Source organism: Bacteroides gallinaceum (assembly GCF_030373775.1).
GTDB classification, from domain to species: Bacteria; Bacteroidota; Bacteroidia; order Bacteroidales; family Bacteroidaceae; genus Phocaeicola; species Phocaeicola excrementipullorum.
Genome location: NZ_JAUDEN010000010.1, coordinates 57,672 through 115,342 on the forward strand (window position 1 = coordinate 57,672; position 57,671 = coordinate 115,342).

The following is a 57,671-nucleotide window of genomic DNA, read 5'->3' on the forward strand; positions in this document are numbered from 1 at the left end:
GTTTGTCAGCGCTTCGCCTACCGCCTGGTTCACGGCTCCGCTCACCTCGTTGTTGCCGAGCTTCGTCTTGGTCTGCCCCTCGAACTGAGGTTCTGCCACCTTTACCGAGATTACGGCAATCAGCCCTTCGCGGAAGTCTTCGCCCGAAATCTCCACCTTTGCTTTTTCCAGAGCCTTGCTCTCTTCGGCATATTTCTTCAGTACGCGGGTCAGCGCCGTGCGGAAACCAGCCTCATGCGTGCCGCCTTCGATGGTGTTGATGTTGTTTACGTATGAATGGAGGTTCTCGCGGAATCCCGTATTGTACATGATGGCGCATTCGATGGGCACGCCCTGCTTTTCGGTGTTCAGGTAAATCACGTCGTCGATGAGCGGCGTATTGTTCGAGTTCAGGTAGCGCACGAACTCCTTCACTCCTTCCTCAGAGTGGAACACGTCGTGCTTGAACGAGCCGTCCTCTTCCTTCACGCGCTTGTCGGTGAGCGTGATGGTGATGCCCTTGTTCAGGTATGCCAGCTCGCGCATGCGGGCTTCGAGTATGTTGTACTTATATTCTGTGGTGGTGAAGATGCTTCCGTCCGGCCAGAAAGTCTGCCGGGTGCCCGTGATGTCGGTCGTTCCCACTTCCTTTACTGCGTAGAGCGGTTTTCCGCATTCGTATTCCTGCTGGTATATCTTTCCGTTGCGGAACACGTTTGTGGTCATGTGGGTTGAGAGCGCGTTCACGCACGACACGCCCACACCGTGCAGACCTCCCGACACCTTATAGGAGCCTTTGTCGAACTTTCCTCCGGCATGAAGCACGGTCATGACAACTTCGAGCGCCGACTTCTTTTCCTTCTGGTGGAAGTCGACAGGTATGCCTCGTCCGTTGTCCTGAACGGTGATTGAGTTGTCTTCGTTGATGGTTACTTCTATATGGGTACAATATCCGGCGAGGGCTTCGTCGATTGAGTTGTCCACCACCTCGTAAACCAGGTGGTGCAAACCTTTTTCACTGATATCTCCGATATACATTGCGGGGCGTTTCCGGACGGCTTCCAGCCCTTCCAGCACCTGGATGCTGCTGGCCGAATAATTGTTTCCTCCGCTCTTCATCTGTTCTTCACTCATTGTTAATTAGGTCTATGTTTTTAAGCGTTCAAAGTTACGAAAAATATTGGAGAAAACCGCAGGCTGAAGGTTTTAAAAAACACGAAAAGCCCTTGTGCTCTTAGCGGTTCTGCAAACGCAAAAAGGCCGGATTGATAAATCCAGCCTAGATATCTTTGTAGTAATGGTGTGTTAAGCCAGCTTGCTGATGTGCTTAGCCAATTTTGACTTCAAGTTGGCCGCCTTGTTCTTGTGGATGATGTGGCGGTTAGCCAGCTTGTCCAGGATCTTCTGTACACTCGGATACATTGCTACAGCTTCTGTCTTGTCTGTAGTGGCGCGAAGTTTTCTTACAGCATTACGCATTGTCTTGGCATAATATCTGTTGTGCAGTCTTCTCTTCTCAGCTTGTCTGATTCTTTTGATAGATGATTTGTGATTTGCCATCTCGACTAATCTTTAAATATGTTCTTGATTTTGTTTGTTTATGTAGCCCGTGGGGGAATCGAACCCCCCTTTCAAGAATGAAAATCTTGCGTCCTAACCGATAGACGAACGGGCCATCCTAGCCTTTCGGGAAGACTCCCGGAAGTAGCGAGGGTATATGCCTCTCGTTTGCGGATGCAAAGGTAGGAAGTTTTTTCTTTCCTCCAAAATATTTGAGGATTTTTTTTATCCGTTTGTATGTTGGCGGCCTATAAATCTGTGCCGTATGCCTGCCAGGCATGTTTTTTCTTGTGGGGCAGGACATTGTTTATCGGGCGATTGTTCGTATATTTGCGGGTGCGTATGGGGCGGATGAGCGGCCGCTTGCGGTGCCTTTCCGGCAGAGCCGAAGATTCCCGGCGGCATAAGTCTGCCTCTTCACTGCAGTGAGGAGAACGTATCACTGCAGTGAAGACATCGTATTGCTCCAGTGAAGAGATCGTATCACTCCAGTGAAGAGGTGTCTTTAGCGCGGAATCTTGAAAATTTCTTATAGGTAATGTTGCAGAAATTGCATGGAGTTGTGCTGTATGTGGTGAAATACAGCGACAAGTCGAACATCGCACACATATATACCGAGCAGGACGGGCAGGTTTCTTTTCTGATTCCCGCTGTCCGCCGTTCGCGCAAGTCGGCGGTCAATCCGGTTCTGTTCCGCCCGTTCTCGCTGGTGGAGATTGAAGCGGACATACGCCTCAAGTCCGGCCTGCATCCCATCCGCGAGGCAAGAATCTGGTATCCGCTCGACAGCCTGCCCTATCATCCTTATAAGATGGGCATATCCATGTTTCTTGCCGAGTTTCTGTACCGCACGTTGCAGGAAGAAGACGGCAATGCCTCTCTGTTCGCCTATCTGGTGAATTCCATTCGCTGGCTCGATGCTTGCGGCCGTGACTTTTCTAATTTCCATCTGGTCTTTCTCCTCCGCCTGACCCGCTTTCTGGGCTTTTATCCCAATCTGGACGATTATGTTTCCGGATGTTGCTTTGACTTGCTGAACGCCTGTTTTGTAGACGGGACGCCGTCGCACGGGCTTTTCCTTTCCGCTGAAGAGTCTTCCAGAATCATTAATCTGATGCGCATGAATTATGAAACGATGCGTCTGTTCGTTATGAGCCGGAATGAGCGCAACCGCTGCCTGGACGTTATCGTAGCGTATTACCGTCTTCACTTGCCTGCCTTTCCGGAACTGAAGTCGCTTTCTGTGCTGAAGGAGCTTTACGGCTGATAAAAGACAGAGGGCGCAGAATGTGATTGCTCATGCATTCTGCGCCCTCTGCGCCAGCTTTTGTCTGGAAACTTATCCGAGCAGTTCCTTTACTTTGGCCGAGATGGCCCGTCCCTCTGCCAGTCCGGCGAGTTCTTTGGTTGCCACTCCCATCACTTTGCCCATATCTTTTCCGCCGGTAGCCCCTACGCGGGTGATGATGTCTTTCAGTCTGGCCTCCAGTTCCTCGGCCGAAAGCTGTTTCGGCAGGTAGGTTTCAATAACCCGTACCTGTGCCATTTCTTCTTCCGCCAGCTCCTGGCGTCCGGCCTGCATGTATCCTTCGGCAGAGTCTTTCCCTTGTTTCACCAGTTTCTGCATCAGTTTCAGTGCCGTTTCGTCGCTGAGCGTGTCGTTGGCTCCCGGAGCGGTTTTGGCTTCCAGAAAAACTTTCTTTACATTGCGCAAGGTTTCCAGTCTTACCTTGTCTTTTGCCTTCATGGCTTCCTTGATATCATTGCTGATCTGGTCAAATAAATCCATAGTGTTTTGAGTTTGTTTTAAAAAAATATTTTCTGTGGGTCGGAAGAGTCTTCGCTGCTACCCGATTCTGCGGGAGGCATTTCTTCTATGTTGGCTTTAGACTTGATGCTGTCCAGCGCCTTCTTGGTCCGGTTGTAGGTCGGCGTTGTTTCAACTACGCTGATGATGTCATCATTGTCCAGATCCTCTTGTGAGAATATGTAAATCTTGAGGTCTTTTTTTCTTCTGTCGTTTTCCAGCATGCCCTTGTAGACATTGGCCCGTCTGGTAGTGTTGCTGTCTTCCCTTTGCTGCTGTTCTGCCAGTCTTCTCTGTTCTTCCGCGCTGTGCTTTTGCGCAACGGCTTCCATGCCCGGCACGTCCTTTATTCCGAATCCTGTGGCAAGGATGGTAAATTTGATCTTGTCGCCCAGCTTTTCGTCGGTATAAAGTCCCCATTTGGTTTCGACATATCTCTCGAAGCGGCTCATGAACTCGTGGATTTCATCCATTTCGCCCATCATCAGTTCGCTGCTCGGGTTATAAGTGATCACGAAGAGCACTTTTTTTGAGTTGAAGATGTCGTTGTTGTTCAGCAGCGGGGAGTTGAGCGCATCGGTTATGGCCTGGCTGACCCGGTTCTCTCCTTCTCCGTATCCTGTGCTCATGATGGCCACGCCTCCGTCTTTCAGGACAGTTTGCACGTCGTTGAAGTCAAGGTTTATCTCACCCTTGAGCGTGATGATTTCCGCGATGCTCTTTGCAGCCACAGACAGCGTGTCATCGGCTTTCCCGAATGCGTTTTTCACGCTCAGGTCAGAGTACACGTGCCGCAGGCGTTCGTTGTTGATGACGAGCAGTGCGTCCACGTTTTTGCTCATTTCTTCCACGCCGTCGAGTGCCTGGTCGATTTTCCGGTATCCTTCAAACAGGAAAGGAATCGTGACGATGCCTACGGTAAGAATGCCCATATCCTTTGCGGTCTTGGCGATGACGGGAGCGGCTCCGGTTCCCGTACCTCCTCCCATTCCGGCCGTAATGAATGCCATGCGGCATCCGTCGCTCAGCATTTCCTTGATGTCGTCCATGCTTTCTTCGGCTGCAGCACGCCCTCTGTCAGGCTTGTTCCCGGCTCCCAAGCCTTCGCTTCCCAACTGGAGTTTGTGGAGGACGGGCGATTCGTTCAGAATCTGCTTGTCTGTGTTGCAGACTACGAATGTGACATCGTGTATGCCTTCTTTATACATGTGGTTGACAGCATTTCCTCCTCCGCCGCCAACGCCGATCACTTTGATTATATGTAGAAAATCCTTTTCAAAATCGAAAGGCACTCTTTTTTCTTCTGGCATAAGAATATCGTTTATTTAAAATCAATAATTGGTTAAATCATTCGTCCAACAAGTCTTTTGAGATTTTGTTGGCTCCGTCCGAAAACTTGTTGGCTCTGTCTTCCAGAAAGTCCTTCAGCTTGTCGACAAACGTTTTCGGCTTTTTGCTCATCTTCTTTTTCAGTTCGTCAATTTCCTCCTGCTTTTCGCTGACATTCATTTCGATGGCAAGTTCAAGCTGTTCTTGCGCCTTGTCATATTTGTTCTTGCTCAGGTATTTTCTGGTTTCTTCCAGCAGCGCTTCGCATTCTTTCACTTTTTGAAGGCGGAGAGCTTCTTCCTTTCTCTTTGCTTCTGCTTCCTTTCTTCTTCTTTCCTCTTCTTCCTGCCTCCTCTTTTCTTCCTCCATCTCCTGCTGGGATTTCAAGTCATTGCCTGTTCCGGAGAAGAGTTCTGCAGATTTCGTGGGATCGATTTTGCAGCAGTTGTCCTTTCCGGCAGAAAGCACTCCGATGATTGTGTTGCACGTGCCGTCGTTGGGGAGTTCTTCGCTGTTTTCCAGCGAAATCTTGCTTCCTTTGGCTATGCGGACCTTGTCGCTGTGCATCGTTTGTCTGAACGCTTCATCGATGTTGGGCATGTTGGCTCCTCCGCCTGTGATGACGATGCCGGCCAGCAGCTTGTCGCTGTAGTGCGAGAACTTGATCTGGTTTTCGACATTCAGGATGATTTCCTTGATACGCGCCTCGACGATTTCTTCCAGCTCTGCGGCCTTGATGCTCGTCTGGTCGTCCAGTGAGTAGGTGATGTCGTTTTTCTCGCCCTCTTTCGGAGCCTCTGTGTAGGCGCTCGCAAACCTCAGTTTCAGTTCTTCTGCGTCTTCTTCATCGATTTGCTTGTCGCTGCTGATATCTTTCGTCACGTTGTTGCTTCCCAGCGGGATTACGGCAAGATGCCGCAATATGTTGTTCTTGTATATGGCAACAGTTGTGGTTTCCGCTCCCAGGTCAACCAGTGCGCATCCCGAACGTCTTTCATCGCTGGTGAGTACAGCTTCTGCCGTTGCCACCGGCGAAATGATATATCCCGCGATTTCGCATTTGGCCAGCTTGAAGCATTGCTTTATTTTGTCTTTCAGCGTCCGCCGTGCGATGATGTTCAGGTAATGGCCTTCGATGCTGTCTGTAGAAATTCCCACGGGATCGATACGCAGTTCTTTCCCTATCAGGTATTCTTGAGGCACTACTTCCAGGATATCTTTGTCCGGCAGAGCCATTTCTCTGTTTGCCTTCATCATGGAGTCGGTGAGCGCCAATGAAATCTTCGTTTCATCGTTGAATTGTCTGAAGACGCGGTTTTCAACGCTGTACATTGATTTTCCTCCAATCCCTACATAAGCCTTCTTGATTGATGCGCCAAGCTGTTCTTCAAGGCTTCTGATGATTGATGTGAGGCATTGCAGGGTTTTGTCTGAATTATAGATGACACCTTTTCTTATACAGTCGGAAGAGTGTTCGCTGGCATGCGCGAGAATCTGAATGCATCCGTCGGCCCTTTTCCTTCCTGCCAGGCCGATGATTTTTGTTGATCCCAGTTCGATTGCTACTATAAAGTCTGTTACTGCCATATCTTATTTCTCTTTTTTTGTTCCGATAATCTGGTTTTTGAATTCTATGCTTATGCGCTGGTACTTATTCCAACCGACATGATTCAACGCTTTTTCATAAAACGTTTGCAATTTACTGAATTTTTTGTCATAATCTTCAGCTTTTCCTAAAAAAAGAATGTGGTTGCCTACTCTTGGCACAATTTCTATCTCTTTTTGCGGAGTAATGTTGATTTGTTCTACCTGCGCCTTCCAGAACGGGTTGTCCTGAAGGTATTTGCCGAGTGCAAAGAGTTCGCCTTTCGCAAACTTTTTGTCGATGAACCCTGTGGCTACAGCTACGTGCACCGGCTGGCTCAGGACAGACATGATTTCGCCTTTGTTGTCGATGTAGTAGTTGTCCCCATTGTCGCTCATTATGCGCAGCAGGGGTATGCGCTGCCTGATGTCAATATTGACTTTATTGCCTGATGTCAGATAGCATTGCGCTTCGCTGACGAACGGGTATTTTGCTATGGTTTCTTCAAGAAGTCGTACGTTGATGCTCCCTGCAGGTTTTCCCTGTGGCAGCAGTCTTTTAGATTTCAGCAGCTCTTCAATACCTTTTTTCGTGACAAAGTTATAGTTGACGCTGTCTTCCACAGTCAGTTCTATACCCTCGCAAATCTTGTCGTCCGGTTTGCGGTTGAACAGGGTAACAGCTACTACAATGTAGCATGAAACCGCCAGCATCACAAATATCAGAAGAATCCGTTTTATCATCTGTCTTTTAATAGTTCATAGATTTGTGGAACATAATTGTCGATATCGCCTGCTCCCAATGTGATGAGCACCTCAATCTTCCGGGCTTTCAGCACGTCAAGCAGTTCTTCTTTTGTACACATCGTCTTTTCTATGCCCGGACGCAGGTTGTCATAAATCAGTTTGCTGGTAACTCCGGGGAGAGGCTGCTCTCGGGCCGGATAGATATCAAGCAGAATCACCTCGTCGAGCAGAGAAAGACTGTCGGCAAACTCTTTGTAGAAGTCACGTGTGCGCGTATACAGGTGAGGCTGGAATACGGCTGTCACCTTTTTGTCGGGATAAAGCATCCTGACGGACTTTACGCTCTGGCTTATCTCGGCCGGATGATGAGCATAGTCGCTCAGAAATACAATCCTGTCATTCTTTATCTTGAAGTCGAATCTTCTGTCTACTCCTTTGAATCCGGGCATGGCAGCCTTTATTTCTTCAGCCGTTGCGCCTGCTATTTGTGCCAGCGCCATTGCTGCCACTCCATTTTCAATGTTTACATAAACCGGCACTCCAAGACGGATGTCTGCAATATTTCCCAAAGGGGATATGTAGTCGAACATGATTTCACCGTTCCCGATACGTATATTCTCGGCATGGAAATCTCCTTCTGTTGCCGAATAGGTATAAACCGTTACTCCCGGCTGTACGTCGGGTTGCAGGTCGATACCTTTCTTTATAATAAGACAGCCGTCTTTCCGGATAAGTGACGTGTATTTGCGAAAGCTTTCCAGATAAGCTTCATGCGTGCCATATATGTCCAGATGGTCAGAGTCGGTGGCAGTGATGACCGTTGCATACGGAGTAAGCCAATGGAAGGAGCGGTCGAATTCGTCGGCTTCAATTACAACGTATCTGCTGTCTGAAAGCAGAAGGTTTGTCCCGTAATTCTTTGATATGCCTCCCAGAAAGGCATTGCATCCCACATGTGAACGGTCTATGAGGTAAGCCGCCATGGTTGAAGTGGTTGTCTTCCCATGAGTGCCCGCCACACATATTCCTTTTTCGGTGCGGGTCAGCATTCCCAATACCTGTGCGCGTTTGTGGATTTCAAACTTGTTGTCTTGAAAATAACAGAGTTCTTTATGTTCTGCCGGTATGGCCGGAGTATAGACCACCAGGGTTGAAGATGTATCTCTGAAATCTTCAGGAATCAGCGATACGTTTTCTTCATAGTGGATATCTGCTCCTTCTTCCTGAAGTTTGTGCGTAAGCTCGCTTGGCGTTTTGTCGTAGCCGGCCACTTTCTTTCCTTTTGAAAGAAAGTATCTTACGAGTGCGCTCATTCCGATTCCGCCTGCACCGATGAAATATACCGCTTTTATTGAATTAATGTCCATGTTCTTCTTTATATTTTAATGCCAGTTTGCATACCTCTTCGGCTATGACATCCGCCGAATTTTTGAAAGCCAGCCTGGTGATGTTTGTACTAAGTCTTTTCAGGGTGTCCGGTTCGTTCACGGCGCGTATGGCCGTATCGATCAGTTTCTCTTCCGCTTCGCTGTCCTTTATGTAGAGGGCTGCTTCCTTGTTTACCAATGCCAGTGCATTTTTAGTCTGGTGATCCTCTGCCACATTGGGTGAGGGAACCAGTATAACCGGTTTCCCCAACAGACAAAATTCAGAAATAGATCCGGCTCCTGCACGGCTGATGACAAGATCAGCAGCAGAGTAGGCGGCGGCCATGTCTGATATGAAGTCTGTGGTATGCAGCATAGGCATGCTGCCGGCTTCTTTTACGGCAGCCTTGGCTTCTTCAATGTATATTTTGCCAGTCTGCCATATAAACTGTACATCTGACTGCCTGATTTTGTTCAAACTGTGCATGACGCAGTTGTTGATGGTGCGCGCTCCCAGGCTTCCTCCGACAATCAGGATTGTTTTCTTCTGCGGGTCCAGGCCGAACATGCGTGTGGCTTCGCTTTTGTTTATCTTTTCGTCAAGCAAGTTCTGCCGGACCGGATTTCCTGTCAGGATAATCTTGTCTTTTTCGAAGAAGCGTTCCATTCCTTCATAGGCGACGCATATTTTCTTCGCACTTTTTGCAAGAAGCTTGTTGGTAACGCCTGCATATGAGTTCTGTTCCTGTATTAAGGTCGGAATACCTGCTGCTGCGGCTGTCTTCAGCGTTGGTCCGCTTGCATACCCGCCGACGCCTACGGCTGCATCCGGCTTGAAGTCTTTGATGATCTTCTTTGCCATTCGTTGGCTTCGGAAAAGTTTGATGAGGACGCTGACGTTCTTCAGCAGATTCTTCCGGTTGAATCCGGCGACAGGCAGTCCGATAATCTTGTAGCCTGCAGCAGGGACACGTTGCATTTCCATTCTGCCTGATGCCCCTACGAAAAGAATTTCAGAGTCAGGGTGTTTCTTTCTGATGGCATTGGCTATTGATATTGCAGGGAAGATGTGTCCTCCTGTTCCTCCTCCGCTTACTATAATGCGCAAACTGTTCTTTTCCATAATTGTTGTATTATTCACTACAAATTTACAAAAAGAAGTTCGAATGTTCTTTAGACAATTGTATATTTATGCTTCAAACCGGCTGTCCGGCGTTTGCGTCCTGATTTTCCGGTGCTACAGGTTCCGCATTCTGCTCAGGCTGTATGCCGAGGGTTTGCTGTTCTTCTTTCAGCCTCTGCTGTTCGTTTGCATATTTGCTTATGCTGAGAATCATTCCTATATAGATACAGTTGATAAGGGTAGAAGTTCCTCCTTTGCTTATTAACGGCAGAGGCTGTCCGGTGACCGGCATGATTCCCACCGCAACCAGCATATTGAACAAAGCTTGTATGACAAGCAGTATGCCGATTCCCATGATAAGAAACATGTGATAAGGCTTGTCGCACTTGTTGGCGATCTTGCCGATTCGCATGAGCAGAAGAATATAAAGCAGGGCTACGAATGCTCCTCCTATCAGTCCCATCTCTTCGATGATAATGGCATAAATAAAATCGGAGTAGGCCTGCGACAAGAAATCACGCTGGACGCTGTTTCCCGGACCTTTCCCGAGGATGCTGCTTGTCGCGATTGCTATATTGGCATGTGCAACCTGTGCGTCATTGTTCAAGTCATATTGGGCAGCGGGAATCTGTTCGTTGTTTGAGAAGTCGCTGATACGTTCTTTCCATGTGATTGGGCGTTCGATGCCAATCGCTTTCCATGCGCTGGCGGGAACACACCAGATGACACTGAAGGCAAGAATAATTCCTATGATCCCGATGCCGGTCAGCTTAGCCATCTGTTTGAACGGGATTCGGGCTACAAGCATCAGAACATAAACAGATACCGCCAGCAGGACCGCTGTCGAAAGGTTTTCGGTGATGATCAGTGCACAAGTTCCTCCCGTAACGCCAAGAATGAATCTGAACGCTTTTTTGTCTTCTCCATTTTCTGTGTACATTTTGCTCAGAATGAATGCGACGGTAACGATGGTTGCCATCTTTCCCAGTTCCGACGGCTGAAATTGGATGATGCCCAGATCAATCCAGCGTTTGGCTCCATTGGTGGCGATTCCCATGATCAGCACGATGGCAAGCAATATCCATGAAATGGGGAGAAGTACAATAAATGTTTTGAACCATCTGCAAGGGATATTGTGGACGATCCATACCACAAAAACTCCGACCAGCAGCATGGTCAGATGATTCGTTATCGGTGCCCAGTGATCTCCGGTCTTGAAAGACAGGGTGCTTGACGCACTGAACACTTCGATAATCGAGATCAGGCACAAGAACAGGAAAATAATCCATACAGCCTTGTCGCCTTTGAAGAAATTCTTTAACAGATCCATTGTATTGTCAGTGATGTTTACAGGTTTCTAACACATTCCTTGAACTGTTCGCCCCGGTCTTCGTAGCTTTTGAACAGGTCGAAGCTTGCGCAGCACGGACTCAGCAGAACCGTTTCTCCCGGTTTTGCCATGCTGTAAGCGGCATCAACGGCATCTTTCATGCTTTGCACATCGGCTGTCGGCAGGCCGAAACTGTCGAAGAATGCGTGCAGTTTTTCGTTGTGAAGTCCCAGAAATATCAGTCCGGTGCATTTTTCTTTTACCAGATCTGCTATTTCGTTGTAATCGTTCCCTTTATCTTTTCCTCCAAGAATCAGAATTGTTTTAGTCTTCATGCTTTGAAGCGCATACCAGCATGAATTTACATTGGTGGCTTTGGAGTCGTTGATATAGTCTACCCCTCTAACCCGGGCCACCTTTTCCAGTCTGTGTTCAACCCCTTTGAAGTCTTTCAGCGCTTCGCGGATGCATTCTTTCCGGATGCCTGCGATGTTTGCGGAAATTCCTGCTGCCATTGAGTTGAACAGGTTGTGGGTTCCGGTCAAAGCCAGTTCCTCTTGCTCCATGTTGAATGCAATCGGCCGGGTGAAACAAACTTTGTTCTCTTCTGAAAAAGCAGCCAGTCCGTCTTCCTTCTTCTCTGCGAACGGGAAATAGCGTCCGTGTATGCCATATTTGTGCAGCTCGCGCTGTATGATAGGGTCATCGTTCCAGAATACAAATGCGTCGTCATCCGTCTGGTTTTGTATGATGCGGAACTTGGCATCCACGTAATTCTGCATCTCATAGTTGTAACGGTCCAGATGGTCGGGAGTTATGTTCATGAGCACGGCGATGTTGGCATGGAACTTATACATGTTGTCGAGCTGGAAGCTGCTTAGTTCAATTACATAGTAATCGTAGTTGCATTCAGCCACCTGGTATGCCAGACTTTGCCCAATGTTTCCTGCCAGTCCCACGTTCAGGCCCGCTTTCTTGAAGATATGATAAATCAGTGAGGTCGTAGTGGTTTTTCCGTTGCTTCCCGTGATGCAAATCATTTTGGCATCCGTGTATCTTCCGGCAAATTCTATTTCAGAGATGACAGGTATGCCCTTTGCTTTCAGTTTTAGAATTAGCGGCGCATCGTTCGGAATGCCCGGACTCTTGATCGCTTCATCCGCATTCAGAATCAGTTCCTCTGTGTGTCCGCCTTCTTCCCATGGGATGTTCCTTTCGTCAAGCATCTGCTTGTATTTGTCCTTGATGAGGGAAGCGTCGGAAACAAACGTTTCAAATCCTTTTTTCTGTGCCAGGACAGCGGCTCCTGTACCGCTTTCTCCGGCTCCTAATATGACAATTCTTTTTGCCATGGCTTTTTACCTTATCTTTAAAGTTATAATAGTTATCGCTGCCAGTACAATGGTTACAATCCAGAAGCGGACTGTAATTTTTGATTCGTGAAATACGCTTTGCGGGCGTGTGAACATATAGGTACAGTTCGGGTCAAGCTGCGCCATTGTTGTGCGGAAGTGATCGTGGATGGGCGTGCGCTTGAAGATGCGCTGTCTTTTTCCATGCTTCTTGCCGTACTGGAAATACTTTACTTGCAGAATGACTGAGAGATTCTCCACCAGAAAGACCCCGCAGAGAATCGGAATCAGCAGTTCTTTATGGATGATAATGGCGAAAACGGCTATAATGCCCCCAATGGTAAGGCTTCCGGTATCGCCCATGAACACTTGTGCTGGAAATGCATTGTACCATAAGAAACCGATCAGCGCCCCGATGAATGCGCAGATGAAGATAACCAGTTCTTCGCTGCCCGGGATGTACATGATATTCAGGTATTGCGCATATTCAATATGGCTTGATACATAAGCCAGTATGCCGAGCGTGACTCCCATGATGGCCGAATTTCCAGCCGCCATTCCGTCCATGCCATCGTTGAGATTGGCTCCGTTTGATACGGCTGTGACGACAAAGATTGTGACAAGTACGAATACAATCCACCCTGCAGCCTGTGTATGCTTTCCCATGAATCCCACGAAATCCGCATAATCCAGGTTGTTGTTCTTGAAGAACGGTATGGTCGTTTTCGTTGATTTTTCATCCTGGTTTTTATGCACAACGTCTACCACCCGTCCGTCTTGCTGTATCTCGATGTTTTCTCTGATCACCACATCGGGGCTCAAGTAGAGGGTGAGTCCGACAATCAGTCCCAGACCGACCTGTCCGATAATCTTGAATTTGCCGTGCAGACCTTCCTTGTCTTTCCGGAACACTTTGATGTAATCATCCAGAAATCCCAGCGTGCCGAGCCATATGGTGGTTATCAGCATCAGAATCATGTAGATGTTGTGGAGCTTGCCCAGCAGCAGGCATGGAATGAGTATGGCCACGATAATGATGATTCCTCCCATTGTAGGCACTCCCACCTTGTTGACGTTGAACGGATCAATGGATGCGTCACGTTGCGTTTCGGTGATCTGCTTCCTTTTCAGCATATTGATGAAATACTCTCCGAAGATTGCCGAAATCAGCAGGGCAAAGATGATTGCCATCAATGAACGGAATGACACGTAGCCGAACATACGCGCCCCCGGAAAATTGATCTGCTCCAGGTATTGAAATAAATAATATAGCATGTCTATCCAAAAATCGCTTTACCGTTAATACTTTTCGTTGCTGAAAATGTCTTTTAAAACCTCTTTGTCATCAAAGTGGTGCTTTACCCCCTTTATTTCCTGGTAATTCTCGTGTCCTTTTCCGGCAATCAGAATCACATCTCCGGGTTCCGACAGCATGCAGGCCGTGCGGATCGCTTCTTTTCTGTCGGCAATGCTGAGCACTTTTCTGCTGTCATCCTTGTCAAGGCCGGCCAGCATGTCGTTGATGATATCCTGAGGCTCCTCGAAACGCGGGTTGTCTGATGTAATGATGACCTTGTCGCTGCGTCTTGCCGATTCTTTTGCCATCAGCGGCCGTTTGCCTTTGTCGCGGTTTCCGCCCGCTCCTACGACGGTGATTACTTTTCCTCTTCCTCTGAGCACTTCGTGGATTGTGTCGAGGACATTTATCAGAGCGTCAGGCGTATGTGCATAGTCAACGATGGCGGTATATCCTTTGGGGGACCTCAATGCGTCAAACCGTCCGGAAACAGGATGGAGTGTGCTGAGCAGCAGCAATACGTCCTCAGGCTTCTTGCCCAGGATACAGGCAGCGCCGTAAACGGCCAGCAGGTTGGATGCATTGAAGCGTCCGATAAACTGCACGTTCACTTCGCGGTTATTGATGTCCATCAGCATGCCGTCAAATCCATCCTCAAGAACTTTGCCCTTGAAGTCGCAAAGCGTTCTGAGCGAATAGGAGTATACTTTTGCCTTTGTATTCTGAACCATGACCATACCGTTTCTGTCATCGGCATTTGTCAGGGCGAAAGCCGTTTTAGGCAATCCGTCGAAGAATGCCTTTTTTGCCTTCAGGTAGTTTTCGAATGTTTTGTGATAGTCCAGATGGTCGCGGGTGATGTTCGTGAAGATGCCTCCGGCGAACCGCAGCCCTCCGATACGTTTTTGGGCTATCGAGTGCGAGCTGACTTCCATGAAGGCATATTTGCAGCCTTCATCTGCCATGCGTCCCAGCAGTTTGTTCAGCGTGATAGGGTCGGGTGTCGTATGGTCGGTAGGTATGGCTTCTCCGTCGATATAATTGCATACCGTGGAGATAAGTCCGACCTTATAGCCGAATTTTCTGAACATATTATATAATAAGGTAGCGATTGTCGTTTTCCCGTTTGTTCCGGTTACGCCTATGAGGTCGAGTTTTGAGGTGGGATCGCCGAAGAAGTGAGTCGCCAGTTTCCCTACCGCCTCTTCGGTGTCGGCCACCTGGACATAAGTGACGTTGCTGTCCGGGGAATCAGGCAGATTTTCGCACACTACGGCCGATGCACCGTTTCCGACAGCTTTGGCTATATAGGCGTGGCCGTCTGTCTGCGTACCTTTGACGGCAACGAACAGATTGCCGGCCTTGACATTACGCGAATCTATTTCGATGCCTGTTATATCCTTTCCGGCATCTCCAAGTATTGTCTTTATCGTAATCGCTTTGAGGATCTCTTTCAGTTCCATTTCTTTAGTTTTTAAGTGTCAGTGTAATTGTTTGTCCTTTGCGCAAGTATGAGCCGGGCGCGATGCTTTGAGCCGTAACCTTTCCCATTCCCGAAAGCCGGACATGCAGGCCCTTGCTTTCGAGCAGGTAGACAGCGTCCTTTGCCCCCATTCCTTTTACGTCCGGGACAAGCTGTTTGTTGTAGGCCGTCTGTTTCAGGTCGGCGTAATTGGTGGTATTTACGGCTTTGCCCCATATAGGCGCATTGCTTGCAGGTATCGAGCTGCTGTTGCTGTTTATGTTCAGTGCCTGAAGCACTTGTGCGGCTTCACCTATATCTCCGTTTTTGATGTCGGGGATCAGGATTGCGGCAGAATCCTTTGCATTGCTCAGGTCAATGTACAGATGTTTGGCGTAGATCCGTTCGGCGATGCGGCTGAACACACTTCCTGCCTGTACGCCTCCCGAAGGATATCCGCCGGGATCTTCGATAGATACAATGCAGCTGTACTGAGGGTTTTCCGAAGGGAAGAAGCCGCAGAAGCTGACGAGATATTTGGTCTTTCCGCTTTTATACCCTTTGGTTCCTTGTGATATTTGCGCTGTTCCGGTTTTTCCAGACACATGAAACTGCTTGCTTCCGGCCTGTTTGGCAAGTCCTTCGGCAACCACTTTCTGCAGCATGGTCCGGATTTGCTCCAATGTCTTGTCGGAACAGATTTTCGGGTTGACGATCTCTGTCGGATATTCTTTGATGATTTCTCCGTCTTTTGATATAGCTTCCACGAACTTCGGCTTCACCATTACGCCGTTGTTGGCGATGGCATTGTAGAAGTTCAGCAGATAGATGGGCGGAAACATGGTTTCATAGCCGATACTCATCCATGGGAGAGTTGTCTTTGCGAAATAGCTTCTTTCTTTCGGTCCGCGTATGCGCGGGCTTGCTTCTCCCACGAATCCGAGATTCAGCGGCTTGTCGATGCTCATTCTTCTCAGTCCGTCGATAAACTTCTGCGGGTTGTTTCCGTAAAACCTGTCGATGATTGTCGATACGCCCACGTTCGACGAATATCCAAGGATGTGCGTGACATCGATTTTCCCGTATCCTCCATGATGCCAGTTCCAGTCCTTCATATTGCTTCCGTGCATGTTGACGATGCCGTTTCCCGTATCCACCACATAGTCGGGAGTGATATATCCGTCTTCGAGCGCCACCATGATGGAGGCCGTCTTGAAGGTTGATCCGGGTTCCATCAGGTTGCTTACCGCATCGTTTCTCATTTCATAATAACTGCCGTCATTGCCCCTGCGCATGTTGACGTTGGCTCTGACTTTCCCGGTAGCCACTTCCATGACAATGGCCACGCCGGATTGCGCGTTGAGGTTCTTCAGCTGGTCGACGAGTGCTTTCTCGGCGATATCCTGCATGTCTACGTCAATGGTGGTGATTATGTCGCATCCGTCTACGGGGGGGACATCCACAATGTCTACGTAGGTTCCTCTGACCTTTTGCCTGTGCATGGCACCATCCTTGCCTCTCAAGATAGAGTCGTAAGTAAGTTCAAGTCCGTTTTTTGCTCCCATGGTGGCATCTGCATACACGTCGCCGAGCGTGCGTGCGGCCAGCGAGCCGAAAGGCTTTTTCCGCTGGTTGTATGCCAGTTCGTGGAAGCCTCCCTTGTTCTTGTTCAGGTTGAATACGGGCAGCTTCTTCACTTCCTTGTATTCGATGTATGAGATCCGTTTCGGATAAAGCAAGTAGTTCCGGCTTTTCTTTTTCCTTCCGTTCAGGATGTGCCGTCTGAATTCTTTCGCGCTTTTGTCCGGAAATATCTGGTGCAGCCCTTCGCAGATTTCTGTCAGATGGTTCATGAGCGTCGAATCGTTTCCTGCGTTCTGCGCCGCCACAAAATCCATATAGATTCTGTATTCGGGCAGGCTGCTGGCCATCAGCTTTCCGTCGGACGAGATGATATTTCCCCTTGTGGGCGGAATCTTCTTGGTTTCGCTCACGTAGCGGTCGGCAACCTCCATCCAGTAGCCCTTTTCCGCGAACATGATGATTATGGCTTTGACTATGACGGTTATCACAAGAATCCCCATGATGAAGATGAACCCCGTGTAACGCAGCAATATCTTGTCTTTGTTGGATGTCATTTCTCTGAGTCTTTGATTAAGAACGGTGGTGTGGTTGATGTTTCAAGCGGTGTCCCTTCTGCCGTGATGTATTCTTCGATGCGCGACTGCCTGCTCCGTTCGGTCAGTTCGGACGAAACCGTGAGCGCATCATACTTTATATCGACCAGCTCTCTCTTCAGTTCGTCTATTTCGATCATTTCCTGCTGGCTGGAGTACCGGTTGTCGATGTACACGATGATGAACACCATGACCAGTATGACCAGCGTCGTTTGCCGGCGCATGATGCGTACGAGCAGCTCTCCGCCCATTACCGTTTTCCACGTAACGTGCAGGTCCTGCTTCTGCTGTGTCTTGTCGTCTTGTCTTTCCATGTCTTATAATTTTTCAGCAATTCTGAGTTTTGCGCTTCTTGAACGCGGGTTCCGGCCGGTTTCCTCTTCCGAAGGCGTTATCACTTTGTTGTTGATAAGCCTGAACGGAGTTTTCCGGTTTCCGAAGAAGTCCTGTTCAGCCTTTCCCTCCACGTTTCCGGTTTTCATGATGTTTTTCACCATGCGGTCCTCAAGCGAATGGTAAGTGATGACGGCCAGTCTTCCTCCCGGCTTCAGCGCGTCTGTGGCGGCATACAGCATTTCCTTAAGCGCCTCCATTTCCTGATTCACTTCTATGCGGAGTGCTTGAAACGCTTTGGCAAGCTCTTTCTTTTCTCTTTCCTTTCCGAAAAGCGGTCTGACGATTTCCAGGAAATCATTGATGGTGGCAATGTTTTTTCCCGCTCTTGCCTTGACCAGCGCTGCAGCCAGCTTGCGGCTGTTTTTCAGTTCGCCGTACAGGAAAAACAGATCGGCGAGGCGGTCCTCCTCGTAAGTGTTCACAATGTCGGAAGCCGTCATTCCCGCCCGCTTGTTCATCCGCATGTCGAGCTTTCCGTCGAAGCGGAAAGAAAATCCGCGTTCCGAATCGTCGAAATGATGCGATGAAACTCCCAGGTCGGCCAGAATGGCGTCTACTTCCGGCACGCCGTAATAGCGCAGGAAGTTGTGGAGGTAGCGGAAATTGCTCCGCACAAACGTGAAGCGCCCGTCGTTGATGATGTTCTTTTCAGCGTCGGCATCCTGGTCAAAACTGAACAGGCGGCTTCCTTCTCCCATATTCCGGAGAATCTCCTTTGAGTGCCCTCCTCCTCCGAAGGTTACGTCTACATAAATGCCGCCCGGATGAAGGTTCATGCCCTGTATGCTTTCATGCAGCAAGACAGGTATGTGGTAGGTTGGTTCTGTTCCGTCCATAGTTGCCGTTTTTGTCAATTTTCCACCTTATTATAGAATTGAGCCGTAAAATTAGGCATTTCTATACAATCGGGCACCATTTTTCAGCAAGAAATTTTCCGGAAGTTATCAACACCTTGTCAGTATCCGGACACATCCGTGCCTGGCGGCGGGAAGTGCTGCGGCGTGCCTGGAAATGGCATATTCTCCGGCCTGCGTGAGAGCTTCCCGTGCCGGGGCGACGGCTCGCTTTTTGTGTCCTGCATGTTACGGAAAAAAGAAAAACGATTTTTTTAGGCGTACAAACTGCATTTCTTGTAAGAAAAATGTGTGATTTTTCAAAGAGATGAGTTACATTTGCAGGGTAAATGAAAGAATATGGCTGAGAAATCAATGTTTTTGGTTGATATCGACAAGGTGGTGAGGGAGAAAGCCGGAAAGAAGGCCGATCGCATTCCCCGCTTTCTCATATCATATTTGAAACGGATTGTCCATCAAGATGAAATCAACGCTTTCCTGACGCGCGTGGCCGACAAGACCGGCGTTGACTTCCTGGAAGCCTGTGTGGAATACCTCGACATCAGGCTGGAAGTGGAAGGCATCGAGAATCTGCCCGCCGAAGGGTTGTGCACGTTCGTGTCGAACCATCCGCTGGGCGGGCAAGACGGCATCGCTTTGGGATATATTTTGGGGAAACATTATGGCGGCCGCATCAAATACTTGGTCAACGATCTGCTGATGAACCTGCATGGGCTGGCACCTCTCTGCATTCCGATCAACAAGACCGGGTCGCAGTCGCGCGATTTTCCGGCGATGGTAGAGGCGGGATTCCGTTCGGACGCGCATATCATCATGTTCCCGGCAGGCATCTGTTCGCGCAGGCAGCATGGGGTAATCAAGGACTTGCCGTGGAAAAAGACGTTTGTGACCAAGAGCGTGGAGGCGCATCGGGATGTGGTGCCTGTTCACTTCGAAGGCCGGAATTCCAATTTTTTCTACAACCTTGCCAACGCATGCAAGTTTCTGGGGATCAAGTTCAACATAGCCATGCTGTATCTGGCAGACGAAATGTATAAGAACCGTCACAAGACATTCCGGGTGGCTATCGGAAAACCGATACCGTGGCAGACCTTCGACAAGTCGAAAACGCCTGCCGAATGGGCCGACTATGTGCGTGAACTGGTATATAAACTTTGAATTAAGAGAGATAAAAAATATATGGAAGAAATTATTGCGCCGATTGACAAAGAGATTCTGAAATCGGAACTGACTGAAGATAAACGGTTGAGGTTCACGAACAAAAGCAACAACGAGATATACATTGTTACGTGGAAGAACGCGCCTAATGTCCTGAAAGAAATCGGACGTTTGAGAGAAATCGCTTTTCGTGCGGCCGGAGGCGGAACGGGCAAGCCGCTTGACCTGGACGAATACGACCTGATGGAGCATCCGTATCACCAGCTGATCGTGTGGAATCCCGAATCGGAAGAAATCCTCGGAGGATACCGCTATTTCCTTGGCGACGAGGTGGAGTTCGACGAAAAAGGAGAACCCATCCTGGCAACCGCACACATGTTTAAATTTTCGGAGAAGTTCCTGAAAGAATATCTTCCTGCTACAATCGAGCTGGGACGTTCGTTCGTGACGCTTGAGTATCAGTCAACCCGGGCCGGCTCGAAAGGCCTGTTCGCTCTCGACAATCTGTGGGACGGGCTGGGCGCTCTTACCGTGGTGATGCCCCACGTGAAATACCTGTTCGGCAAGATGACGATGTATCCGAGCTACAACCGTTTCGGCCGCGATATGATTCTGTATTTCCTGAAGAAGCATTTCGGTGACAAGGACGGACTGATCATTCCGGAAAACCCGATTCTGATAGAAACCGATCCGGAGATGCTCGAAAAGCTGTTCTGCCACAATTCCTTCAAGGAAGACTACAAGGTGCTCAACACCGAAATCCGGAAGCTGGGATACAACATCCCTCCCCTTGTGAATGCCTATATGGGCCTGTCGCCCACGATGCGCATGTTCGGCACGGCGATAAACGACGGTTTCGGAGATGTGGAGGAAACCGGCATCCTCATTGCGGTGGACGAGATTCTCGAAGAAAAGCGCGTGCGTCACATCGAATCCTTCATCAAGGAGCATCCCGAGGCGCTGGACATCACTTCTTCCTTCAACGCGATAGTGGGAAGAGTCAAAAAGTAAGCAAGTCTGCACACCCATATCCGTTTCAGGCGGTCTTTCCCGTTTTTCCGGGAGGGCCGCCTGAAATGCTTCATGCCCCGCCGGAAAGTTCCCGAAGCCGGCTCTATTTCTTCATTCCGCATTGTGGTTTCTATGTTTCACGTTGTGGAATGCAGAAACCGCAGTGTGAAATGTATATTCCACGTTGTGGAACAAAGAAACTCTTCCGGCATCTGGAGCTTCGTTCGGGCGTGAAATGAAAATTCTCATTTTCTCCCTTTCAATATTTCTGTTTCACCGAAGAAATGTTATCTTTGCGATTATTAATTTATTGGCAGAATCTTCGCTATGAAACGGAAAAATTTTATTAATTGGGCATTCTCTTTATGTCTGATGGGGCTGGCGGCTCCTGTATCCGCACAGGTGGTAAAGAACGAGCGGCTGTTCTCGTTCGAAGATGGAGTGCCGGCGCAAATGAAGGCTGAGGCTTCGTCGCTGGCCATCTCGGGTGTACATTATAAAGACGGTACGCATTCGCTCCGCTGGACTTACCAGCCCGGCGCGACACTGGCTCTGGAAAAAGATCTGAAGTTTGAGGAAAAAGATCCGACGGGAAAAGATACGTACCTGTCGGCTTTCATCGTATGGGTATATAACGAAAAGGCTGTCGACAAGAAGATTACCTTCCAGTTTCTGAAAGACGGAAAGGTATGCACCTCTTTCCCTTTCGGAATCAACTTTACCGGATGGCGCGCCGCCTGGGTCTGCTATGAGCGCGACATGGAGGGGAAGCCGGAAACGGGCATGGATGAACTTCGTGTGCAGGCTCCGGATGTGGCAGGCGAACTTTTCATCGACCATCTGATTACAGCGGTCAAAGTGGACGCCCGCCAGCAGGCCGCGGACGTGCAGGTGCCTTTCGTGCATAAGGGAACCACAAATCACTGGCTGGTTATCTATCCGCACTCGCTGTGGACTTCCGATCTGCCGCTGAACCCCGTGTCGGAGAAGGAAAAGGCTGACATGCATCTGATGGAGAAGCGTTTCCGCGACCTGGTCTATCTCCCGGGAAAAGTGAACCAGAAGCAGCTGGACAAAATCAGAAAGCAATACGGAAAATATCGCATCGTCTATAAGGACGGAAAGGTGAGCGGCATGCCGATCTTCATGGTGCGCCAGGCGGAGGCCTACGAACGTATGCTTCCCAACTGGGACAAGGATATGTTTACCAAGCTCGGCATGGAGATGAAGGCTTACTTTGACCTGATGAAGAATATCGCTACGGTTTATCTGAACGCCGAAGATCCGGAAATCAAGCAGGAAATGCGTGAGAAGTTCATGGCGATGTACGATCATATTACCGATCAGGGTGTGGCGTACGGGAGCTGCTGGGGAAACATCCATCATTACGGATACAGCGTGCGAAATCTTTACCTGTCTTATTTCCTGATGAAAGATGTCCTGCGTGAAGAGGGGCGTCTTCAGGAGGCTGAAGCCACGATGCGGTGGTATGCCATCACCAATGAGATTTATCCGAAGCCCGAAGGGAACGGCATTGACATGGATTCGTTCAATACCCAGACTTCGGGACGCATTGCGAGCATCCTGATGATGGAGGATACGCCCGAAAAGCTCCGTTACCTGCGCGCTTTCTCCCGTTGGATCGACTACGGATGCCGTCCGGCTCCCGGTCTGGCCGGTTCGTTCAAGAGCGACGGAGCCGCCTTCCACCATTGCAACAATTATCCGGCTTATGCGGTCGGAGGCCTTGACGGTGCTACCAATATGATTTATCTGATGAGCGGAACCACGTTTGCCGTGTCCGAACTGGCGCATCAGACGGTGAAGGATGTGCTGCTCGCCATGCGCTTTTATTGCAACCGTGTGCAGTTCCCGTTGTCCATGTCGGGACGGCACCCTAACGGAAAAGGCAAACTGATACCGGGACAATATGGCATGATGGCCATAGCGGGCACGCCCGATGGAAAACAGAAGTATGATCCGGAAATGGCGGCGGCCTATCTTCGCTTGTTGAACGCTCCGGATGTGAAGAGCGGCGAAGAGCCGGACTATCTTCCGAAGAAGATGACCGGAATGGAAAAGAAGATGAAGCGCGAACTGGCGGCCGCAGGCTTCAAGCCGGAGGCAGACCCGCAGGGAAATCTGGCTCTGGGCTACGGTTGTGTTTCCGTGCAGAGAAGAAGCAACTGGGCGGCGGTGGTAAGAGGCTCCTCGCGCTATCTGTGGAGCGCCGAGCATTATCTTGATGCCAATTTCTACGGACGCTACCTGGGATACGGAAGCATGCAGGTTCTGACGGCACGCCCCGGCCAGTATGTGACGTTTTCTTCAAGCGGATGGCAGGAGAACGGTTTCGACTGGAATCGCATTCCGGGCACTACTTCCATCCATCTGCCTTTTGACCAGTTGCGCGCAAAGGTGCTGAATGTGGATACATTCTCCGGATTTGAAGAAATGCTTTATTCTGACGAAGCTTTTGCCGGCGGACTTTCTCAGGAGCATGAAAACGGAAACTTCGGAATGGTTCTGCATGAGCATGACAAGTATAACGGTTCGCACCGCGCCCGCATTTCTTATCATTTCTTCGGCGACAAGATTGTGGCTCTCGGTTCTGACATCGAGAATGTGAACAAGGATTATCCGACGGAAACCACCGTGTTCCAGCTTGCAGCCATTACTCCCGAGGAGAAGGCTTACTGGGAAGGATATGCAGGAACCGGAAACATTTTCCTTGCACCGAACGGAGCGGGATATTATGTGAAGGGAAATACGAAGTTTGAAAAGAATTTTCCGCAGACTACGGTGGGAGAGCGCAGCGTGAAACCGACTTCCGGCGATTGGGTGTCGCTTGTGTTTGATCACGGAAAGGCTCCGAAAGGCGCATCGTATGAATATGCCGTGCTGCCTCAGACCGATCAGGCTTCGTTGGAAGCCTTTGCGAAGAAGCCGGCCTACAAGGTGCTCAAACGCGACCGCAACGCGCATATCGTGTCTTCTTCCGAAGAGAAGCTGACCTCATACGTGTTGTTTGAAACTCCGCGTGCGGCATTGCCGGGAGAATGGATTGAAAAGACCGACACTTGTTGCCTGGCCATGGTGAAGGAAACGGGCAAGCAACAGCTTCTGCTTACCGTCGCCCAGCCGGACTTGGCTCTATATCGCGGGCCGAGCGATGAGGCTTTCGACAACGAAGGCAAACGTATCGAGCGGAGCATTTATTCGCGTCCATGGAAATTCAACGAAAGTCAGGAGATTCCTGTAACCGTAACTTTGAAGGGCCATTGGGAGCTGGATACAGACCTGCAGAATGTGAAGGTCATTTCAGCAGACAGAAAGCATACGGTGTTGCAGTTTGTGTGCCGCGAAGGAAAAAGCTATGATGTGAAGCTGGTGAAGAAATAAGCAGAAAAAGAGCAGAGGCGCAAAGATGCGGAATGTCAGATTCCAGAATCTTTGTGCCTCTGCTTCTATAAAGGTTTCACGGAAAGGCTGGTCAGGCCATGTCTTCCAGCTGGTTTCCGTATTCCATTTCGCCTTGCACTACAAAGTAGACAGCTTCCGGGTCAAATGGGCCCATTCCGTCTTTCTTGGCCTCTTTCATGATGTAGTCCACTATCTCATCCTGGTCGATGTTGATATATCCCTCTTCATCTGGTTGTGCGTCCAGACATCCGCTGGTTGTGTAATAATCAACAATTACGTCGAGGATGTAATAAAGGTCGTCATCCGTAAACGAGTCCTTCATTTCTTGCGGAAGGTAGTTCTTGATGAATTCGATTGTCTTTTCATCATCTTCGTCTTCCAGCAAAAAATCGTTGTCCATGCCCATAATTATAGTTTGTTTTTAGTTGATAGAATTCGTTGCTTAGAGCAGAGCGTCCACCTTAGCCTGGAGAGCCGATTTGCCAGTTGCTCCCACCTGTTTGTCAACCACTTCACCGTTCTTGATGAAAACTACGGTTGGAATGCTGCGCACGCCGAAACGCGCGGGCAGATCGCTGTTCTCGTCTACATCGCATTTGCCGATGTTCACTTTGTCCTTGTATTCTTCTGCCAGTTCCTCGATGTAAGGAGCGATCTGGCGGCACGGACCGCACCATGTAGCCCAGAAATCAAGTACCACCGGTTTCCCTTCGGCTACGATTGCTTCAAAATTGTCATCTTTAATGTTCAATGCCATAACTGTATGTTTTAAAAAAGATTTTGTCTACAAATATAGGCTAATTTATTTTATACTCCAACTGCGGCTGCTCTTTTAAATAATTGATCAGATCTTTTTGGGCTGATACCTTTACCGCGTGCGAGCTCAGGTTTATACGCATTTGTCCGTTGTCGTCGTAAACAAGGAAGCAGAGCTCTGCCTTTCCGGGGTTGGCTTTCACTTTTGACGAGAATTCCACCACCAGCTGGTCGTTGAGCGCCGACAGAGGGATGCTGACCGTAATCTTGTTGATGGCATTCTCCTTTACGTCTGAAAGCAGCTCGATTGTGCTGATTTTCACTTCCCATTCGTCCTGCCGCCATTGTTTGGGCTGGCATTTGCCGTGCATGAAAAGAAACATGCCCTCGGCGAAGTAGTTCTTCTTTTCCACCCATTCGTTTCCGAAGAAGGCGAATTCAGCCGATCCGGAGTAGTCTTCTATCTTGGCTATGCCATAGGGCGTGCCTTTTTTTGTAAGCCCTTCCCGAACTCCTGTCACGATTCCTCCAAGAATCAGATTCTGGTTCTGCAGGGGGGTGAGGTCTGCGAGCTCCGCCATGTGTACGTTGCATACGTTCTCGAGAATGACGGCAAAATCGTCCAGCGGGTGTGCGGAGAGATAGATTCCTACCAGCTCACGTTCTTTGTTCAGGCGTTCCAGGTCGGTCCATTCAGGTGCATGGATGATTTCCGGAGTGGCGATTTCTATCTCAAAGGTATCTCCGAACAAAGAATTGGTGGCCGACGATTTGTCTGCCTGATATTTGGCTCCATACCGCACCAGCGTTTCCACGAAGGTTTCTTCCTTTGAGTTTTTCAGGAAGAAGTCCTCGCGCCTGATTTCCTGGAAGCTGTCGAACCCTCCCGCGAGTGCAAGGTTTTCGATGTTTTTCCGGTTGCAGGCCGAGAGATTCACGCGCTGGACGAAATCGAAGATGCCTTTGAATGGCCCGTTCTTTTCGCGCTCGTTCAAGATGCTTTGCACGGCAGCTTCTCCTACACCTTTGACGGCTCCCAACCCGAAACGGATATCGCCGTGGTGGTTGACAGAGAATTTCAGGTTACTTTCGTTCACGTCGGGACCGAGCACACGTATTCCTGTAGCCTTGCATTCGTCCATCAGCTTGGTGATTTCGGTGATGTTCGAGATGTTGCGGCTCATGGTGGCGGCCATGTATTCCGAAGGGTAGTTGGCTTTCAGATAAGCGGTCTGATAGGCTACCCACGAGTAGCAGGTGGCGTGTGACTTGTTGAACGCATAGGAAGCGAATTTTTCCCAGTCGGCCCAGATTTTTTCCAGCACCTGAGGGTCGTGCCCGTTTTTCTTTCCGCCTTCGATGAATTTCGGCTTCATGTGATCCAGCTTGTCGCGCAGCTTCTTTCCCATCGCCTTTCGCAAAGCGTCCGATTCGCCTCGCGTGAAGTCGGCCAGCAGGCGCGACAGAAGCATCACCTGCTCCTGGTAGACCGTGATTCCATAAGTGTCCTTCAGATATTTCTCCATGATGGGAATATCGTATTCGATCGGCTTCCGTCCGTGTTTACGGTCGATAAAGTCGGGGATATAGTCCATCGGTCCCGGACGGTAGAGCGCATTCATGGCGATAAGGTCTTCGAATGTAGACGGCTGGAGTTCGCGCAGATACTTCTGCATCCCTGCCGATTCAAACTGGAACGTTCCGATTGTCCGTCCGTCGCTATACAGCTTGTAGGTGGCTGGATCGTCAATGGGTATTTCGTCGATATTCAGTTCGATGCCTTTGCTTTGGCGGATATTCTCGATTGCTTCCTTTATGATGGACAAGGTCTTGAGTCCCAGAAAGTCCATCTTGATAAGCCCGGTGTCTTCGATGACAGAGCCTTCATATTGGGTTACAAGCATTTTCTCTCCTGTTTCCTTGTCATCGGCCGTGCTTACGGGCACCCAGTCGGTAATGTCATCCCGGCAGATGATGGTTCCGCAGGCATGGACGCCCGTGTTCCGCACGTTCCCTTCGAGCATTTTAGCATATTTGATGGTGTCGCGCAGAATGGGATTGGGTGAAGCTTCTGCTTCCTGAAGTTCCGGAACATATGCGATGGCGTTGGGCAGATTCAGCTTTTTGTCGGGAATCTTGTCGGGTATGAGCTTGCAGAGTCTGTCGGATTCCGGCAAGGGAAGTTTCTGAACGCGGGCCACATCCTTGATGGCCAGTTTGGTAGCCATTGTGCCGTATGTGATGATATGCGCCACCTTCTCCTGTCCGTATTTTTCGGTTACCCAGTTCAGCACCCGCCCGCGTCCGTCATCATCGAAGTCTACGTCAATATCGGGAAGCGAGATACGGTCGGGGTTCAGGAAACGCTCGAACAGCAGGTCGTATTTGATGGGGTCGATCTGCGTGATGCCCAGGCAGTATGCCACAGCCGATCCGGCAGCTGATCCACGTCCCGGTCCTACAGATACATCAAGCTGGTTGCGTGCCGCGTTGATAAAGTCCTGCACAATGAGGAAGTACCCCGGGAAACCCATGGTTTTCATGATGTACAGTTCGAATTTCAAGCGCTCCTTGATTTCATCGTCCATGTCTGCTCCATATCTTCTGACAGCACCTTCGTAAGTCAGCTTTGCCAGATAGTCCGCCTCGAGCTTGATGCGGTATAGCTTTTCATATCCTCCGAGGCGTTCGATCTTTGCTTTGGCAGCCGCTTCGTCCATCACCACATTTCCGTTTTCGTCACGGGTGAATTCGTTGAACAGGTCCTCCTCTGTGAATTTTTTCCGGTATTCTTCTTCTGTCCCGAAATCCTCTGGTATGGAGAAAGTAGGCATGATCGGCGCATGGTCGATGGAGTAGAATTCTACCTTGTCGCATACTTCCGTCGTGTTGGCCAGCGCTTCGGGTATGTCTGCAAAGATTTCGTTCATTTCTTCGCGTGTCTTCATCCATTCCTGCTTGGTATAGAGCATGCGGTTCGGGTCATCGAGGTCTTTTCCCGTACTCAGGCAGATCAGCCGGTCGTGTGCTTCGGCATTTTCTTCATCCACAAAATGCACGTCATTCGTGCAGACCAGTTTGACGTTGTATTTTTTTGCGTATTCAACCAGCTTCTTGTTTACAGTTTGTTGGAGTTGGTACGTTTCGTGATTGGCCCGGGGTACGCTAGCCTTGTGGCGCTGCAGTTCCAGGTAATAGTCATCTCCGAACAGGTTCTTGTACCACCGGACGGCTTCTTCTGCTTCTTCAAAGCGTCCGGCAGTTATTTTCCGCGGCACCTCTCCTCCCAGGCAGGCAGAGCAGACAATCAGACCTTCGTGATATTTCTCAAGTTCGGTCCGGTCGGTACGCGGTCGCATATAGAACCCTTTGGTCCATGCCTTCGACACCAGTTTGATCAGGTTGTGGTATCCTTTCAGGTTTTTAGCGAGCACCACCAGGTGATAGCCGCTCTGGTCCTGTTTCCCTTCCTTGTCTTCCATCCGCCGGCGCGCCACATACATTTCACAGCCGAAGATTGGCTTGAAAAGTTTTTTTTGGGCTTCTTCCAGCTTCTGTTTGCAGCTTGCTATTTCAGCTTGGGGCTCTTCTGCTGCTTCTTTTCCGCTTTCTAGCGCGGCGATACGCTTTTTCAGGTCCTTGATTTCGGAGTTCGTGCCTCCGTTCTTTTTGTTTACGTAGTTGAAGAACTCCTTTATCCCGAACATGTCACCGTGGTCGGTTATGGCAATCCCCCGCATCCCGTTTGCGATGGCCTTGTCTACAAGACGCGGAATCGAGGCTTGTCCGTCGAGAATCGAATATTGGGTATGTACGTGCAAATGAACAAAATCTTCCATGATTCAGAGTGTTTATGTAAGCGGACAAAGATACTCATCTTTTGGAGAACGGGCAATAGCGTTGGGAATTTATTAGGATAGTAAGGGAAACTTATGGGTTAATGATTTGAATATCAGATGTGTGATCCAGGTATCGTAAATTCGGCAATTATCCTTTGGGCTTAAAAAGAATTTAACGGCTTATTCATTATTATTAAGCTAAAAAAGAGGGATGGTTTGGCAGGATTCTTCTCTTTTTTACTAACTTTGCGACAAATCATAAATAAATTTGAATTGCTTATGAAAAAGACATTTGTTTTGGCAGCATTGTCATTTCTTGTTATAGGGATGAATGCTCAGAATCTTATCAAGAATGGTACGTTTGACACGCCGTTGAACGCTGAAACTTATGAATCGGTTCCGGCTTCGGCTGATTGGTTCGTGATGGACAAAACAAGCGGAGCAACCACTATCACTCCTGTGAAGGATGATGAGAAACATGGAAATGCCGTTCAGATAGAAAATACGACAGACAATTCTTGGTATAAGGCTTTTCTGGCTCAGCGTCTGGAGGGTGCAGAAAAGGGTGTTTATACGTTGTCGTTTGAAGCGAAAGCTTTGACCGAAGGTGCTCAGGTGCGCTTCTTCATCTGTGATTCAAAGCTTAAGACTTTTATCATGCGCGATCAGTTTGATCTGACAGACGAGTCTTCTAAGAATCAGTCGGCTACCGCTTTCAGCCGTGTCATCAACAAGCCGGGAAAATGGATGAAGGTGACCGCAAAATTTGATCTTGCGAAGACTGTCGACAATTTTGCGAGTGTGGAAAGTGTGGAGGCTAAGGGAAATAAAATTACTGAATCCGCCATCTCTGATGAAATGCTGAAAGACTTGATTGTTGTAATCGAGTTGCAGAAGAAAGATTCAAAAATGATGATTGACAATGTGACGCTGCAAAAGTAATTTCAGTTGTTGCATAGACAAAGAAAGCCGGTTCCCGAAATGGAGCCGGCTTTCTTTGTTCTTTCATCTTTCTTCTGATCCTTAGGTCAGTATGGGAGCAAGTCTGAAAGGATCTTCTCGTTGTACCATGGGTCTTCGATGTCCTTCAACTGCTGTGCAAGCTCTTTGTAGAGTTCTTTCACGATTTCCGGGTGTTCTTCCGGAGAGAGGTTTTTCAGTTGGTAGGGATCGTTTATGTCATCGAAGAGAAGCGTGCGCTGAAGCTTCTTGTCCTTGTCGATGTAGAGTGCCAGCGTGTAGTGAGCCGTCTTGATTCCTCTTGATTTCGGGAAGTAGGAAATCACTTTTCCGTCTTTGTCCTTGTCGCCGTCGATGTTCTGGATATAAACGGCACCGGTCGGTCGGGCGATTACGTTTGTAGAGTCTTCGAAGAAAAGCGGAGCGTAGTTGCTTCCCTGTACGGTGGCGGGAATGTCCTTATCCAGCTTGCAGAGTCCGAGCAGTGTCGGCATGATGTCCGGCGATGAGAGCAGCAGGCTGTCCACATGCGGACGGATATGCCCCGGATAGCGCACGATGAACGGAATGTTCATGGATTCGGCATATGGTGAATTTTTCGGATCGTCGGTAAATTGGCTGCACATGGTTTCTCCATGATCGGAAGCGAACACCACAATCGTGTTTTCATCAAGATTCAGCTCTTTCAGGCAGTCCAGAATCTGTCCGAACGCGCGGTCCACGCCGGTTACCGAAGCAAAATAGTAGGGGGCAGAAGCTGCTTTTGCACGTTTCTTGTCGGCATTTGGCCGTATGAGCAGGCTGTCGGTAGGCAGATTTTTGTAAAGATTGAAATCCTCTTCCATACAGTCGTCGAGCGAGCGGTAAGGGCTGTGGGGAGGGTTCATTCCGACCATGATAAAGAACGGTTTGCTGGCATCGCGTTGTCCGTTTTCGTTTTTCAGGTAAGATATTACCTGTTTAGCTTCGTGGATGGGCGACCATTCTTTCGGGTCATGCCGTTTGCCTTCCGTATCCCAGTAGTGCGGATTCTTGTGCTCGTCGAAAGTGCCGTAAGAATACCAGTAGTTGAAGCCGTGCCGGCGTTCCTTCGGGGTATAGGCATCCCATGTCGGGTTTCTGTCTTCCACGTAGTGTCCCGGATTAGCCGGATCGTTGGGAGTGGGGAAGTCAGCATGCAGTTTTCCGAAATAGGCGCATTCGTATCCGTTCTTGCTGAACACGTCGCTCACACATTCCACGTCAGTGCGGAGTGAGCTGATCGGCCGGTCGGAGTTGCAGTTCAAAGGGATTCCGCTCTTGTTGGGATACATTCCGGTAAGCAGAGAGCCTCGGTGGGGGCTGCTCAGAGGGCAGTTGCTCATGGCTGAGGAAAGCACGAGCGATTCTTTTGCGAACCGGTTGAGGTTTGGAGTATGGGTCGGGTCGCCCTCAAAGCGCACGTATTCTTTGAATTCCGGTTCGTTCCAGATGCCGAGAGCCATGTTCCGGAACTGGTCTGGGAACACGTAAATTACGTTGGGTTGCGTCTGTTCCACTGTTTTTTGTGAACTTCCGCATGCTGCCAGAGCGAGCAGTCCGGCTCCTCCCAGCAGTGTGTATGACAGATGTTTCATGGTGGTTTGATAGATTGAATTTATTTTTAATGCAAAGACACAAAGGCACAGAGAAAGATGTATGATTCTGTGTCTTTGTGTCTTCGTTCCTGATTTACTGCGTGTTGCAGGAGAATGTTACTGAACAGAGTCTTTTTCTGTTACGAAAGAGAATGGCTGGTTGTTTTCAAGATCTCTCTTGCGTATCAGTGCCTCTTCGTAATAGTAGTCTGCATAGTTCAGCGGAACGTCGATTTCCTGTCCGTGAGGAATGCTTCCTACCGAGTGCATCAGGATGAAGTTTCCGTTTTCGCCCACTTTGGCTTTATAGTCCGGTCCGGCCAGATGAGTTACAATTGTGTCAGCCAGCGCTTTGTAGTTCTTTCCCTGGCAATAGCCGTCCATTTCATACAATGCCGAAGCGATGCAGGCAGCAGCTGAAGCATCTCTCGGCTCGTTCGGAATCTTTGGAGCGTCGAAGTCCCAGTAAGGAATCAGATCCTTCGGGAGATTCTTGTCGGTGAGGTAGAAGTTCAGCGTCTTTTCAGCCTGGTCGAGATAACGCTGGTCGTGGGTATACCGGTAGCAGGTGGTGAATCCGTAGATGGCCCATGCTTGTCCGCGAGCCCATGCTGACTCGTGCGCATAGCCTTGTGCTGTCTGGCGGCTTCTTACGCTTCCGTCTTTCAGTGCGTAGTCAACCACGTGATAGCAGCTGTTGTCTGCGCGGAAATGGTTCTTCATGGTCTGGTCGGCATGAGAAACCGCAATCTTGTGGAACGTAGAGTCGCCCGACAGACGGGTTGCTTCGAACAGCAGTTCCAGATTCATCATGTTGTCGATGATAACCGGGCATTCCCATCCGCGTTTTCCTTGCCATCCTCTGTCGGCATCCCATGACTGGATGACGCCTGCGTTCGGACGGAAGCGGGTGGAGAGTGATTTTGCTGCTTCTACGATGACATCCTTATATTCGGGCTGTCCGCACAGACGGTAACCGGTCAGATAGCTGCATCCGATCATGAAGCCCACGTCGTGGTGCCACTTCAGGTATTTTACCGAGTCGAGCGCCTCCGTATATTTTTCAGCGAGATTTTTCCATTTTTCGTCCTTTGTCAAGTCATAGTCCAGCCACATGCTTCCGGGGAAGAATCCGCTTGTCCAGTCGTCGATGGGGACATAAACGATGTTTCCGAGCGTGTCGAGCGTGCGGGGATTCAGGCATTTCCCGCTTTTTTCGATGATGTCAGTCTGGATTGTGTGCTGAGCTACGATGTTGTTGATCTCTTCAGTCAGGAAGTCGGGTTTTGCTTCCTGTTTCGGCTGGCAGGCGGCAAGTGCGACAGCTGCCAGAGCGGCGATTCCTAAATGGTTTTTAATCTTCATAAGGTATTAATTTTGATTAATATTTCTCGTTTGGTCAAAGGTAGGCTTATTTACGGGAGGACGGGGGATAAAATCGTCCATAAAAAAGGTATAAATGTGTTTCGGGCTGTGCTTTCCATATGAAAAGGTGATGTTTTCGTTCAGGCTCAAAGATAAGCAAAACTTTTTAAATGTGCAAGAGGATGCCGCGCTTGCCGATGGCAATCTCTTGCCGGCGGAAATGTTTGCCGGGTCAGCTTGCGGAAGTTGGGCGTTCAGGTTGTGCGGAATGAGCCGTCAGATTGAGGAAGATGAGCCGCGAGTTTTGCATCGTGATTCCTTCGGCCGTTACGGTTGTTGCGGCTGGCCTTCCGCCTTTTTAGATAGTAAATTGTTTGATAACGATTTTCGTTCACCTGAACCTGGAGAAGGCCGCGGCCTGTCGTTTCATGGTGAATTTGGCAGTTCTGATTTTTTTTCTTATTTTCGCATTGTTGTAGTTGAACTTTTTTCACTGACTTTTTGATGGGCTTTATCTATCGTTTCATATATGCCGTTCTCTTGTGTGCTGTCTTGCCTTTTGTGGCTGCGGAAGCGCATGACGTGACATTCAACCGTCTTTCTACGGAAGACGGGCTGTCGCAAGTGTCTGTTAATGACGTGTATGTTGACGAGAATGGTCTTGTGTGGATTGGTACCCGTGAGGGGCTGAACCGCTACGACGGGAACGGCATTAAGGTTTTCCGGATGGAAAAGGACAATCCCTACAGTCTTTTTTCAAACCAGGTGCTGAAAGTGACCGGCGACCGCAAGGGCCATCTTTATCTGCTTTGTGTGGACGGGCTGGCCCGCTTTGACATGCAGACGGGGAGATTTTCGGTGGTTTATCGGGGACAGGTATCGGCGGTGCTGTATCACGGCGGGTTGTATGTGGGGTGCGACGAGCGCCTGTTCCGCTACGATGAAGGAAAAGGTGAGATGGAATTGTTTTATACTCTGCCTTCGGGAAGCGAACGCCTGACGGCTCTGCGCATTGATTCGCAAGGGAATTTATGGATGGGGACGGAGGCTCATGGACTTTTCTGCCTGTCTGCCGGAAAGGTGCTTTCGCACGAAATCAAGGGTGGACGGATTTCCAGCATTTTTGAGGATACAGCGGGAAGGCTGTGGGTCGGGACTTGGGAAAACGGGGCTTACCGGAAGTCGCCCAAAGGGGATTGGGATAATCTGAGAACCGGACACAACGGGCTTTCTTCCAACTTTGTGCGCTGCTTCTGTGAAGATAACAAGGGAAATCTGTGGATAGGAACTGCCGAAGGGCTTGACTGTCTGCATCCTGACGAGGAAGTGGCCTTTCATCACTATCAGGCTGGTCGTGCGCCTTACGGGCTGTCGCATGAATCGGTGTGGTGTATGGTGAAAGACGAGCAGGGAACCATCTGGGCCGGAACGTATTTTGGCGGAGTGAACTATTTCAATCCTGAATATGCCGTCTATACCGTTTTCGGGAAGGCGGCTCACGAAGCCGACGGGCTGAGCAGTCCGATTGTCGGCAACATGCTGGAAGATAAGCGGGGGAACATATGGATCTGTACAGAAGGAGGCGGCCTGAACATGCTTGACCGGCAAACGGGGAAGTTTCGCTGGTATGTTCATTCGGCATCAGCCAACAGCATATCCCACAATAATGTGAAAGCAATCTGGTATGATGAAGGCACTGACCAAATATGGCTGGGGCTTCATCTGGGCGGGCTGAACAGGCTGGATATCCGCAGCGGAAGGTTCTTTGCCTATCGTCACGAGGCGGGCAATCCTGCAACCATTCCTTCTGACATTGTCCGTGATATTTTGCCATACGGAGATAGCCTGGTTGTGGCCACCCAGCAGGGGGTCTGCCTGCTGTCGAAAGCCACGGGAAAATGCCGGCAACTGTTCGGCGAGAGTCCTGAAGGCGATAAAATCCGGATGGTTGCTGATCTGGAGCTTGACCGGACAGGCGTGCTGTGGATGGCCGTTACGGGCGAAGGCGCCTTTTCCTATAATTTCAAGACTGACAGGCTGGTGCATTATCCTTATAGAGAAGGACAGCCGGGAGTGAGCAACAGCAACGTGAACAGCATTTTCTGTGACCATGCAAACCGGATATGGTTCGCCACTTCAGGAAGCGGGCTGGACTGTCTGGATCAGTCTGACGGGACATTCCGAAACTTCGACGCCGCACGCAACGGGCTTTCGGGTGACTGCATTTATAAGATTTGCGAGAACGATGACAGAGAGCTGCTTCTGATAACCAACTGTGGCTTTTCGCGCTTTGAGCCTGCCACCGAAAGAGTGCGCAACTATGTGGCTGAAAACGGTTTCCCGCTGTCGGCAGTCAACGAAAACGCATTGTTCGTTTCGAAAGAGAAGGAAGTCTTTCTGGGAGGAATGACGGGTATGGTCATGTTTCCGTTGAAGGGGCTGGACCGTAGTCCTCTGCCATATACCCTGGTTTGGTTAAAACTGATTGTGAACGGAAAGGAGATTTTGCCGGGCGACAAGACCGGGTTGCTCGCAGATGCGCTGAATTATACTTCCGAGATCACGCTGAAAGCTGATCAGAATATGTTCAGCCTGTATTTTTCCGCTTCAAACTATGTTCCCGAAAACAGGGAGCAGATTGAATACAAGCTCGAAGGCTTTTCGGAAGAATGGACTCCGGTACGCGAACAGCCTGTAATCACCTACACGAACTTGAATCCGGGAACCTATACTTTATGCGTGCGTTCGGCCAACCCGCTCACACTCAGCAAACCGATAACGATGAAGATTGTGGTCAAGCCTCCTTTCTATGCCACCTGGTGGGCGTATATAATTTATGTGCTTTTGGCGGGCGGTATCTTGTGGTATCTGATGCGCATGTACCAGACCCGTGTCAAGCTCCAGGCATCGCTGGCATACGAGCAGCGTCACTTGCAGGACATAGAGCGGTTGAATCAGGCGAAGCTCCGGTTCTTTACCAGCATATCACATGAATTCCGCACTCCGCTTACGCTGATCATCGGTCAGCTTGAAAGGCTGATGCAAATGCCTCAGATTCTTCCTTCGGTTTATTCGAAGGTGCTTTTGGCCTATCAGAGCAGCGTGCAGCTGAAGGAGCTTATCAGTGAACTGCTGGATTTCCGCAAGCAGGAACAGGGCAAGATGAAGCTGAAGGTTAGCCGGATGAATCTGGTTTATTTCCTGAACGAAACTTACTTGCTTTTCCAGCCATATGCTGAGAGCAAGAAAATCTTTCTTGAGTTTGTTTCTGAATGCGATGATATTGAAGTGTGGTTCGACTGGCAGCAGATGCGCAAGGTGATCAATAATCTGTTGTCGAATGCCATCAAGCACGTGTTGCCTGAGGGCCGCGTGACATTGCGTGTATGGAGAACCGACGGGAAAGCCTGGTTCTCAGTAGAAGATACGGGCTCGGGAATCTCGCCCAAAGACATCGGAAAGATATTTCTCCGTTTCTATCAAAGTACGGAAGATACGGAAATCAATGCAGGAACAGGAATCGGTCTGGCGTTGACAAAAGGTATCGTGGAACTGCATCACGGGCAGATCAATGTAGAGAGTACCGAAGGCAAAGGCGCGAAGTTTACCGTATGGATTCCGGAGGGAAATGACATGTATGAGCCGGACGAAATAATCGAAACGTCAGAACATGCCGTAATCCGGCAGATGACGGTAGACGGCCCGAAATACAGTCTGAATCCGGAACAGGTGGAAGTGCTGAAAGCTGGAGTAATGCCCAACAGTGACGGGTCGCGTCCGCATATGCTGATTGTCGAGGACAATGAGTCGATACGCAAGATGCTTGCCGGCCTGTTTGAAAGCATCTACGATGTCGCTTTGGCTTCGGACGGTATGGAAGCTTTGGAAAAAGTGAAAGAGAATCCGCCTCAGATTGTGCTGAGCGATGTACTGATGCCGCGCATGTCGGGTATCGAACTGGTGAAGGAGCTTAAGGGAAATCTTGACACTTGCCATATTCCCGTTGTTCTGCTTACGGCACGCACAGAGGTAGAACAAAACCTTGAAAGCCTGAAGATTGGAGCCGACGATTATATCACTAAGCCTTTTGACTCCAGATTGCTGATACTTCGATGCAACAACCTTGTAAACAACCGGAGGAAACTTCAGGAGTATTTTACCAAGCAGCCCGCCGCAGAAACTCCGGTGCTGGCAACCAACCCGTTGGACAAGAAGTTTCTGGATGAAGTGATAACCATTTTTGAGAAACATCTTGATGATTCGGCTTTTACCATCGATATGCTTGCCCAGCAGATGCTTGTGTCGCGTACGCGCATGTATGCGAAAATTAAGGCCATTACAGGACAGACTCCGAACGACTTCTTCATTACACTCCGCCTGAAAAAGGCTGCCTGCCTGCTGAAGAACAGTCCGGAATTGAATATTACTCAGATTTCAGACCAGACCGGGTTCAGTTCGCCGCGCTATTTCAGCAAAGTGTTCAAGAAGGCTTATCTGGTGACGCCGATGGCCTACCGCACCGGGCAAGACCAATAAACGTCTGAAGCGGGAAAGCAGAACTTTTACATTTTAAACCTTTATATTTATGAAACAAAACTTATTGTTGGGCATTTCTGCAATGTCCGGTCTTGCGGCTCTTACGGGATGTGGACCACAAGCCCAAAAAGAACAGACCGTTGACTTGAAACGTCCGAATGTTATTTTCATTTATTCGGATGATCTGGGAATCGGCGATTTGAGTTGCTATGGAGCTACTAAGATTTCTACCCCCAACATCGACAGCCTGGCGAACCAGGGGCTTCTGTTTACGAATGCGTATGCCACTTCAGCTACAAGTACTCCTTCGAGATACGGAATGTTGACAGGTACTTATCCTTGGAGGAAAGAAAATACAGGCATCGCTCCCGGAAACTCGGAACTGATTATTGATACAACCTGCGTCACATTGGCCGATATGTTCCATGAGGCTGGTTACCGTACTGCTGCTGTAGGTAAATGGCATTTGGGATTGGGACCTGTTGGCGGTACGAACTTCAACGGACTCATCAAACCGAATACGCAGAGCATCGGATTTGACTATGAATTCATCATTCCGGCTACAGTGGACCGTGTGCCCTGTGTGTTTGTGGAAAACGGACGTGTGGCTGGCCTTGATCCTTCGGATCCGATAACGGTGAGCTATGACCATAAGGTGGGTGATTGGCCAACCGGAAAGGAAAATCCGGAACTGGTGAAACTGAAGCCAAGCCAGGGACACAACAACACCATTATTAACGGCATCCCGCGTATCGGATGGATGACAGGTGGAAAGTCGGCTTTGTGGAATGATGAGGAGATTGCCGATGTGATTACCGCCAAGGCTAAAAACTTTATTTGCGAATCGGCGGATACAACTTTCTTCCTCTATATGGGAACTCAGGACATCCATGTTCCGCGCATACCTCATCCGCGTTTTGCAGGAAAGAGCGGCTTGGGAACACGCGGTGACGTGATTCTTCAGCTTGACTGGACAATCGGCGAAATCATGCATACGCTCGATAGTTTGGGCATAGCCGACAACACTCTCTTTATCTTTACAAGCGACAACGGTCCGGTTATCGATGATGGGTATCAGGACCAGGCTAGGGAAATGCTGAACGGACATACGCCGATGGGCATCTATCGCGGAGGCAAATACAGTCTTTACGAAGCCGGAACACGTATCCCGTTCATCGTACGCTGGCCGGCACGCATCACGAATCCCGGCAAGCAGGAAGGACTCTTCTCGCAGATTGATGTGTTCGCGTCAATGGCCGAAATTCTCGGTGTGCCATTGCAGGACGGTGTAGCATTCGACAGCCATGCGCGTGCAAAAGAATTGTTGGGCGAGGATCAGGCAGACCGCGAATACGTTGTAGAGCAGAACCTGGACAACACGTTGGCTATTATCAAGGACGGGTGGAAATATTTTGAGCCGAGTGACAAGCGTAAATATGAAACCTGGACTAAGACGGAACTTGGACATAGTCCGAAACCGCAATTGTATAATCTGAAGGAAGATCCGTCGGAAAAGAATGATGTGGCCGACAAATATCCGGAGAAGGTGAAGGAACTCGCCGCATTGCTCAAGGAAGTGGTCGGCAATTGATATGCAATTGAGAATTGATGATTGGCTGTTGGCGGTGAAGCACACGCAACGGCCAATCATTTTCTTGTTGGCTCTGTCACTTCGTTTGAGTGTATCCGTCTGTTTTCAGAATCTCAATGACCCGTTGTTTCAGTTCGCCTTGAATCAAGATTTCTCCGTCTTTTACGGAACCTCCCACTCCGCATTTAGTCTTCAGCAGCCTGCCGAGTTCTTTCAGATCGTCTTCCCGTCCGGTGAATCCGGATACCACGGTTACGGTTTTTCCTCCTCTTCCCTTCTTTTCAATGCTGACTCTCAGTTTCTGCCTGTTCTTTTCGGGAGTTTCTTCCTCCTCTTCCGCTCCGTCATCGTAGCGGAAATCAGGATTGGTTGAATATACGATGTTCAGCCGGTCTTTCCAGTCATTCTTTTTCATGCCAAATAATCTTTAAAGAGTTTCAAAGGTAAGAACATTTTTCATTATTCGTTTATTGATTTGCTCAGAAAAACGTATTTTTGCAATGATTTGTTATGAAAATAGATGCATCGATGGCAGAACGAGTAAATAAGAATAACGGGAAAATACCTGAGCCCACATTGCGCAGGCTTCCGTGGTATCTTTCGAATGCAAAGCTGATGAAAGAGAGAGGGGAAAGGTATGTTTCGTCCACACAGATTTCTCGTCAGATCAATATCGATGCCTCGCAGATAGCGAAGGACCTTTCGTATGTGAATATTGCCGGTCGCACGAGAGTAGGATATGAAATAGACAGGCTGGTCAGCGTACTGGAAGATTTTCTTGGCTTCACCAACATGCATCGGGCTTATCTTTTCGGTGTGGGAAGTTTGGGAGGTGCTTTGCTCCGCGATTCGGGCTTGTCGCATTTTGGCTTGAAAATAGTGGGGGCATTCGATGTCAATCCGGAACTGGTGGGGACGGAAATAAACGGTATTCCCATTTATCATACCGATGAGTTTGAGGAGCGGACGGAAAAGGACAAAGTGAAAATCGGAGTGCTTACCGTGCCCATAAATATTGCTCAGGAGATAACAGACAAGATGGTGGCAGGCGGAATCAAGGCCGTGTGGAACTTTACGCCGTTCCGTATCCGTGTGCCCGAAACCATTGTGGTGCAGAACACTTCGCTTTACGCGCATCTGGCCGTAATGTTTAATCGTTTGAACGAACTTGTAAAGAAATAGATCAATGAAGATAATAGCTGTAGGCATGAACTACAGACTCCATTGCGAGGAGTTGCATGCCGGAGAACCAGTGCCGGAGGATCCGGTAATTTTTATGAAACCTGATTCGGCCATTCTGAAAGACGGAAAGCCCTTTTTCATTCCCGACTTCTGCGGGCAGGTGGATTATGAAACGGAACTTGTAGTGCGTATCAGCCGTTTAGGCAAGAATATTTCGGAGCGTTTCGCCCGCCGCTATTATGATGCAGTGACCGTCGGCATTGATTTCACCGCACGGGATCTTCAGCGGAAGTTCCGTGCAGAAGGGAAACCTTGGGAGCTCTGCAAAGGGTTTGACAATTCTGCTGCTATTGGTGAGTGGATTCCTGTTGAGCGGCTTGCTGATATTCAGAACATCCGTTTCCGTTTGGATATTGACGGAAAAACGGTTCAGCAGGGAAATACATGCGATATGATTTTCAATGTAGACCGGATTATTGCTTATGTAAGTCAGTTCTGCACGTTGAAAATCGGTGACCTGCTTTATACGGGAACCCCGGTCGGAGTGGGGCCGGTGCAGATTGGGAATCACTTGGAAGGTTATCTGGAAGATGAAAAAGTGTTAGATTTCAATATACGATGAAGATAAGAGTTGGATTTGGTTTCGATGTCCATCGGCTGGTGCCGGGACGTGATTTGTGGCTGGGAGGTATCAGGCTGGAACATGAAAAGGGACTCTTGGGACATTCGGATGCCGATGTGCTGATTCATGCCATTTGCGATGCCCTGTTGGGAGCTGCCAACATGCGTGACATAGGCTATCATTTTCCCGACAATTCCTCGGAGTTTGAAAATATAGACAGCAAGATTCTTTTGAAGAAAACCGTCGCTTTGATAGCGGGGAAAGGCTATCGGGTAGGAAATGTCGATGCAACGGTGTGTGCCGAACGTCCTAAACTGAAGGCGCATATTCCCGCTATGCAGAACATTCTTGCCGAGGTGATGGGAGTGGAGGCAGATGATGTGTCTGTCAAAGCCACCACTACAGAAAAATTAGGTTTTACCGGGCGTGAAGAAGGTATCTCCGCATACGCAACGGTATTGATAGAAAAGGATTGATACAATGAATCCGAAGTATTCCATAATTATTCCCGTATATAACCGTCCCGAAGAGGTTGACGAGCTTCTTGAAAGCCTTTCGCGCCAAACATTCAAGGATTTTGAAGTGGTGGTGGTGGAGGATGGATCTTCAGTGCCATGCAAGGCTGTAGTTGACAAGTATTTGCCCGTGATGGATATACGTTATTACACCAAGCTGAATTCCGGGCCGGGAAAAACCCGCAATTACGGTGCAGAGCGCAGCAAAGGAGCATATCTTATCATACTGGATTCTGATTGTATTTTGCCGGAAGGATATCTTCAGGCGGTTGAGATCGAATTGGAGAAGGAACCGGCTGACGCTTTCGGGGGACCTGACCGCGCACATGCTTCGTTCACTCCCGTGCAGAAAGCTATCAACTATGCCATGACCTCTTTTTTTACTACTGGCGGCATTCGCGGGGGAAAGAAAAAAATGGACAAGTTCTATCCGAGGAGCTTCAATATGGGGGTGAGAGCCGATGTGTACCGATCCTTGGGAGGTTTTTCTGATATGCGTTTTGGAGAGGACATTGATTTCAGTATCCGTATTTTCAAGAACAATTGCAGATGCCGCTTGTTTCCCGGAGCATGGGTCTGGCACAAACGTCGTACAGATTTTCGCAAGTTCTTCAAGCAAGTGCATAATTCAGGCATTGCGCGCATCAATCTTTACAAGAAATATCCAGAATCTCTGAAGTTGGTGCATTTGCTTCCGGCTGTTTTTACGGTCGGAGTGGTGCTGGTGCTGCTTGCTGCTCTCATCTGTCCGTGGAGTCTGCTTCTTCTTCTGTTTTTCGCATTGGTGATTTTTCTGGACTCTTCCGTACGGAACAAGAGCTTGTGGATAGGTATCCTTTCGGTTGGAGCCGCTTTTGTCCAGCTTACCGGGTATGGAACGGGGTTCCTTTATGCTTGGTGGAAGCGGTGCGTGCTCCGGAAAGAGTCTTTTTCTGCTTTTGAAAAAAGTTTTTATAAATGATCTGTGAGCTTTTTATAGAAGTCCCCGTTTCCTTTCGTCTATTCAGAAGGAAACGGGAACTTCGGCTTTTCGGTGTTTAAGTCATCAACAGCCCGAGGTTTAAGAACCTATGTTTCGTCCGGCATCTGCTGAAATCTTAATCACAAGAGCCTATTATGGTATGATGTCTTTCAGTTTTATACTTTGGAAAGTCATGTGTGCCACACTGCTTTCGTACAATATTCCTATTGTTTCTTTGTCAATCATTGTGAGGCATGAATACCCCCAGTTGTCTTCTTCATCTAACAGAAGCTGATGTTCCGGACTCCACGTCTTTCCACCGTCGGTACTTATTTTGATAGTCATGTTTCTTCGGGCATTGGTGGTATTGGGGTTTGAGAAAATCAGCAAGTCTTTGCCCAGCACATTGTCTTCGGCTTTTACGCTGATGAGACTTGCCATACATACGGGCTCAATCAGTGCCGTGCGCGACGATTCATGTTCTTTCCACGTCACACCCAAATCGGTCGTGGTATATACGGCACGGCTTCCTCCCCGGTTGTCTCGCATGTTGAGCATGAGCGTGCCCGGTGTGACTTCTGCCACTTGTGCTTCTGTCGTGTTGGTGCGGGCAAGGTTATGAATATGCCATGTTTCTCCTCTGTCTTTGCTGTACATGATTCCGGCATTCGGAATGCGTGTTTTGTCGATGTATTGGATGGGGAATACCAATGTGCCGTCTTGCATTGTGATTCCACGTCCGGGACCTTGCAATAAGAAATGCCACTCCGGGAGTTTGACCTGCTCGGTAATGTTGATGGGAGCCGACCATGTTTTGCCGTCATCTGTACTCTTTGTCATGACTAATTGTGCCGTATGGTTTAAGTCCATGCCGGGTTGTGAACTCCACCATGCACGTTGGTTTCCCATTCCGTGTGTCCATGCTGCTACAATCCAGACCGTATTTGTTTTTGTATCGACTAGAATCGACGGGTCGCCAACCCCGTTTTGCGCCGAGGGCAGTCCGTCGTATTCGCCAAATGACAGGGGCAGACGCATTTTTTCCCATGTTCTGCCACCGTCTGTGCTTCGGCTCAAACCGATGTCAATATGTTCTTGCAGATCCGCGCTGTTGTTATAACGTACATCGTATACACCTAAAAGCGTGCCTTTATTGGTTGTTACTAATCCGGGAATTCGGAATGCTGCCGAACCGTTATCGCCTGCATGACGTACACCTATACCCATTCTGCGGACGGTGGTATCGCCTGAAACAGTTTTTACAGGCAGAGGTTTGCCGTCGGCCTCGGCTGAAATGAGAGAAGCGGCCAGTGTGGTACTTATAGGTGCATCGTCTTTCATTTCTATGCTTACCCAAAAGTAATTTATTCCGGGGTATAATTTTTGTTTGCCATCAAGTTTTATGGTGCTTTCTACAACTTCAGACTCCGATTTTTTAATGGAGTAAGAAGGATTGGCGGCAAGTGTTTTCCCGGGATTGTTGCTCGAAATGTATTTGACAGGAGCAAATCTTCCTTTGTTTCTGTCTTGCAGTGCTTCTGTTCCGGCATAATATAGTTTTATCGATTTTATTTTGTTGATATCTGCGTCCTTCGCGAAGTTTACGCTAATGTTGTCTAACACCTTTGTTCCAGTTGATGTGAGGCGCATATAAAACAAAACGTTGTCGTGTCTTTCGATGAGTATTGGTATTTGTGGCGATTTTACCAGTAAGGTATCTGCTCCCCATGTTGCTAATGTGGAGAATAGGAATAAAGCGAATGGAAAAACTTTTTTCATGAGCAATCAGAAACTGTCGTTTAAAAATTAAAGTTTAAAAATAAAAGGAGTGTTTCCTCTTTCCGTGAAATGATTATTCCCAGCTTGCAGACTTGAATAATTATGTATTCAGCGGAATTAAAAGAAACGCTGTGGCAAGTTATCAAGAAAATCTTTAATGTGCAAGGGAGGAAACGAAATGTTTCGTTTGCAGCTATATTTTTGCTTGTGATCAATAAGAAACGGCAAAAAGCCTTACCTTTGTAAAATGATTCAAGAGGATTTCAGATTTTACAAGCCTTGCAAGGAGTTACAACCTTACGTCAGGTATTATTGGGTATTCAAAAGCAATCAACCGCTGAATACCCTTACTTTTCCTATTGGTTGTCCTCAAATCATTTTCCATAAACAAACACCGCTTTATATCCCGGAACTGGGAGTCTCTCAATCAGAATTTACCGTTAGCGGTCAGGTAAATTATCATTCACATTTATATGCGGATGATAATGTGGAAATGATAGTTGCTGTATTTCAGCCATACGCCCTGAAAGCCTTCTTGAATTTGCCCATATCCTTATTGCACAATCAAGAGGTTTCCGGTTATGACCTTGAAAACAAGCATTTGAAACGACTGGCTGCACAAATCTTTGACTGCGAAAATACAAGTTTATGTATTGGCGCAATAGAGCAATGGCTGTTATCCCAAATAGCAGGTGCATTGACCTTAAAAACAGAATACAACATCAAAAGAATAACTGCCGTTATAAGACAACTGCTCATAATGCCGGAAACTTCTGTCAAGGAATTGACTTCTATTGCCTGTTTAAGCAAGAAACAGTTTGAGCGTCTGTTTAAAGAACTGGTAGGTGCGAATCCTAAAGAATATGCAAGAATAGTCCGTTTCCAGAAATCATTGAAACTGTTGCAGCATTATCCGGAAGATGCAAATCAGGCTCAGCTGGCATATCAATGCGGTTACGCTGACCAGTCGCATTTTATCCGGGAGTTTAAACAATTCAGCGGTTATACACCATTGTCTTTGCTGAATGTATGCAAACCTTATTCCGATTTGTTCAACAACCCTATATAATGTCCCTTTTATTCTATCCATCGTTCGATAGTCGGTTTACCTTTGCACTTATTCAATTTAAAATGAACGATAGAATGAAAGAAGTAAATCCAAAAGATACGACCCGTGCCTATGCATTTGAAATGTGGATGAATGCACCCATGCCCATGCTCACCTTTTTCAAGACAATAGATGTTACCCGCCTTGCCCGCATCAGCAAACGGACAAGATTGAAATTCAATATGCTGATGTGTTGGTGTATCGGGCGGGCAGCAAGTAATATCAAAGAGTTCTATATGCTTCCTGTTGGTAAGAAGTTAATGCAATACGACAATCTTGCAGTCTGCGCCATTGTAGCTAATCGGAATGGTGAGGTTAGTTCCTGTGATGTTCCTTTCTCTAAAGATTTAAGACAATTCAATGCGGATTATTTGCTGCTTACCAGGCAAGTTGCCGAAAACTGCCAAAATCATGACTTGACGGATAGCATGGTGATTGGCACATCAGCCCTTGCTGGGTATGAGATAGACGGGGCAGTAGGCATGTACAGCGGTGTGTTCAATAATCCGTTTCTGATTTGGGGCAAATACAAACGGCGTTTATGGAAACGGACGCTGGTTGTTTCCTTTCAGTTTCATCATACCCAGATGGATGGCGCACATGCTTCCCGTTTTTTGGAAAACCTACAAAAAGAAATTGAGAATTTAAAGGTATAATCAAGAACAAATGCTATCTTTGCGGAACTAACAGAAAAAATAGAATTGTTCAACCAATATGAAATGGCAAGTGTGCATATAGCTGCGCTTAACGGATAGCATTTTGTTATAGCTATTCAGCAACGGACAGGTCTATAACAGGGTTTGTCCTTTCTTGTTTTGCCATTATTCCAAATTCATAATTATGCGATGTGTCATGCCGCCTTATGCAGCAGGACTTGTCGCATCTTATCAAGTTGAACAATGAACTATACATATAAGCATATTTGGCTCATCAACTTTCCTGTAATGATGAGCATCCTTATTGAACAACTTATCAATATCACCGATGCCATTTTCTTGGGGCATGTGGGAGAAATAGAGTTGGGCGCATCGGCCCTTGCCGGGATTTGGTATCTGGCTATCTACATGCTCGGCTTCGGTTTCAGTTTGGGCTTACAGGTCATTGTCGCACGGCGCAACGGCGAGCAGCATTATTCCGAAACAGGAAAGACATTCTTTCAAGGATTGTTTTTCCTGTCGGGACTTGCTGTCTTTTTGTGTCTGTTCTCCAAACTGTTTTCCCCGATTATTCTAAGTCGGCTGATTACTTCTGCGGAAGTCTATCATGCCGTGATTGATTATTTGGACGGGCGAATTTGGGGATTGTTGTTCTCCTTTCCGTTCCTTGCCCTGCGCTCTTTCTTGGTCAGCATTACCCGTACAAAGGCCTTAAACGTAGCGGCTTTGGCAGCCGTATTGGTGAACATTTCGGGTAACTGGCTGCTCATATTCCATTGGAACATGGGAATAGCTGGTGCAGCCATCGCATCATCTTTTGCCGAAGCATGTTCATTGGCAGTGCTGGCGATTCATGTTTTACGAAAAATGGATAAACGGCTTTATGGCTTATATTGGCGATTTGACAAAACTGTATTGCGCCATGTCTGCCGGGTGTCCGTTTGGAGTATGTTCCATTCGTTCATCAGCGTAGCCCCTTGGTTCCTGTTCTTTGTGGCAATCGAACATTTAGGAGAACTGCAACTGGCAGTGGCAAATATTCTTCGAAGCATTTCCACCCTATTCTTCGTCATCGTCAATTCATTTGCCGCCACAACAGGCTCACTCGTAAGCAATTTGATTGGAGCGAACGAACGGGGAAAAGTATTTCCGCTATGCAGCAGAGTAATCCGATTAGGCTATGCCATTGGATTACCGCTGATTGTGCTTGCATTGCTATTCCATCAGCTTGTTATCAGTGTCTATACAGACAATCCGGCTATCGTGCAAACCGCATGGTTGCCGTTTGTGGTCATGTTGCTGAATTATGTCTTTGCCTTGCCCGGCTATGTCTATATGAATGCCGTTACGGGAACGGGGGCGACACGGACGGCATTCATCTTTCAGGCGACAACCATCGCCGCCTACCTGCTCTATCTGTGGGGATTGAGCCATTGGAATGTACCCCTTGCCGTTTACTGGACGGTAGAATACCTGTTCGTGATTGGACTTGGAGCGCAGTCTGTCATTTATTTGAAATTAAACACTATTAGAAACTGAATGGGCTCTAGTTGATTATACCGTTGCAAACTTGACATTATAATGCTTCATGGAAATCCCCAGCAATTCACCGGCCTGGTCATTGCAGAACTTCAGGACGGTCTCTTGCACCTTGAACCAGTTGAGATAGTCCTGCATGTACTTCGTGGCTACGCCCCAGAATGTTCCGTTAAGCCACTTCTTGAGCCTGCTGTGCAGGGAATTGACGTGTTGGATATGGTAAAATCCCCTCTTAACGTGCCAGCCGAGGTCAGCCCTTATGACCGCATGCTCAATATGGTTGTCCATTGCATATCCCTTGTAGCTGACATGCCCGTCCGAACACAGCACCGTCCCTTGTGGCAGCGGAGTGTGCAGGCTTTCCGTGATTTCCGCTTTCGTCAGCCGTCCATATCCGCAAAACGTCATGTTGAGGTCGTTCTTTCTGTCAGCCGTCACCATGACGGTGACCTTGTCCTTGGATGCGCCTTTGCCTTTTCCCCCTCCGCCACGCTTGCGGGGCTTGCGTCCCAGGTGGCGGCTGCCTTTGTCTGACTTTTCAAAGAATGTCTCGTCGCTTTCGGTTATTCCTGAGAACGAACCGCCTTCATCCTGCTTCAGGGAACGCAATATCTTGTGCCGCCAGTCGAAAGCTGTCTTCTTGTTAATGTGCAATGCGGCAGAAATCCTGTCAAGAGACTTCTGCTCGGACATCAGGTGCATATATGCCTTGACAAGCCCTTTCTTGTGGAGCTTCTGCTGCCACGTGCCGGTATATTCGGTGAAAGTCCTGCCGCAATCCTTGCACTTGAAGCGTTGCGTCCCGTGGTCCTTGCCGAAACGGTAGTAACGGTTGCCGCCGCAATGAGGGCAGCAGCCCTGCTTTTCCAACAGAGCTGACAGGTGCGAGCTTTCAGGGACTGTCGCTTCACAATGTTTGGCCATGCTCAACGCTTGTACCAAAGATTGCCGTTCCGACTCTGACAAAGACTGAGCGGCTGACAATACTTCATTATACGTCATAATTGCCTCCTTTTTTAAAAGGTACATGCAATTTATGTGCCAATTTACAACGTATTGTTAAACTAGAGCCAAAATAGAACATTGACAGGCTTATATTATCATTTCGAATTCTGCTTTGCTTACTTGGTATATTTCAATACCGCCTTCACCGGAAAATGGTCTGAAGGGATGCGTGCTTCATACTTTCCAGTAGCTTCATTCTTAATTCGGTAAGTATCTGTCAGTACTCCGTACTTTTCAACAGCGAAGTTTTTAGTAACGAAGATATGGTCGATACGGTTGGGAGTATATGTGTTCGGATTCCATCCCGCACATGTTCCATTAGTTGCATATCTCAGTTGCGCGACCTCATAAGAGTCTGATAATATTCCGGATTCATGAAGTACTTGATAGCTTTCGCTGGTCTGGTCTACATTGAAATCTCCAGTGAGTATGACGGGGTCTTTGCCACACATCTCTTTAATCTTGCTGATAACTAACCTGGCACTTTCGCGACGTGCCACTACTCCGATATGGTCCATGTGCAGGTTAAAGAACCAGAATCTGAACTTGCCTGTAATATCCTTGAATTCTCCCCATGTACAGATGCGGGTATAGGCTGCATCCCATCCTTTATTCGGCTTCGAGGTATCTTCCGATAACCAAAAATTCCCGGATTTGAGTAGCTTGAATTTATCCTTCCGGTAGAAGATAGGCGCATATTCCCCTTTCGTTTTCCCGTCATCCCGTCCTACGCCTATATAGCTGTATTGCGGCAGGGCATTCAACATATCTTCCAGTTGGTTATGTTTCACTTCCTGCGCTCCGAATATATCGAAGCTATGAAAGGTGATCAACTGGGTGAGTACCGGGCAACGCTGTTCCCAGCCGTTTCCGGCTTTGGCATCGTTCGGGTTACTGTTTCGTACATTATAAGAAGCGACATTCAGTTGCTGCGCATTCAGTATTGACACACTGCAGAGCGCCAATACAATAAAAAGTTTTCTCATTGTTCCTTTATTGTTAGATGGTTATTAAGTATCTTTTTCTTCTGTCTGTCCGCTCCTGTATTCTTTGGGAGAAGTGTTGTATAACTTGGCAAACTCCCGGTAGAAATAAGACTTGTTTGAGAAGCCCGATTTATACATAATCTCAGTAACGGTGAGTTTGGTGGTCTTTAATAGTCCCGCTGCATATTCCAGGCGGATGGTACGGACAAATTCGCTTGGTGTCTTTTCCGTCAATTCTTTGAGTTTACGGTACAATCCCGCTTTGCTTACTCCTATAAAGTCTGCGAGAGAATCCGGGTTTATGGATTCGTCATCAATATTATCTTCAATGAATTTGATAATCTTGTCCAGTAACAGCTCATCCTCTTTATGCATGGTGATTCCATCCCTTACGATGAGAGAGGAACGGCTGGATTTGAAATACTCTTTCATCAGAGAGTATTTATTAATCATATTCTCTACCGCGCTCAATACATGTCTCGGATGGAAAGGTTTGTGGATATATAAGTCCGTTCCATGATTGTAAGCGTTAATCTGGTCTTCGATGGAGTTCTTGGCAGAGATATGGATAATCGGAATGTGGGCAGTCCGCTCGTTGGCTTTCAATATATCCGTCAGAGTGATGCCGTCCAGCCTGGGCATCAATACATCGCTGATAATAATATTTGGCTGTTTCTGTTCGATTTCTTTCAGCGCCTCTTCCCCGTCGGCTGCTTCCCTAACTTGGTAGTAAGGAAGCAGGATATCTTTCAGAAGTTCGCGGATATTCTTTTCATCTTCTACAATCAATATACTAATGTCCTTTTGTTTAGGGACAAAAAGCATTTCACTGGCTTCTATATCTTCTTCTGCCGGCTGACTTTCTTTTCCGGAATTCACGTGCATGGACGGTAGAGATACATTGAATTCTACATACTCTCCCAATACACTTCCTACGGTGATTTCTCCACCCAATAACTCCGTCAGGCTCTTGGTCAGATTCAGACCGACTCCGGTGCTTCCCGCATGTTTCAGGTTACTACTCTCAAAAATCTTGAACCGGCTGAATATTTCACTCATTTGTTTCTCAGTCAGCCCCTTGCCCGAGTTGCGGATTTGGAAATGCAATGTCCCGTCAGTAACATTCTTCCGTATTTCAGCACGGATATATCCGCCGGACGGCGTATATTTGAATGCGTTGGAAAGCAAATTGAATATTATTTTTTCTAGTGCATTCCGGTCTGTTGTAAAGGATGATACTTCTTTGCTTTTGAAGCTGAAGTCTATCTTGTTTTCTTCGGCAATTTCGGTATAGTTGTCCGATACATAATCGACGAGTAACTGAATATCCACTTTTTCAGCATAGATAGCCGTATGTCCCGCTTCTGCTTTTCGGAACTCCATCAGTTCGTTGATAAGCTTCTGCATCCGGTCGGCATTGTTCTTGATGATGTAGATATATCTTTTTGTATAACTGTCAAGGTCTGCCTTCTCCAGCAAGTGCTGTGCCGGGCCGTATATCAGTGTCAACGGAGTGAAAAACTCGTGTGCCACATTCGTGAAGAAGTTCAACTTCGATTCATGGATACGTTGCTGGTTTTGTTTTTCGATATGTTCCAGTAGAATCTGACGGTTTAGCCGAATTCTATTCTTGATGACGGATTGCGTGATATAGATAGCAATGGCAATCAGGATAAAATAAATAATAAAAGCGGTGATACTGAGCCACCAGGGGTAAGCGATGTCCAAATTGAGGGAATAGATTTCGTTGCTCCATACCCGGTCGCCATTGGTGCATTTTACTTCCAGTTTATATTTTCCCGGCGGCAGTTTGGTGATAACGATATTCGGGTTATTCTCATTGTAAATCCATTCGTCGGCAAATTCGATAATGCGGTAGCTGAACTCACAATTCTCATTGTTGATAAAATCATGTGCGGCAAATCCCAAAGTAATATAAGGCTCGTCGTAGTCCAGCCGGAGCGTATGATTACGGATACGTTCGTAGATATTCTGGCTTGTATTGTTTATCTTCAGGCTGTTCAGGCTTAACGATGCGATATGTTCCCGCAAACGTATCTTGTTCTCGTCGAAATAGTTCAACCCGCAGACTCCGCCGAAATACAGCCATCCGGCTTTGTCCTTAAAAATGGCCCCATCAGAAAATTCGTCGTTTTGCAGCCCGTTTCTTGAGGAATAATTGGTAATTTTTCCCGAGGGCAAGTCGATAAAGGAGATACCTTGATTGGTGCTTGCCCAAATATTCCCGTTCTCATCTTTCAGGATGCCGTGAATCGTATTATTGGGCAATCCGTTATTATCCGTATATTCAATGATGGAAGGCGGTGTGCCTGTCGGGAACAATCGGTTAAGACCATAACTGGTACCTATCCAGATACTGGCAGAATCTCCTTTAGTCAGATAAATCACGTCATTGTTAGTCAGGGACAAGCCGGGGTCTATCTCACTCATCTGCCGGAAACGTTCGGACGCGATATCGAACTTATTAATTCCGCCCCCTCGCGTGCCTAGCCAAAGTTCATTCTCATCGTATCCGGCAATAATCGAATAAATGGTATTATTGCTTGGCGAAGAAGGGCCGGGAGATTTATATTGTTTCATGTCCGTTACTCTATAACTTTTTCCTTCCCTTTGCAGGCTCAGCTTGATAAGTCCGTAACCGGAAGTCCCCAACCATAAAAGTGAATCGTTATGGGTGAACAAGATACTGTACACTGCCCTGAAAGCAGAATATTCAGCAGGAATACCTAGTTTTTTCACCTGGCTGCCATTGAGTGGAATATAATTGATACCCTCCCCTTCGGTTCCGATGAATATATCCCCGGACATATTTTTGCGGATAGTATAAACGGAGTTGGAGATTAACCCGTTGTCCGTTGAAAGATAGGGGGTGACTCCACGTTCCTGCTTGTCGAGCAGCAGGATACCTTCTCCTTTTGTTCCTACGAGTATATTGCCATTGTCTTCCTCACAAAAACAGCGGACAGGATAATTCGTTTTTACGGTATGGAAAGGTGAACTGTGTTCATAGACTTCCAATATCCCTTGTCCGTCCGTACCTACCCAAAGGATATTCTGCGAGCTGATATAAATAGTGAAAATGGAAGCTTTCTCCGGCAATTGGAGTAATTCCGTTGAAGTCCCATTTTCAAGATTATATCTGATGCATCCCCCCTCGATAAAGCTGATAAGGAGATATTCACCGTGGCAGATAGCTTGTGATACAGTCTTGTTCTCCGGAATATTTATACTGTCCAATATACGGTTATCTTGTGAAACAGTCAGCGTCCTGTCATCGTTAATGATAAGGCAGTCCTGGGAAAGATAAATATTGGAAACGGGGGCACAGTGCCTGATTTCTTCTTTAAACGAGAGTTCGGGACAGGAGTTGCGGACAGTCAGTTGATAATGTAATAATTGTCCATGTCCTGTGAGAAAGAATATCCGGTCTTTGGAATCAATGACGAAGTTCCTGATGTTATCAGGCAGGTCATTCTTCAAGGAAACAAACTCCTGTTTCCGGTCATCGAAACAGAATAGACCCTGCTCTTTCACATAACAGATAATATGCTTGCCGGAAGTGATACCCAGCAGAAATGACTTCTCCTGTTTCGGCGGATTATTCTGTGTACCTAAATAATAAGGAGTAAACTGTTGGGTAGAACGTTTCCACCGGTTCACCCCATAGTTCGTAGATACCCACAGGATAGAGTCGCTCTGCTCGATAATCTGCCAGATGACATTATTGCTGATAGACCCTGCATCCTTTTTATTATAAGAATAGGTTTTGAAGCTACGACCGTTATATGCATTTAATCCGTCCCATGTCCCTACCCAAAGCGTATGTTCCGAATCTTCGAGGAAACAATTCACCGAATTATTGGATAATCCATCCGCATTGGAAATCTGTTTTACTACATTCTGCGAATGTAATAAAGCAGGCATCAGGCATGAATAAATAAGGATGCAGATGTAACGTAAATATGAGTGTTTTCGTATAATCATGTTGCAAAGATAGAGAGGAAAAATAAGAAAACAAAGATAAAAATATGCTGTACAACACCTGTATACCCTTTTGAGAATATAGTGCACTCTTCCCGTCGTTGTGTGGGTAACTTTGTTACGAGAAATAAAAACAACACCTATTTAATTTAATGATTAGAAAATGGATATTGCAAAACGATTTCATCAGAACCCATTATTGAAACCATCCGATTTACAACCGGGAATAGAAGGTATGGAAATCACCTGTTTCCTGAATCCCGGAGTATTCCGCTTCGATGGAAAAACCTGGTTATTACTGCGGGTAGCCGAACGCCCCGTACAGAAACAGGGAGTGATTAGTTTCCCCGTATATAATAAGGAAGGGAAGATAGAAGTGCTTTCTTTCGACGAAAATGACCCGGAACTTGACGCTTCCGACCCTCGTGTGATAGGATATGCGGGACAGAATTATCTGACTACCATGTCTTATCTCCGGTTGGTATCGAGCGAGGACGGCATCCATTTTAAGGAAGAACCGGATTATCCGCCTATTTTCGGCAAAGGGGCATTAGAGGCTTTCGGCATCGAGGACTGCCGGGTGGCGACTACAGCCGACGGCTATTACCTGACGTTTACCGAAGTCTCTTCCGTTGCCGTCGGTGTAGGGCTGATTCATACCCGTGACTGGAAGAATTACATTCGTCACGGCATGATTTTTCCCCCTCATAATAAAGACTGTGCCTTGTTTGAAGAGAAGATAAACGGCAAATATTTCGCCTTGCATCGCCCGAGCAGTCCCGAACTGGGCGGCAACTATATCTGGCTTGCCGAATCACCCGACCGGTTGCACTGGGGCAACCACCGTTGCGTTGCGACCACTCGCTCCGATAGCTGGGACTGTGCCCGTGTGGGTGCGGGCGCCGCGCCTATCCGTACAGAGGAAGGCTGGCTGGAGATTTATCATGGTGCAGACTATCAGAACCGCTATTGCCTGGGAGCCCTTCTGCTTGACTTGAACGACCCCTCAAAGGTAATTGCCCGAAGCAAAGCTCCTATAATGGAACCGACTGCTCCCTACGAGCAGACCGGATTTTTCGGGAATGTGGTCTTCACGAACGGGCATTTGGTAGAAGGGGATAAGGTGACTGTTTACTACGGTGCGAGTGATGAAGTAATCTGCGGAGCGGAGTTCTCCATAGGGGAGATTCTTCGTTCATTAAAGTCATGACATATATAAAGGTATAGAATGAATAAATTGAAAAGAGAATATCAATTCTTCAAGCAGCAGACTCTCAATGTACGTGTACTGTTGATGACTAACCTGCTCTATGCGTTCGTGCTTCCTGTGGTGGAGATATTTGTAGGTGCTTATGTGATGCGCCACACGAGCGAGCCTGTTTCCGTAGCTTTCTATCAACTTTTTATGTATATCGGCATCATTGCGACCTCTTTTGTCAACGGCTACCTGTTGCGGCATGTCAGCGTGAAAGTACTGTATGCAGGCGGGATATTAGTTAGCGGGCTGTCGATGTTTGCCATGATGCTGGTGAAGTCATTGGGCTTTGTAGAGTTAGGCATAGCAGGTTTTGTCCTCGGAGCCGCATCGGGTTTCTTTTGGACCAACCGCTATCTATTGACGCTCAACAACACGACCGATAGTAGCCGGAACTACTTTTTCGGACTGGAATCTTTCTTTTTCTCCATCACTTCGATAACTGTCCCTTTATTGATTGGCGCATTCATCAGCCAGATAGACGGCAAAGAAATAATGGGATGCCTGATTGATATAAATGATGCCTATCGTTTGGTCACAGTCGGAGTCATAGTCGTTACCCTGTTTGCCGTAGCTGTCTTGCGGTGTGGTAAGTTCGCCAATCCGGTGCAGAAGAATTTTCTGTATTTCCGGTTTTGCACACTTTGGAAAAAAATGTTGTTGCTGGCTTCCTTGAAAGGAATGGTACAGGGATTTCTGGTGACTGCTCCTGCTATTCTGGTTCTGAAGTTAGTAGGTGATGAAGATGTACTGGGTTTAATACAGGGAATCAGTGGTACACTGACAGCTGTTTTGGTTTATGTATTGGGACGAATAACCAAACCTGAAGACCGATCGAAAGTATTTATAGCCGGGCTACTTGTCTTTTTTATCGGTACTCTGTTCAACGGAGTCTTGTTTTCAGCCACCGGAGTGATTATCTTTGTCCTCTGTAAGGTAATCTTTCAGCCCTTGTTTGACTTGCCTTACTATCCCATTATGATGCAAACCATCGACGCAGTAGTTAAAATCGAGAAAAGAAATGAATACACTTATATTTTAAGCCACGAATTCGGACTATTCCTGGGGCGTGCTTTCGGGCTCATCCTTTTTATGGCGCTTGCCTTTGCCATATCACAGGATTTTGCATTGAAGTACGCATTGATACTGGTAGGAGCTTTGCAGTTGATAGCCTACCCGTTGGCCCGGAACATCATCAAACAGAATCAAACGGTTCGCTAATATTTCAAAACCATTAAGCTGCCATTGCAAACGGATGAATTATTATGTTGTACAGCACCTATATACCCTTTTGAGAATATAGTACACTCTATTTTTTGTGGGGTACGATAGTTTTGCCGGCAGAAAACGATGAACGACCGATTTGGGAAAACTAAAAAAAACGACGTATGATAAAACAAAAATCTGTAATTTATTTAATCAGTATGATGACACTAGCCGGATGCTCCGGACAAAAACAGGCATCCGTAGCTGTCGAAGAACAGAGCGGACAATGGATACTCGGCCCTTTTGTCCGCCCGGAAGGGGTGAATCCGGTGATTTCCCCGCAACCGACTACTTTCCAATGCCCGATGCGCAAGCAGCCGGTAAGATGGGAAGAGAGTGACACTTTCAATCCGGCGGCAACCGTCAAGGACGGGAAGATTGTGGTACTCTACCGCGCGGAAGACAACTCGGCGCAAGGCATCGGAAAGAGGACATCCCGTATTGGCTATGCGGAAAGTACGGACGGAGTAACGATGAGCCGAACGGACGCACCGGTACTCTTTCCTTCCGAAGACGATTTTAAAGAAATAGAATGGGAAGGTGGTTGCGAAGACCCGCGTGTGGCAATGACGGAAGACGGATTGTACGTCATGCTTTATACAGCCTGGAACCGCAATCTTCCCCGCTTGGCGGTGGCTACTTCCAGAGACTTGAAAAACTGGACGAAACACGGACTCGCTTTTGCGAAAGCGTACAACGGGCGTTTTGCCAATATAGCAAGCAAATCGGCTTCTATTGTCACCGGAGTGAAAGACGGCAGACTGGTCATTGAGAAAGTGGACGGCAAATACTTTATGTACTGGGGGGAGAATGCGGTATGTGCCGCAACTTCCGATAACCTGACCGACTGGACTCCGGTACTGAATGAAAACAACGAACTAAGGGAGATAGCCAAACCTCGCAGCGGGTATTTCGACAGCCGCCTGACTGAGTGCGGGCCACCGGCTATCAAAACCGTGAACGGTATTGTATTATTATACAATGGCAAGAACGGGTATAAGGAAGAAAGGGACTCAGCATATCCCGCAGGCGCTTATTGTGCAGGGCAGTTCCTGTTTGACGCCAACGACCCTTATAAAGTACTCGACCGCTTGGATAAACCTTTCTTTGTGCCCGAAGCCGCTTTCGAGAAGAGCGGTCAGTACAAGGACGGAACGGTGTTTATCGAAGGGCTGGCTTACTTTAAAAACAAATTATATCTCTATTATGGCTGTGCCGATTCGCAGGTTGCAGTAGCGATATGTGATGATAATATAGATTCGAAACTTAAAACACATAATTAATTTAATCTATGAAACATTCTTGTAAGATGAACACGGTTGTCTTAAAGTCGTTCAACGACCGGCAGAAGATAGCTACTGTTTCAGCTTTAATGGCGGGGACTTTCCTGTGCGTGCCGTTTACGGTATATGCGGAAAGCCCTTCGGTATCGGGTATCGAACAGACCGTTCGGAATATCACGGTGAATGGTGTGGTTGTTGATGCCAGTGGAGAACCGGTTATCGGAGCTTCGGTGCAACTGAAAGGTGCTGCCGGTGTGGGGACGATTACCGATGTGGACGGTAAGTTTACCTTGTCGGTTCCCGCTAATGGAGTGTTACAGATTTCGTATATCGGATACAAAACAACAGAAGTGTGGGTGAACGGACAAGCCGGACTGAAAGTAACTTTGCAGGAAGATACCGAGACACTGGACGAGGTAGTGGTGGTAGGTTACGGTATTCAGAAAAAGGCTTCCGTGACCGGTTCGGTAGCTGCCATCTCTTCGGACAAATTGATGGAAGTAAAAGCTCCCAGTGTGACGAATATGCTCGCCGGACGTTTGCCGGGCTTGCGTGCCGTACAGCGTAGCGGTAGCCCCGGTGATGATGGAGCTTCCGTCGATATTCGCGGATATGGAAGCATGCTGGTGATTGTAGACGGCATCGAGCGTGATTATACGCAGCTCGACCCGAATGATATCGAGTCCATCTCTATCCTGAAAGATGCCGCCGCAGCGGTCTACGGTTTTAAAGGTTCAAACGGTGTTCTGCTGGTTACTACCAAGAAAGGGACGGAACAGAAGGTAAAGATAGAATATAGCGGCTATGTAGGCTTTCAGAAAGTGACCCGCTATCCGGAGATGATGAATGCTTATGAGTATGCCTCTCTTTACAATGAAGCGATTCACAATGCC

At 48.0% G+C, this 57,671-nt stretch carries 44 protein-coding genes and 1 tRNA gene (2 of these 45 cut by a window edge); 19 read left to right on the forward strand and 26 right to left on the reverse strand.

Going from position 1 to position 57,671, the window contains the following annotated elements; genetic code table 11:
• The 3 genes from gyrB to QUW60_RS07155 form a co-directional block, all read right to left on the reverse strand.
• Positions 1-1,113 carry the 5' portion of a DNA topoisomerase (ATP-hydrolyzing) subunit B gene (gene gyrB, locus QUW60_RS07145; protein WP_258337225.1) on the reverse strand. It extends 852 nt beyond the left edge of the window, so only the first 1,113 of its 1,965 coding nucleotides appear in the window; its start codon is at positions 1,111-1,113; the stop codon falls past the left edge of the window.
• A gap of 171 nt (positions 1,114-1,284) precedes the next feature.
• Entirely contained in the window at positions 1,285-1,539 is a 255-nt protein-coding gene (rpsT, locus tag QUW60_RS07150) for a 30S ribosomal protein S20 (protein ID WP_258337224.1), read from the reverse strand.
• Between the two features lie 43 nt (positions 1,540-1,582).
• Positions 1,583-1,654: transfer RNA gene (locus QUW60_RS07155), tRNA-Glu, on the reverse strand.
• 423 nt (positions 1,655-2,077) lie between these two features.
• Between QUW60_RS07155 and recO the strand changes: the two genes are divergently transcribed.
• Positions 2,078-2,806 (forward strand): DNA repair protein RecO, encoded by a 729-nt coding sequence (gene recO, locus QUW60_RS07160; protein WP_289559490.1) that lies wholly within the window; start codon positions 2,078-2,080, stop codon positions 2,804-2,806.
• 72 nt (positions 2,807-2,878) lie between these two features.
• Here recO and QUW60_RS07165 read toward each other — a convergent pair whose 3' ends face one another.
• From QUW60_RS07165 to rsmH, 13 genes are all read right to left on the reverse strand, one after another.
• Positions 2,879-3,328 (reverse strand): GatB/YqeY domain-containing protein, encoded by a 450-nt coding sequence (locus tag QUW60_RS07165; RefSeq protein WP_289559492.1) that lies wholly within the window; start codon positions 3,326-3,328, stop codon positions 2,879-2,881.
• A 17-nt stretch (positions 3,329-3,345) separates the two neighbouring features.
• Positions 3,346-4,656, reverse strand: coding sequence for a cell division protein FtsZ (gene ftsZ, locus QUW60_RS07170; protein WP_258337221.1), 1,311 nt, complete (start codon positions 4,654-4,656; stop codon positions 3,346-3,348).
• 37 nt (positions 4,657-4,693) lie between these two features.
• Complete coding sequence (gene ftsA / locus QUW60_RS07175; RefSeq protein ID WP_258337220.1) at positions 4,694-6,262, reverse strand: cell division protein FtsA; 1,569 nt, start codon at positions 6,260-6,262, stop codon at positions 4,694-4,696.
• A gap of 3 nt (positions 6,263-6,265) precedes the next feature.
• Positions 6,266-7,003, reverse strand: coding sequence for a cell division protein FtsQ/DivIB (locus tag QUW60_RS07180; protein WP_258337219.1), 738 nt, complete (start codon positions 7,001-7,003; stop codon positions 6,266-6,268).
• Positions 7,000-8,373, reverse strand: a complete 1,374-nt coding sequence (gene murC / locus QUW60_RS07185) for a UDP-N-acetylmuramate--L-alanine ligase (RefSeq protein ID WP_289559494.1) — start codon at positions 8,371-8,373, stop codon at positions 7,000-7,002. Before murC ends, QUW60_RS07180 begins: the two co-directional genes overlap by 4 nt.
• Positions 8,363-9,496, reverse strand: a complete 1,134-nt coding sequence (murG, locus tag QUW60_RS07190; protein WP_289559496.1) for an undecaprenyldiphospho-muramoylpentapeptide beta-N-acetylglucosaminyltransferase — start codon at positions 9,494-9,496, stop codon at positions 8,363-8,365. Before murG ends, murC begins: the two co-directional genes overlap by 11 nt.
• Positions 9,497-9,569: 73 nt before the next feature.
• Complete coding sequence (locus QUW60_RS07195; protein WP_289559499.1) at positions 9,570-10,826, reverse strand: FtsW/RodA/SpoVE family cell cycle protein; 1,257 nt, start codon at positions 10,824-10,826, stop codon at positions 9,570-9,572.
• Between the two features lie 17 nt (positions 10,827-10,843).
• Positions 10,844-12,178 carry a UDP-N-acetylmuramoyl-L-alanine--D-glutamate ligase gene (gene murD / locus QUW60_RS07200; protein ID WP_289559501.1) on the reverse strand — a complete coding sequence of 445 codons (1,335 nt, stop codon included), beginning with the start codon at positions 12,176-12,178 and terminating at the stop codon, positions 10,844-10,846.
• Positions 12,179-12,184: 6 nt separating this feature from the next.
• Positions 12,185-13,453, reverse strand: a complete 1,269-nt coding sequence (gene mraY / locus QUW60_RS07205) for a phospho-N-acetylmuramoyl-pentapeptide-transferase (RefSeq protein ID WP_258337214.1) — start codon at positions 13,451-13,453, stop codon at positions 12,185-12,187.
• A gap of 24 nt (positions 13,454-13,477) precedes the next feature.
• Positions 13,478-14,938, reverse strand: coding sequence for a UDP-N-acetylmuramoyl-L-alanyl-D-glutamate--2,6-diaminopimelate ligase (locus QUW60_RS07210; RefSeq protein ID WP_258337213.1), 1,461 nt, complete (start codon positions 14,936-14,938; stop codon positions 13,478-13,480).
• Between the two features lie 4 nt (positions 14,939-14,942).
• Positions 14,943-17,075 carry a penicillin-binding transpeptidase domain-containing protein gene (locus QUW60_RS07215; protein ID WP_258337212.1) on the reverse strand — a complete coding sequence of 711 codons (2,133 nt, stop codon included), beginning with the start codon at positions 17,073-17,075 and terminating at the stop codon, positions 14,943-14,945.
• Positions 17,072-17,428: an FtsL-like putative cell division protein gene (locus tag QUW60_RS07220; RefSeq protein WP_258337211.1), complete on the reverse strand. Its 357-nt coding sequence runs from the start codon at positions 17,426-17,428 to the stop codon at positions 17,072-17,074. Before QUW60_RS07220 ends, QUW60_RS07215 begins: the two co-directional genes overlap by 4 nt.
• A gap of 3 nt (positions 17,429-17,431) precedes the next feature.
• The gene (gene rsmH, locus QUW60_RS07225; RefSeq protein WP_289559505.1) at positions 17,432-18,346 is read right to left on the reverse strand and encodes a 16S rRNA (cytosine(1402)-N(4))-methyltransferase RsmH; all 915 of its coding nucleotides are present in this window, start codon (positions 18,344-18,346) and stop codon (positions 17,432-17,434) included.
• Between the two features lie 357 nt (positions 18,347-18,703).
• On the opposite strand from rsmH, the gene glsA reads away from it, so the two are divergent.
• The 3 genes from glsA to QUW60_RS07240 all read left to right on the forward strand — a co-directional run bounded on the left by glsA (position 18,704) and on the right by QUW60_RS07240 (position 23,935).
• Positions 18,704-19,522, forward strand: coding sequence for a lyso-glycine lipid O-acyltransferase GlsA (gene glsA / locus QUW60_RS07230; protein ID WP_258337209.1), 819 nt, complete (start codon positions 18,704-18,706; stop codon positions 19,520-19,522).
• Positions 19,523-19,543: 21 nt separating this feature from the next.
• Positions 19,544-20,533, forward strand: coding sequence for a glycine N(alpha)-acyltransferase GlsB (gene glsB, locus QUW60_RS07235; RefSeq protein WP_258337208.1), 990 nt, complete (start codon positions 19,544-19,546; stop codon positions 20,531-20,533).
• A gap of 327 nt (positions 20,534-20,860) precedes the next feature.
• Complete coding sequence (locus QUW60_RS07240; protein WP_434736851.1) at positions 20,861-23,935, forward strand: chondroitinase family polysaccharide lyase; 3,075 nt, start codon at positions 20,861-20,863, stop codon at positions 23,933-23,935.
• Between the two features lie 91 nt (positions 23,936-24,026).
• Here the strand turns inward: QUW60_RS07240 and QUW60_RS07245 are convergent, their stop codons facing one another.
• Genes QUW60_RS07245 through dnaE form a run of 3 tightly spaced genes read right to left on the reverse strand, consistent with a single transcriptional unit; the run spans position 24,027 to position 28,551 of the window.
• A complete protein-coding gene (locus tag QUW60_RS07245; RefSeq protein WP_289559508.1) occupies positions 24,027-24,362 on the reverse strand; it encodes a hypothetical protein in 336 nt (111 codons plus the stop codon).
• A 36-nt stretch (positions 24,363-24,398) separates the two neighbouring features.
• Positions 24,399-24,713 (reverse strand): thioredoxin, encoded by a 315-nt coding sequence (gene trxA, locus QUW60_RS07250; RefSeq protein ID WP_258337206.1) that lies wholly within the window; start codon positions 24,711-24,713, stop codon positions 24,399-24,401.
• 40 nt (positions 24,714-24,753) lie between these two features.
• Entirely contained in the window at positions 24,754-28,551 is a 3,798-nt protein-coding gene (gene dnaE / locus QUW60_RS07255; protein WP_258337205.1) for a DNA polymerase III subunit alpha, read from the reverse strand.
• A 279-nt stretch (positions 28,552-28,830) separates the two neighbouring features.
• Here dnaE and QUW60_RS07260 point away from each other — a divergent pair, with 279 nt between their 5' ends.
• A complete protein-coding gene (locus QUW60_RS07260; RefSeq protein ID WP_289559511.1) occupies positions 28,831-29,493 on the forward strand; it encodes a BT4411 family hyaluronic acid-binding protein in 663 nt (220 codons plus the stop codon).
• A gap of 86 nt (positions 29,494-29,579) precedes the next feature.
• Here QUW60_RS07260 and QUW60_RS07265 read toward each other — a convergent pair whose 3' ends face one another.
• Both QUW60_RS07265 and QUW60_RS07270 read right to left on the reverse strand, forming a co-directional pair.
• On the reverse strand, positions 29,580-31,127 hold the full coding sequence (locus QUW60_RS07265; RefSeq protein WP_258337203.1) for a sulfatase family protein: 1,548 nt from the start codon (positions 31,125-31,127) through the stop codon (positions 29,580-29,582).
• A gap of 117 nt (positions 31,128-31,244) precedes the next feature.
• On the reverse strand, positions 31,245-32,492 hold the full coding sequence (locus QUW60_RS07270) for a glycoside hydrolase family 88 protein (protein ID WP_289559513.1): 1,248 nt from the start codon (positions 32,490-32,492) through the stop codon (positions 31,245-31,247).
• A gap of 94 nt (positions 32,493-32,586) precedes the next feature.
• Here QUW60_RS07270 and QUW60_RS07275 point away from each other — a divergent pair, with 94 nt between their 5' ends.
• From QUW60_RS07275 to QUW60_RS07285, 3 genes are read left to right on the forward strand one after another with little or no spacing between them, the layout of a single operon-like run.
• Positions 32,587-32,997, forward strand: a complete 411-nt coding sequence (locus QUW60_RS07275) for a hypothetical protein (RefSeq protein ID WP_289559515.1) — start codon at positions 32,587-32,589, stop codon at positions 32,995-32,997.
• A gap of 8 nt (positions 32,998-33,005) precedes the next feature.
• The gene (locus tag QUW60_RS07280; protein WP_434736852.1) at positions 33,006-37,028 is read left to right on the forward strand and encodes a two-component regulator propeller domain-containing protein; all 4,023 of its coding nucleotides are present in this window, start codon (positions 33,006-33,008) and stop codon (positions 37,026-37,028) included.
• Between the two features lie 49 nt (positions 37,029-37,077).
• Positions 37,078-38,619 (forward strand): sulfatase family protein, encoded by a 1,542-nt coding sequence (locus tag QUW60_RS07285; protein ID WP_258337199.1) that lies wholly within the window; start codon positions 37,078-37,080, stop codon positions 38,617-38,619.
• Between the two features lie 76 nt (positions 38,620-38,695).
• On the opposite strand, the gene QUW60_RS07290 is transcribed toward QUW60_RS07285, so the two are convergent.
• Positions 38,696-39,034, reverse strand: coding sequence for a translation initiation factor (locus tag QUW60_RS07290; RefSeq protein ID WP_289559520.1), 339 nt, complete (start codon positions 39,032-39,034; stop codon positions 38,696-38,698).
• Between the two features lie 113 nt (positions 39,035-39,147).
• Between QUW60_RS07290 and QUW60_RS07295 the strand changes: the two genes are divergently transcribed.
• Genes QUW60_RS07295 through QUW60_RS07310 form a run of 4 tightly spaced genes read left to right on the forward strand, consistent with a single transcriptional unit; the run spans position 39,148 to position 41,899 of the window.
• Positions 39,148-39,801, forward strand: coding sequence for a redox-sensing transcriptional repressor Rex (locus QUW60_RS07295; protein ID WP_289559522.1), 654 nt, complete (start codon positions 39,148-39,150; stop codon positions 39,799-39,801).
• Between the two features lie 4 nt (positions 39,802-39,805).
• Positions 39,806-40,423, forward strand: a complete 618-nt coding sequence (locus tag QUW60_RS07300; protein ID WP_289559524.1) for a fumarylacetoacetate hydrolase family protein — start codon at positions 39,806-39,808, stop codon at positions 40,421-40,423.
• Complete coding sequence (gene ispF / locus QUW60_RS07305; RefSeq protein WP_258337195.1) at positions 40,420-40,899, forward strand: 2-C-methyl-D-erythritol 2,4-cyclodiphosphate synthase; 480 nt, start codon at positions 40,420-40,422, stop codon at positions 40,897-40,899. Before QUW60_RS07300 ends, ispF begins: the two co-directional genes overlap by 4 nt.
• 4 nt (positions 40,900-40,903) lie before the next feature.
• Positions 40,904-41,899: a glycosyltransferase family 2 protein gene (locus QUW60_RS07310; RefSeq protein ID WP_289559526.1), complete on the forward strand. Its 996-nt coding sequence runs from the start codon at positions 40,904-40,906 to the stop codon at positions 41,897-41,899.
• A 153-nt stretch (positions 41,900-42,052) separates the two neighbouring features.
• Here the strand turns inward: QUW60_RS07310 and QUW60_RS07315 are convergent, their stop codons facing one another.
• On the reverse strand, positions 42,053-43,678 hold the full coding sequence (locus QUW60_RS07315; protein ID WP_258337193.1) for a sialidase family protein: 1,626 nt from the start codon (positions 43,676-43,678) through the stop codon (positions 42,053-42,055).
• Between the two features lie 247 nt (positions 43,679-43,925).
• Here QUW60_RS07315 and QUW60_RS07320 point away from each other — a divergent pair, with 247 nt between their 5' ends.
• From QUW60_RS07320 to QUW60_RS07330, 3 genes are all read left to right on the forward strand, one after another.
• Positions 43,926-44,747 (forward strand): helix-turn-helix domain-containing protein, encoded by an 822-nt coding sequence (locus QUW60_RS07320; protein ID WP_289559529.1) that lies wholly within the window; start codon positions 43,926-43,928, stop codon positions 44,745-44,747.
• Positions 44,748-44,821: 74 nt separating this feature from the next.
• Positions 44,822-45,442: a CatA-like O-acetyltransferase, family 2 gene (locus QUW60_RS07325; protein WP_258337191.1), complete on the forward strand. Its 621-nt coding sequence runs from the start codon at positions 44,822-44,824 to the stop codon at positions 45,440-45,442.
• 243 nt (positions 45,443-45,685) lie between these two features.
• Positions 45,686-46,981, forward strand: coding sequence for an MATE family efflux transporter (locus tag QUW60_RS07330; RefSeq protein ID WP_289559531.1), 1,296 nt, complete (start codon positions 45,686-45,688; stop codon positions 46,979-46,981).
• A 15-nt stretch (positions 46,982-46,996) separates the two neighbouring features.
• Here QUW60_RS07330 and QUW60_RS07335 read toward each other — a convergent pair whose 3' ends face one another.
• The 3 genes from QUW60_RS07335 to QUW60_RS07345 all read right to left on the reverse strand — a co-directional run bounded on the left by QUW60_RS07335 (position 46,997) and on the right by QUW60_RS07345 (position 52,977).
• The gene (locus QUW60_RS07335; protein WP_289559533.1) at positions 46,997-47,983 is read right to left on the reverse strand and encodes an IS1595 family transposase; all 987 of its coding nucleotides are present in this window, start codon (positions 47,981-47,983) and stop codon (positions 46,997-46,999) included.
• Positions 47,984-48,102: 119 nt separating this feature from the next.
• Entirely contained in the window at positions 48,103-48,972 is an 870-nt protein-coding gene (locus QUW60_RS07340) for an endonuclease/exonuclease/phosphatase family protein (RefSeq protein WP_289559535.1), read from the reverse strand.
• Between the two features lie 24 nt (positions 48,973-48,996).
• Positions 48,997-52,977, reverse strand: a complete 3,981-nt coding sequence (locus QUW60_RS07345; RefSeq protein WP_353479593.1) for a two-component regulator propeller domain-containing protein — start codon at positions 52,975-52,977, stop codon at positions 48,997-48,999.
• Positions 52,978-53,137: 160 nt separating this feature from the next.
• On the opposite strand from QUW60_RS07345, the gene QUW60_RS07350 reads away from it, so the two are divergent.
• The 4 genes from QUW60_RS07350 to QUW60_RS07365 all read left to right on the forward strand — a co-directional run.
• Positions 53,138-54,184 (forward strand): glycoside hydrolase family 130 protein, encoded by a 1,047-nt coding sequence (locus tag QUW60_RS07350; protein WP_289559538.1) that lies wholly within the window; start codon positions 53,138-53,140, stop codon positions 54,182-54,184.
• Between the two features lie 18 nt (positions 54,185-54,202).
• Positions 54,203-55,450: an MFS transporter gene (locus QUW60_RS07355; protein WP_289559540.1), complete on the forward strand. Its 1,248-nt coding sequence runs from the start codon at positions 54,203-54,205 to the stop codon at positions 55,448-55,450.
• 167 nt (positions 55,451-55,617) lie between these two features.
• Complete coding sequence (locus QUW60_RS07360) at positions 55,618-56,778, forward strand: beta-1,2-mannosidase (RefSeq protein ID WP_289559542.1); 1,161 nt, start codon at positions 55,618-55,620, stop codon at positions 56,776-56,778.
• 8 nt (positions 56,779-56,786) lie between these two features.
• Positions 56,787-57,671 carry the beginning of a SusC/RagA family TonB-linked outer membrane protein gene (locus QUW60_RS07365; RefSeq protein ID WP_289559544.1) on the forward strand. It continues 2,283 nt past the right edge of the window, so only the first 885 of its 3,168 coding nucleotides appear in the window; its start codon is at positions 56,787-56,789; its stop codon lies beyond the right edge, outside the window.

Bases quoted from the DNA above. Each gene is read 5' to 3' on its own strand.
- rpsT (WP_258337224.1), bottom strand. From the start codon at position 1,539: ATGGCAAATCACAAATCATCTATCAAAAGAATCAGACAAGCTGAGAAG.
- recO (WP_289559490.1), top strand. From the start codon at position 2,078: ATGTTGCAGAAATTGCATGGAGTTGTGCTGTATGTGGTGAAATACAGC.
- QUW60_RS07165 (WP_289559492.1), bottom strand. From the start codon at position 3,328: ATGGATTTATTTGACCAGATCAGCAATGATATCAAGGAAGCCATGAAG.
- ftsZ (WP_258337221.1), bottom strand. From the start codon at position 4,656: ATGCCAGAAGAAAAAAGAGTGCCTTTCGATTTTGAAAAGGATTTTCTA.
- ftsA (WP_258337220.1), bottom strand. From the start codon at position 6,262: ATGGCAGTAACAGACTTTATAGTAGCAATCGAACTGGGATCAACAAAA.
- QUW60_RS07180 (WP_258337219.1), bottom strand. From the start codon at position 7,003: ATGATAAAACGGATTCTTCTGATATTTGTGATGCTGGCGGTTTCATGC.
- murC (WP_289559494.1), bottom strand. From the start codon at position 8,373: ATGGACATTAATTCAATAAAAGCGGTATATTTCATCGGTGCAGGCGGA.
- murG (WP_289559496.1), bottom strand. From the start codon at position 9,496: ATGGAAAAGAACAGTTTGCGCATTATAGTAAGCGGAGGAGGAACAGGA.
- QUW60_RS07195 (WP_289559499.1), bottom strand. From the start codon at position 10,826: ATGGATCTGTTAAAGAATTTCTTCAAAGGCGACAAGGCTGTATGGATT.
- murD (WP_289559501.1), bottom strand. From the start codon at position 12,178: ATGGCAAAAAGAATTGTCATATTAGGAGCCGGAGAAAGCGGTACAGGA.
- mraY (WP_258337214.1), bottom strand. From the start codon at position 13,453: ATGCTATATTATTTATTTCAATACCTGGAGCAGATCAATTTTCCGGGG.
- QUW60_RS07210 (WP_258337213.1), bottom strand. From the start codon at position 14,938: ATGGAACTGAAAGAGATCCTCAAAGCGATTACGATAAAGACAATACTT.
- QUW60_RS07215 (WP_258337212.1), bottom strand. From the start codon at position 17,075: ATGACATCCAACAAAGACAAGATATTGCTGCGTTACACGGGGTTCATC.
- QUW60_RS07220 (WP_258337211.1), bottom strand. From the start codon at position 17,428: ATGGAAAGACAAGACGACAAGACACAGCAGAAGCAGGACCTGCACGTT.
- rsmH (WP_289559505.1), bottom strand. From the start codon at position 18,346: ATGGACGGAACAGAACCAACCTACCACATACCTGTCTTGCTGCATGAA.
- glsA (WP_258337209.1), top strand. From the start codon at position 18,704: ATGGCTGAGAAATCAATGTTTTTGGTTGATATCGACAAGGTGGTGAGG.
- glsB (WP_258337208.1), top strand. From the start codon at position 19,544: ATGGAAGAAATTATTGCGCCGATTGACAAAGAGATTCTGAAATCGGAA.
- QUW60_RS07240 (WP_434736851.1), top strand. From the start codon at position 20,861: ATGAAACGGAAAAATTTTATTAATTGGGCATTCTCTTTATGTCTGATG.
- QUW60_RS07245 (WP_289559508.1), bottom strand. From the start codon at position 24,362: ATGGGCATGGACAACGATTTTTTGCTGGAAGACGAAGATGATGAAAAG.
- trxA (WP_258337206.1), bottom strand. From the start codon at position 24,713: ATGGCATTGAACATTAAAGATGACAATTTTGAAGCAATCGTAGCCGAA.
- dnaE (WP_258337205.1), bottom strand. From the start codon at position 28,551: ATGGAAGATTTTGTTCATTTGCACGTACATACCCAATATTCGATTCTC.
- QUW60_RS07260 (WP_289559511.1), top strand. From the start codon at position 28,831: ATGAAAAAGACATTTGTTTTGGCAGCATTGTCATTTCTTGTTATAGGG.
- QUW60_RS07265 (WP_258337203.1), bottom strand. From the start codon at position 31,127: ATGAAACATCTGTCATACACACTGCTGGGAGGAGCCGGACTGCTCGCT.
- QUW60_RS07270 (WP_289559513.1), bottom strand. From the start codon at position 32,492: ATGAAGATTAAAAACCATTTAGGAATCGCCGCTCTGGCAGCTGTCGCA.
- QUW60_RS07275 (WP_289559515.1), top strand. From the start codon at position 32,587: ATGTGTTTCGGGCTGTGCTTTCCATATGAAAAGGTGATGTTTTCGTTC.
- QUW60_RS07285 (WP_258337199.1), top strand. From the start codon at position 37,078: ATGAAACAAAACTTATTGTTGGGCATTTCTGCAATGTCCGGTCTTGCG.
- QUW60_RS07290 (WP_289559520.1), bottom strand. From the start codon at position 39,034: ATGAAAAAGAATGACTGGAAAGACCGGCTGAACATCGTATATTCAACC.
- QUW60_RS07295 (WP_289559522.1), top strand. From the start codon at position 39,148: ATGGCAGAACGAGTAAATAAGAATAACGGGAAAATACCTGAGCCCACA.
- QUW60_RS07300 (WP_289559524.1), top strand. From the start codon at position 39,806: ATGAAGATAATAGCTGTAGGCATGAACTACAGACTCCATTGCGAGGAG.
- ispF (WP_258337195.1), top strand. From the start codon at position 40,420: ATGAAGATAAGAGTTGGATTTGGTTTCGATGTCCATCGGCTGGTGCCG.
- QUW60_RS07310 (WP_289559526.1), top strand. From the start codon at position 40,904: ATGAATCCGAAGTATTCCATAATTATTCCCGTATATAACCGTCCCGAA.
- QUW60_RS07315 (WP_258337193.1), bottom strand. From the start codon at position 43,678: ATGAAAAAAGTTTTTCCATTCGCTTTATTCCTATTCTCCACATTAGCA.
- QUW60_RS07320 (WP_289559529.1), top strand. From the start codon at position 43,926: ATGATTCAAGAGGATTTCAGATTTTACAAGCCTTGCAAGGAGTTACAA.
- QUW60_RS07325 (WP_258337191.1), top strand. From the start codon at position 44,822: ATGAAAGAAGTAAATCCAAAAGATACGACCCGTGCCTATGCATTTGAA.
- QUW60_RS07330 (WP_289559531.1), top strand. From the start codon at position 45,686: ATGAACTATACATATAAGCATATTTGGCTCATCAACTTTCCTGTAATG.
- QUW60_RS07335 (WP_289559533.1), bottom strand. From the start codon at position 47,983: ATGACGTATAATGAAGTATTGTCAGCCGCTCAGTCTTTGTCAGAGTCG.
- QUW60_RS07340 (WP_289559535.1), bottom strand. From the start codon at position 48,972: ATGAGAAAACTTTTTATTGTATTGGCGCTCTGCAGTGTGTCAATACTG.
- QUW60_RS07345 (WP_353479593.1), bottom strand. From the start codon at position 52,977: ATGATTATACGAAAACACTCATATTTACGTTACATCTGCATCCTTATT.
- QUW60_RS07350 (WP_289559538.1), top strand. From the start codon at position 53,138: ATGGATATTGCAAAACGATTTCATCAGAACCCATTATTGAAACCATCC.
- QUW60_RS07355 (WP_289559540.1), top strand. From the start codon at position 54,203: ATGAATAAATTGAAAAGAGAATATCAATTCTTCAAGCAGCAGACTCTC.
- QUW60_RS07360 (WP_289559542.1), top strand. From the start codon at position 55,618: ATGATAAAACAAAAATCTGTAATTTATTTAATCAGTATGATGACACTA.